The organism is Noviherbaspirillum denitrificans, assembly GCF_002211445.1.
In the GTDB taxonomy this organism is placed as follows: domain Bacteria; phylum Pseudomonadota; class Gammaproteobacteria; order Burkholderiales; family Burkholderiaceae_D; genus Noviherbaspirillum; species Noviherbaspirillum denitrificans.
In genome coordinates, this window is sequence record NZ_LSTO01000004.1 from 1 (window position 1) to 56,603 (window position 56,603).

General features: G+C 58.2%; 56 protein-coding genes and 2 tRNA genes. 14 read left to right on the plus strand and 44 right to left on the minus strand.

The window, feature by feature from the left end; all coding sequences use genetic code 11:
• The 7 genes from pheT to AYR66_RS25255 all read right to left on the minus strand — a co-directional run.
• Nucleotides 1-1,210, minus strand: a 1,210-nt coding sequence (pheT, locus tag AYR66_RS25225; protein WP_088710339.1) for a phenylalanine--tRNA ligase subunit beta, incomplete at its 3' end; no start/stop codon positions are given.
• A gap of 85 nt (nucleotides 1,211-1,295) precedes the next feature.
• The gene (gene pheS, locus AYR66_RS25230; protein WP_088710340.1) at nucleotides 1,296-2,312 is read right to left on the minus strand and encodes a phenylalanine--tRNA ligase subunit alpha; all 1,017 of its coding nucleotides are present in this window, start codon (nucleotides 2,310-2,312) and stop codon (nucleotides 1,296-1,298) included.
• Nucleotides 2,313-2,455: 143 nt separating this feature from the next.
• Nucleotides 2,456-2,815, minus strand: a complete 360-nt coding sequence (gene rplT / locus AYR66_RS25235; protein WP_088710341.1) for a 50S ribosomal protein L20 — start codon at nucleotides 2,813-2,815, stop codon at nucleotides 2,456-2,458.
• 19 nt (nucleotides 2,816-2,834) lie between these two features.
• Nucleotides 2,835-3,032: a 50S ribosomal protein L35 gene (gene rpmI, locus AYR66_RS25240; RefSeq protein WP_088710342.1), complete on the minus strand. Its 198-nt coding sequence runs from the start codon at nucleotides 3,030-3,032 to the stop codon at nucleotides 2,835-2,837.
• Nucleotides 3,033-3,191: 159 nt separating this feature from the next.
• The gene (gene infC / locus AYR66_RS25245; protein WP_088710343.1) at nucleotides 3,192-3,713 is read right to left on the minus strand and encodes a translation initiation factor IF-3; all 522 of its coding nucleotides are present in this window, start codon (nucleotides 3,711-3,713) and stop codon (nucleotides 3,192-3,194) included.
• Nucleotides 3,714-3,771: 58 nt separating this feature from the next.
• Complete coding sequence (gene thrS / locus AYR66_RS25250; RefSeq protein ID WP_088710344.1) at nucleotides 3,772-5,679, minus strand: threonine--tRNA ligase; 1,908 nt, start codon at nucleotides 5,677-5,679, stop codon at nucleotides 3,772-3,774.
• A gap of 207 nt (nucleotides 5,680-5,886) precedes the next feature.
• Nucleotides 5,887-5,963: transfer RNA gene (locus AYR66_RS25255), tRNA-Val, on the minus strand.
• A 188-nt stretch (nucleotides 5,964-6,151) separates the two neighbouring features.
• Between AYR66_RS25255 and AYR66_RS25260 the strand changes: the two genes are divergently transcribed.
• The gene (locus tag AYR66_RS25260; RefSeq protein WP_088710395.1) at nucleotides 6,152-7,078 is read left to right on the plus strand and encodes a cation diffusion facilitator family transporter; all 927 of its coding nucleotides are present in this window, start codon (nucleotides 6,152-6,154) and stop codon (nucleotides 7,076-7,078) included.
• 1 nt (nucleotide 7,079) lies between these two features.
• Here AYR66_RS25260 and AYR66_RS25265 read toward each other — a convergent pair whose 3' ends face one another.
• From AYR66_RS25265 to AYR66_RS25275, 3 genes are read right to left on the minus strand one after another with little or no spacing between them, the layout of a single operon-like run.
• Entirely contained in the window at nucleotides 7,080-9,332 is a 2,253-nt protein-coding gene (locus AYR66_RS25265) for a RelA/SpoT family protein (protein ID WP_088710345.1), read from the minus strand.
• 6 nt (nucleotides 9,333-9,338) lie between these two features.
• A complete protein-coding gene (locus tag AYR66_RS25270; RefSeq protein WP_088710396.1) occupies nucleotides 9,339-9,689 on the minus strand; it encodes a RidA family protein in 351 nt (116 codons plus the stop codon).
• A gap of 16 nt (nucleotides 9,690-9,705) precedes the next feature.
• Entirely contained in the window at nucleotides 9,706-10,572 is an 867-nt protein-coding gene (locus AYR66_RS25275; RefSeq protein WP_088710346.1) for an alpha/beta fold hydrolase, read from the minus strand.
• Between the two features lie 133 nt (nucleotides 10,573-10,705).
• On the opposite strand from AYR66_RS25275, the gene AYR66_RS25280 reads away from it, so the two are divergent.
• Nucleotides 10,706-11,488 (plus strand): 3-hydroxybutyrate dehydrogenase, encoded by a 783-nt coding sequence (locus AYR66_RS25280; RefSeq protein WP_234815086.1) that lies wholly within the window; start codon nucleotides 10,706-10,708, stop codon nucleotides 11,486-11,488.
• A gap of 83 nt (nucleotides 11,489-11,571) precedes the next feature.
• Here AYR66_RS25280 and AYR66_RS25285 read toward each other — a convergent pair whose 3' ends face one another.
• Together AYR66_RS25285 and AYR66_RS25290 are read right to left on the minus strand one after the other, a co-directional pair.
• Nucleotides 11,572-12,225, minus strand: a complete 654-nt coding sequence (locus AYR66_RS25285; RefSeq protein ID WP_088710348.1) for a 3-oxoacid CoA-transferase subunit B — start codon at nucleotides 12,223-12,225, stop codon at nucleotides 11,572-11,574.
• 14 nt (nucleotides 12,226-12,239) lie between these two features.
• Nucleotides 12,240-12,938, minus strand: a complete 699-nt coding sequence (locus AYR66_RS25290) for a CoA transferase subunit A (protein ID WP_088710349.1) — start codon at nucleotides 12,936-12,938, stop codon at nucleotides 12,240-12,242.
• 134 nt (nucleotides 12,939-13,072) lie between these two features.
• On the opposite strand from AYR66_RS25290, the gene AYR66_RS25295 reads away from it, so the two are divergent.
• Nucleotides 13,073-13,633, plus strand: coding sequence for a PAS and helix-turn-helix domain-containing protein (locus AYR66_RS25295; RefSeq protein ID WP_088710350.1), 561 nt, complete (start codon nucleotides 13,073-13,075; stop codon nucleotides 13,631-13,633).
• On the opposite strand, the gene AYR66_RS25300 is transcribed toward AYR66_RS25295, so the two are convergent.
• Entirely contained in the window at nucleotides 13,630-14,040 is a 411-nt protein-coding gene (locus tag AYR66_RS25300; protein WP_088710351.1) for an acyl-CoA thioesterase, read from the minus strand. The genes AYR66_RS25295 and AYR66_RS25300 overlap by 4 nt on opposite strands.
• Nucleotides 14,041-14,047: 7 nt before the next feature.
• Entirely contained in the window at nucleotides 14,048-14,824 is a 777-nt protein-coding gene (locus AYR66_RS25305) for an SDR family oxidoreductase (RefSeq protein ID WP_088710352.1), read from the minus strand.
• Between the two features lie 166 nt (nucleotides 14,825-14,990).
• Between AYR66_RS25305 and AYR66_RS25310 the strand changes: the two genes are divergently transcribed.
• Entirely contained in the window at nucleotides 14,991-16,676 is a 1,686-nt protein-coding gene (locus AYR66_RS25310) for an electron transfer flavoprotein-ubiquinone oxidoreductase (RefSeq protein ID WP_088710353.1), read from the plus strand.
• A 51-nt stretch (nucleotides 16,677-16,727) separates the two neighbouring features.
• On the opposite strand, the gene AYR66_RS25315 is transcribed toward AYR66_RS25310, so the two are convergent.
• The 20 genes from AYR66_RS25315 to AYR66_RS25410 form a co-directional block, all read right to left on the minus strand.
• A complete protein-coding gene (locus AYR66_RS25315) occupies nucleotides 16,728-17,282 on the minus strand; it encodes an NUDIX domain-containing protein (RefSeq protein ID WP_088710354.1) in 555 nt (184 codons plus the stop codon).
• Nucleotides 17,283-17,351: 69 nt separating this feature from the next.
• Nucleotides 17,352-17,657, minus strand: coding sequence for a DUF2818 family protein (locus AYR66_RS25320; protein WP_088710355.1), 306 nt, complete (start codon nucleotides 17,655-17,657; stop codon nucleotides 17,352-17,354).
• A gap of 21 nt (nucleotides 17,658-17,678) precedes the next feature.
• Complete coding sequence (gene nuoN, locus AYR66_RS25325) at nucleotides 17,679-19,160, minus strand: NADH-quinone oxidoreductase subunit NuoN (RefSeq protein WP_088710356.1); 1,482 nt, start codon at nucleotides 19,158-19,160, stop codon at nucleotides 17,679-17,681.
• A 96-nt stretch (nucleotides 19,161-19,256) separates the two neighbouring features.
• A complete protein-coding gene (locus AYR66_RS25330; protein WP_088710357.1) occupies nucleotides 19,257-20,747 on the minus strand; it encodes an NADH-quinone oxidoreductase subunit M in 1,491 nt (496 codons plus the stop codon).
• 27 nt (nucleotides 20,748-20,774) lie between these two features.
• Complete coding sequence (gene nuoL / locus AYR66_RS25335; protein WP_088710358.1) at nucleotides 20,775-22,820, minus strand: NADH-quinone oxidoreductase subunit L; 2,046 nt, start codon at nucleotides 22,818-22,820, stop codon at nucleotides 20,775-20,777.
• A gap of 28 nt (nucleotides 22,821-22,848) precedes the next feature.
• Entirely contained in the window at nucleotides 22,849-23,157 is a 309-nt protein-coding gene (nuoK, locus tag AYR66_RS25340; RefSeq protein ID WP_088710359.1) for an NADH-quinone oxidoreductase subunit NuoK, read from the minus strand.
• Nucleotides 23,158-23,168: 11 nt separating this feature from the next.
• A complete protein-coding gene (locus AYR66_RS25345) occupies nucleotides 23,169-23,804 on the minus strand; it encodes an NADH-quinone oxidoreductase subunit J (RefSeq protein ID WP_088710360.1) in 636 nt (211 codons plus the stop codon).
• 39 nt (nucleotides 23,805-23,843) lie between these two features.
• The gene (gene nuoI / locus AYR66_RS25350) at nucleotides 23,844-24,332 is read right to left on the minus strand and encodes an NADH-quinone oxidoreductase subunit NuoI (protein WP_088710361.1); all 489 of its coding nucleotides are present in this window, start codon (nucleotides 24,330-24,332) and stop codon (nucleotides 23,844-23,846) included.
• Between the two features lie 19 nt (nucleotides 24,333-24,351).
• A complete protein-coding gene (gene nuoH / locus AYR66_RS25355; RefSeq protein WP_088710362.1) occupies nucleotides 24,352-25,419 on the minus strand; it encodes an NADH-quinone oxidoreductase subunit NuoH in 1,068 nt (355 codons plus the stop codon).
• Nucleotides 25,419-27,755 carry an NADH-quinone oxidoreductase subunit NuoG gene (gene nuoG, locus AYR66_RS25360; protein WP_088710363.1) on the minus strand — a complete coding sequence of 779 codons (2,337 nt, stop codon included), beginning with the start codon at nucleotides 27,753-27,755 and terminating at the stop codon, nucleotides 25,419-25,421. Before nuoG ends, nuoH begins: the two co-directional genes overlap by 1 nt.
• A gap of 76 nt (nucleotides 27,756-27,831) precedes the next feature.
• On the minus strand, nucleotides 27,832-29,127 hold the full coding sequence (gene nuoF / locus AYR66_RS25365; RefSeq protein ID WP_088710364.1) for an NADH-quinone oxidoreductase subunit NuoF: 1,296 nt from the start codon (nucleotides 29,125-29,127) through the stop codon (nucleotides 27,832-27,834).
• A complete protein-coding gene (gene nuoE / locus AYR66_RS25370; RefSeq protein WP_170942365.1) occupies nucleotides 29,124-29,615 on the minus strand; it encodes an NADH-quinone oxidoreductase subunit NuoE in 492 nt (163 codons plus the stop codon). Before nuoE ends, nuoF begins: the two co-directional genes overlap by 4 nt.
• A gap of 24 nt (nucleotides 29,616-29,639) precedes the next feature.
• Nucleotides 29,640-30,893 carry an NADH-quinone oxidoreductase subunit D gene (locus AYR66_RS25375; protein WP_088710365.1) on the minus strand — a complete coding sequence of 418 codons (1,254 nt, stop codon included), beginning with the start codon at nucleotides 30,891-30,893 and terminating at the stop codon, nucleotides 29,640-29,642.
• Nucleotides 30,893-31,489, minus strand: a complete 597-nt coding sequence (locus AYR66_RS25380; protein ID WP_088710366.1) for an NADH-quinone oxidoreductase subunit C — start codon at nucleotides 31,487-31,489, stop codon at nucleotides 30,893-30,895. Before AYR66_RS25380 ends, AYR66_RS25375 begins: the two co-directional genes overlap by 1 nt.
• A 17-nt stretch (nucleotides 31,490-31,506) precedes the next feature.
• Nucleotides 31,507-31,983: a NuoB/complex I 20 kDa subunit family protein gene (locus AYR66_RS25385; RefSeq protein ID WP_088710367.1), complete on the minus strand. Its 477-nt coding sequence runs from the start codon at nucleotides 31,981-31,983 to the stop codon at nucleotides 31,507-31,509.
• A 3-nt stretch (nucleotides 31,984-31,986) separates the two neighbouring features.
• On the minus strand, nucleotides 31,987-32,346 hold the full coding sequence (locus AYR66_RS25390; RefSeq protein WP_088710368.1) for an NADH-quinone oxidoreductase subunit A: 360 nt from the start codon (nucleotides 32,344-32,346) through the stop codon (nucleotides 31,987-31,989).
• A gap of 90 nt (nucleotides 32,347-32,436) precedes the next feature.
• Nucleotides 32,437-32,521 (minus strand) — tRNA-Leu (locus tag AYR66_RS25395).
• A 75-nt stretch (nucleotides 32,522-32,596) separates the two neighbouring features.
• Nucleotides 32,597-32,968, minus strand: coding sequence for a preprotein translocase subunit SecG (gene secG, locus AYR66_RS25400; RefSeq protein ID WP_088710369.1), 372 nt, complete (start codon nucleotides 32,966-32,968; stop codon nucleotides 32,597-32,599).
• A 40-nt stretch (nucleotides 32,969-33,008) separates the two neighbouring features.
• On the minus strand, nucleotides 33,009-33,755 hold the full coding sequence (gene tpiA, locus AYR66_RS25405; RefSeq protein ID WP_088710370.1) for a triose-phosphate isomerase: 747 nt from the start codon (nucleotides 33,753-33,755) through the stop codon (nucleotides 33,009-33,011).
• Between the two features lie 85 nt (nucleotides 33,756-33,840).
• Nucleotides 33,841-34,821, minus strand: a complete 981-nt coding sequence (locus AYR66_RS25410; protein WP_088710371.1) for an NAD(P)H-quinone oxidoreductase — start codon at nucleotides 34,819-34,821, stop codon at nucleotides 33,841-33,843.
• A 332-nt stretch (nucleotides 34,822-35,153) separates the two neighbouring features.
• Between AYR66_RS25410 and AYR66_RS25415 the strand changes: the two genes are divergently transcribed.
• On the plus strand, nucleotides 35,154-37,898 hold the full coding sequence (locus tag AYR66_RS25415) for a diguanylate cyclase domain-containing protein (protein ID WP_170942366.1): 2,745 nt from the start codon (nucleotides 35,154-35,156) through the stop codon (nucleotides 37,896-37,898).
• A 69-nt stretch (nucleotides 37,899-37,967) separates the two neighbouring features.
• On the opposite strand, the gene pnp is transcribed toward AYR66_RS25415, so the two are convergent.
• Nucleotides 37,968-40,091: a polyribonucleotide nucleotidyltransferase gene (gene pnp, locus AYR66_RS25420; RefSeq protein ID WP_088710373.1), complete on the minus strand. Its 2,124-nt coding sequence runs from the start codon at nucleotides 40,089-40,091 to the stop codon at nucleotides 37,968-37,970.
• 192 nt (nucleotides 40,092-40,283) lie between these two features.
• Nucleotides 40,284-40,553: a 30S ribosomal protein S15 gene (gene rpsO, locus AYR66_RS25425; RefSeq protein ID WP_088710374.1), complete on the minus strand. Its 270-nt coding sequence runs from the start codon at nucleotides 40,551-40,553 to the stop codon at nucleotides 40,284-40,286.
• A 199-nt stretch (nucleotides 40,554-40,752) separates the two neighbouring features.
• Between rpsO and AYR66_RS25430 the strand changes: the two genes are divergently transcribed.
• Nucleotides 40,753-41,265, plus strand: a complete 513-nt coding sequence (locus tag AYR66_RS25430) for a hypothetical protein (RefSeq protein WP_088710398.1) — start codon at nucleotides 40,753-40,755, stop codon at nucleotides 41,263-41,265.
• 45 nt (nucleotides 41,266-41,310) lie between these two features.
• Here AYR66_RS25430 and AYR66_RS25435 read toward each other — a convergent pair whose 3' ends face one another.
• From AYR66_RS25435 to AYR66_RS25460, 6 genes are all read right to left on the minus strand, one after another.
• Nucleotides 41,311-42,849, minus strand: a complete 1,539-nt coding sequence (locus AYR66_RS25435; RefSeq protein ID WP_088710399.1) for a 2-isopropylmalate synthase — start codon at nucleotides 42,847-42,849, stop codon at nucleotides 41,311-41,313.
• A 295-nt stretch (nucleotides 42,850-43,144) separates the two neighbouring features.
• Nucleotides 43,145-44,023, minus strand: a complete 879-nt coding sequence (pssA, locus tag AYR66_RS25440) for a CDP-diacylglycerol--serine O-phosphatidyltransferase (protein ID WP_088710375.1) — start codon at nucleotides 44,021-44,023, stop codon at nucleotides 43,145-43,147.
• Nucleotides 44,024-44,164: 141 nt separating this feature from the next.
• Nucleotides 44,165-44,908 (minus strand): SIMPL domain-containing protein, encoded by a 744-nt coding sequence (locus AYR66_RS25445; RefSeq protein ID WP_088710376.1) that lies wholly within the window; start codon nucleotides 44,906-44,908, stop codon nucleotides 44,165-44,167.
• 93 nt (nucleotides 44,909-45,001) lie between these two features.
• Nucleotides 45,002-46,018, minus strand: coding sequence for a ketol-acid reductoisomerase (gene ilvC, locus AYR66_RS25450; RefSeq protein ID WP_088710377.1), 1,017 nt, complete (start codon nucleotides 46,016-46,018; stop codon nucleotides 45,002-45,004).
• 35 nt (nucleotides 46,019-46,053) lie between these two features.
• Nucleotides 46,054-46,545 (minus strand): acetolactate synthase small subunit, encoded by a 492-nt coding sequence (ilvN, locus tag AYR66_RS25455; RefSeq protein WP_088710378.1) that lies wholly within the window; start codon nucleotides 46,543-46,545, stop codon nucleotides 46,054-46,056.
• The gene (locus tag AYR66_RS25460; RefSeq protein ID WP_088710379.1) at nucleotides 46,545-48,260 is read right to left on the minus strand and encodes an acetolactate synthase 3 catalytic subunit; all 1,716 of its coding nucleotides are present in this window, start codon (nucleotides 48,258-48,260) and stop codon (nucleotides 46,545-46,547) included. The genes ilvN and AYR66_RS25460 overlap by 1 nt, the downstream gene beginning before the upstream one ends.
• Before the next feature lie 509 nt (nucleotides 48,261-48,769).
• Between AYR66_RS25460 and AYR66_RS25465 the strand changes: the two genes are divergently transcribed.
• The 7 genes from AYR66_RS25465 (at nucleotide 48,770) to AYR66_RS25495 (ending at nucleotide 54,225) form a co-directional block, all read left to right on the plus strand.
• Nucleotides 48,770-49,339, plus strand: a complete 570-nt coding sequence (locus AYR66_RS25465) for an RNA polymerase sigma factor (protein WP_088710380.1) — start codon at nucleotides 48,770-48,772, stop codon at nucleotides 49,337-49,339.
• Nucleotides 49,336-49,737, plus strand: a complete 402-nt coding sequence (locus AYR66_RS25470; RefSeq protein WP_088710381.1) for a DUF3619 family protein — start codon at nucleotides 49,336-49,338, stop codon at nucleotides 49,735-49,737. Before AYR66_RS25465 ends, AYR66_RS25470 begins: the two co-directional genes overlap by 4 nt.
• 1 nt (nucleotide 49,738) lies before the next feature.
• Nucleotides 49,739-50,359: a DUF3106 domain-containing protein gene (locus AYR66_RS25475; protein ID WP_234815087.1), complete on the plus strand. Its 621-nt coding sequence runs from the start codon at nucleotides 49,739-49,741 to the stop codon at nucleotides 50,357-50,359.
• 9 nt (nucleotides 50,360-50,368) lie between these two features.
• On the plus strand, nucleotides 50,369-50,875 hold the full coding sequence (locus tag AYR66_RS25480; RefSeq protein ID WP_088710383.1) for an RDD family protein: 507 nt from the start codon (nucleotides 50,369-50,371) through the stop codon (nucleotides 50,873-50,875).
• A gap of 213 nt (nucleotides 50,876-51,088) precedes the next feature.
• Nucleotides 51,089-51,604: a hypothetical protein gene (locus tag AYR66_RS25485; protein WP_088710384.1), complete on the plus strand. Its 516-nt coding sequence runs from the start codon at nucleotides 51,089-51,091 to the stop codon at nucleotides 51,602-51,604.
• Between the two features lie 8 nt (nucleotides 51,605-51,612).
• Nucleotides 51,613-53,250 carry a GMC family oxidoreductase gene (locus AYR66_RS25490; RefSeq protein ID WP_088710385.1) on the plus strand — a complete coding sequence of 546 codons (1,638 nt, stop codon included), beginning with the start codon at nucleotides 51,613-51,615 and terminating at the stop codon, nucleotides 53,248-53,250.
• 3 nt (nucleotides 53,251-53,253) lie between these two features.
• Nucleotides 53,254-54,225, plus strand: a complete 972-nt coding sequence (locus AYR66_RS25495) for an esterase/lipase family protein (protein ID WP_088710386.1) — start codon at nucleotides 53,254-53,256, stop codon at nucleotides 54,223-54,225.
• Here the strand turns inward: AYR66_RS25495 and AYR66_RS25500 are convergent.
• Together AYR66_RS25500 and AYR66_RS25505 are read right to left on the minus strand one after the other, a co-directional pair.
• A complete protein-coding gene (locus AYR66_RS25500; protein WP_088710387.1) occupies nucleotides 54,203-55,168 on the minus strand; it encodes a magnesium and cobalt transport protein CorA in 966 nt (321 codons plus the stop codon). The two genes, AYR66_RS25495 and AYR66_RS25500, sit on opposite strands and share 23 nt — an antisense overlap.
• Before the next feature lie 83 nt (nucleotides 55,169-55,251).
• Nucleotides 55,252-55,908 carry a VOC family protein gene (locus AYR66_RS25505; protein WP_088710388.1) on the minus strand — a complete coding sequence of 219 codons (657 nt, stop codon included), beginning with the start codon at nucleotides 55,906-55,908 and terminating at the stop codon, nucleotides 55,252-55,254.
• A gap of 91 nt (nucleotides 55,909-55,999) precedes the next feature.
• On the opposite strand from AYR66_RS25505, the gene AYR66_RS25510 reads away from it, so the two are divergent.
• Nucleotides 56,000-56,470, plus strand: coding sequence for a fasciclin domain-containing protein (locus AYR66_RS25510; protein WP_088710389.1), 471 nt, complete (start codon nucleotides 56,000-56,002; stop codon nucleotides 56,468-56,470).
• The last annotated feature ends 133 nt before the right edge of the window (nucleotides 56,471-56,603 follow it).

A 56,603-nucleotide genomic window follows, 5' to 3' on the forward strand; every position in this document is an offset into this window, starting at 1 on the left:
CGACGTGGTCGTCCACCGGACCAACAACCGTGTCTTTACCGCCGCAAATTTCCACGATCAGCGCAGTGATTCGCTCGATATGTTCGACAGTCGTCGCATAGTCCACGCCGCGCTCGAAACGATGCGCGGCATCGGTCGAGAAGTTGTAGCGGCGGGCGCGGCCCTGGATCGCCTGCGGCCACCAGAAAGCGGCCTCGAGATAGATATTGGTCGTTTCGAGCGATACGGCAGTCGAGTCGCCGCCCATGATCCCGGCCAGGGATTCGATTTCCTTGTCGTCGGCAATCACGCCGACCCAGCTGTCGACTTCGATCGTATTCCCGTTCAGCAGCTTGATGGTTTCGCCAGGCTTGCCCCAGCGGATGTCGAGGCCGCCGTGGATCTTGTCAAGGTCGAAGACATGGCTCGGACGACCGAGTTCAAGCATCACGTAATTCGAAATATCGACCAGGGCGGAAATCGGGCGCTGGCCGCTGCGCTCGAGGCGGCGCTTCATCCAGTCCGGCGTCGGCGCCTTCGCATTCAAGCCGCGGATTACCCGACCGGAGAAACGGCCGCACAGGTCGGGCGCGGACACCTTGACCGGAAGCTTTTCGTCGGTATTGACCGCGACAGCCTTGGAGGCCGGTGCTTTCAACGGTGTACCGGTCAATGCAGACACTTCACGCGCAACACCGAGGACGGACAGGCAGTCCGCCTTGTTCGGCGTCAGCTTGATGGTGAACTTGAGGTCGTTGAGCTGGTAGTAGTCGCGGAAGTTCTGCCCGACCGGCGCATCTTCTGGAAGATCAAGCAGACCGCCATGATCCTCCGACAGCTTCAGTTCGCGCGCAGAGCACAACATGCCCTGCGACTCGACGCCGCGCAGCTTGCCGACCTTGATCTCGAACGGCTTGCCGTCCTCGCCCGGCGGGAGCTTGGCGCCGGCCATAGCGCACGGCACCTTCATGCCGGGGCGCACGTTCGGCGCGCCGCAAACGATATTCAGCAGCGTGCCGGTACCGGCATCAACCTGGCAAACGTTGAGGCGATCCGCGTTGGGATGCTTCGCGACTTCAACGACCTTGGCGACAACGACATTGGTAAACGGTGGCGCAACCGGCTCCACCTCTTCCACTTCCAGACCGGACATCGTCAGCAGATGCGACAACTCATCCGAAGTCATCTTCGGATCAACCAGGGTGCGTAGCCAGCTCTCGGAGAATTGCATAGTCAGAACCTTCAGAATTCGTTTTCCCCGCCTTTACAGCGAGATCGGGTGGCGGGATCGATCCGCACACCACCCTGACGTTTTTTTAGTTGAACTGCTTCAGGAAGCGCAGGTCGCCTTCGTAGAACAAGCGAAGATCGTTGATCCCGTAGCGCAGCATGGTCAGGCGCTCAAGGCCAGAGCCGAACGCAAAGCCGATGTACTGCTCGGGATCGAGCCCCATGTTACGCACCACGGTCGGATGCACCTGCCCGGCGCCCGACACCTCGAGCCAGCGGCCCTTCAGCGGCCCGCTTCCGAATGCGATGTCGATCTCGGCGGACGGCTCGGTGAACGGGAAGTAGGACGGACGGAAACGGACCTGCAGGTCGTCGGTCTCGAAGAACGCCTTTACGAAGTTCAGGTACACGCCCTTCAGGTCGGCAAAGCTGATGTTGTCGGCAATCCAGAGGCCCTCGACCTGGTGGAACATCGGAGAGTGCGTCGCATCGCTGTCGACGCGATAAGTGCGGCCCGGCGCGATGACTTTGATCGGCGGCTTGTTCATGCGGGCATAGCGTACCTGCATCGGGCTCGTGTGCGTGCGCAGCAGCAGCGGCTTGCCCTGTGTGTCGTTGCCTTCGATGTAGAAGGTGTCCTGCATCGAACGTGCCGGGTGATTTTCCGGGCTGTTCAACGCGGTGAAATTGGTCCAGTCAGTTTCGATTTCCGGGCCGTCCGCCACGTCGAAGCCGATCGAGCGGAAGATTTCTTCCACGCGCTCCCAGGTACGCATGACGGGATGGATACCGCCCTTGCCGCGGCCGCGGCCCGGCAACGTCACATCGATTGCCTCGGCATTCAGGCGCGCCTGCATTTGCGCATTGGCCAGTGCATCACGGCGCGCATTCAACGCAGCCTCGATCTTTTCCTTGGCGGCGTTGATGATCGCACCCTGGGCCTTGCGCTCTTCCGGCGCCAGCTTGCCCAGGCCCTTCATCTGTTCGGTAATCTGGCCTGTCTTGCCAAGGTATTTGGCTTTCGCGTTCTCCAGGGCTGCGGCATCGGCGGCTTCTGCAAAGTCGGCCTGCGCCTGGACGACGATTTGTTCTAGGGAATTCATGCGGCTTTTTCGCCCGAAAAAGGTGATCGAAAAACGGGAATCCGGAAACGGGGATTCAAAATGAAACGGGGCACAGGTATGCCACCTCTGCCCCGCTCAATATGGCGCCGCCTTGCAGCGGCGCCTGCTTACGCAAACAACACTCAAGCAGCGATGTTGGCTTTCACCTGGTTGACAATCGCGGCAAATGCCGGCTTGTCCATCACTGCCATATCTGCCAGGACCTTGCGGTCGAGGCCGATGTTGGCTTTCTTGAGGCCGTTCATGAACACGCTGTAGGTCACGCCATGCTCACGCGTTGCAGCGTTGATACGGGTGATCCACAGTGCGCGGAATACGCGCTTCTTGTTGCGGCGATCGCGGTAGGCATACTGGCCTGCGCGCATGACCGCCTGCTTGGCGATACGGTATACGGTACTGCGACGACCACGGTAGCCTTTGGCTTGGTCGAGGACTTTCTTGTGACGGGCACGCGCGGTAACCCCACGTTTTACTCGAGGCATAGTAGCTCCTTATGTGAGGTTAGGCGAACGGCATCATCGCGCGGATGGAGTCCATGTTTGTATCATGAACGTCCACTGCGCCGCGCAGCTGGCGCTTGGTCTTGGTGGTTTTCTTGGTGAGGATGTGGCGCTTGAAGGCCTGACCGCGCTTTACGGTACCACCCGGACGCACGCGAAAGCGCTTCTTCGCGCTGCTCTTCGTCTTCATTTTCGGCATGACAAATCTGTCCTCTCGGACAGCTCCGTTTTTAACATGATTGCAGGTGGCAACACTGCGTTGCACTTGGATGCCTGCTTTCACTTGTTATGCAATGGAATCGAGTCCATCGCCATTTGCGCCAGCCGACCGTTTTACCGGCCGACTCGCGCGAATTACTTATTTCTTCTTTTTAGGCGCCAGCACCATCACCATCTGGCGGCCTTCCATCTTGGGAAACTGCTCGACCTGGCCATACGGCTCGAGGTCAGCCTTCAGTCGCTCCAGCATACGCATGCCGATGTCCTGGTGCGCCATTTCACGACCACGGAAACGCAGGGTGATCTTGGTCTTGTCGCCCTCTTCGAGGAATTTTGTCAAATTGCGCAGCTTGATGTTGTAGTCACCATCATCAGTACCCGGGCGAAACTTGACTTCCTTGACCTGGATGACCTTCTGCTTCAACTTGGCTTCGTGGGCTTTCTTCTGCTCCTGATACTTGAACTTTCCATAGTCCATCAGGCGTGCCACCGGCGGAGTCGCATTCGGCGCGATTTCCACCAGATCCACGTTTGCCTCTTCCGCCAGGCGGAAGGCTTCAGCCAGACTCACGATACCGAGCGGCTCGTTATTGACCCCCGTGAGGCGCAATTCCGGCGCATTGACTTCGCCGTTAATGCGATGCGACTTGTCCGTAGCTATTGCAGTTTCCTTTAAAAATCAAATAATTAAGCCGTGCTCTCGCGCTGGGAAACACCCTTTAGGCTTTGGTGTCGACCTCATGCTTTAGTCGATCCACCAGTGCATCGACGGGCATTACACCCAGATCGACGTTGCCCCGCGCACGCACGGCCACTGTTTTCGCATCCCGCTCCTTGTCGCCGATAACGACGATATAAGGCAGCTTCTGAACCGAATGCTCCCGTATTTTATAGGTTATTTTCTCGTTACGCAAATCGAGGTTTACCCTAAACCCTTGTTTTTTCAGGTTTTGTGCAACTTCCTGAGCGTAATCAGCTTGTGCATCGGAGATATTCAGGACTGCAATCTGCACCGGCGCCAGCCACAGCGGCAACGCGCCGGCGTGGTTTTCGATCAAGATACCGACAAATCGCTCCATAGAACCGACGATCGCACGATGCAGCATGACCGGCACCTTGCGGGTATTGTCTTCCGCGACATACTCGGCACCGAGACGGCCCGGCATCGAGAAATCGACCTGCATGGTGCCGACCTGCCAGGGACGTCCAAGCGAATCCTTCAGGTGATATTCGATTTTCGGACCGTAGAACGCGCCTTCGCCAGGCAATTCTTCCCAGGTCACGCCGCACGCACGCAGAGCGGAACGCAACGTATCTTCCGCACGATCCCAGGTTTCGTCCGAGCCGATACGACTATCCGGCCGCAATGCAATCTTGATCGAAATTTCGGTAAAGCCGAAATCCTTGTACACCCGCATCGCCTGCTGGTGGAAATCCGTCACCTCGCCCTGGATCTGGTCTTCGGTACAGAAGATATGGCCATCATCCTGGGTAAAGCCGCGCACGCGCATGATGCCGTGCAAAGCACCGGAAGGCTCGTTGCGATGGCACTGGCCGAACTCGCCGTAACGCAGCGGCAGGTCGCGGTAGCTGCGCAGGTCGGAGTTGTAAATCTGGACATGGCCCGGACAATTCATCGGCTTGAGCGCGTAATTGCGATTCTCCGACTCGGTCACGAACATGTTTTCGCGATAGTTATCCCAGTGGCCGGTCTTTTCCCAGAGCGTGCGATCGAGGATTTGCGGCGCCTTGACTTCCTGGTAGCCGTTTTCCTGATAAACCCGGCGCATGTACTGCTCGACCTGCTGCCACACGGTCCAACCCTTCGGATGCCAGAAGATCAAACCCGGGGCCTCGTCCTGGAAGTGGAACAGGTCAAGCAGCTTGGCCAGCTTGCGGTGGTCGCGCTTTTCAGCCTCTTCCAGCATATGAAGGTAGGCTTCCTGGTCTTCCTTCTTGGCCCAGGCGGTGCCATACACACGCTGGAGCATTTCGTTCTTGGAGTCGCCGCGCCAGTACGCACCGGCGAGCTTCATCAGCTTGAACACCTTGAGCTTGCCAGTAGACGGCACGTGCGGACCGCGACAAAGGTCAGTGAACTTACCCTCGGCGTAGAGCGATACATCTTCGCCCTGCGGAATGGACTCAATGATCTCTGCCTTGTACGCCTCGCCGATCGACTTGAAATAAGCGACGGCCTCATCCCGCGGAAGCACCTTGCGCGTGACCGCCTCGTCCTTTTTGGCCAGCTCAGCCATCTTTTTCTCGATGGCCTGCAGATCATCAGGCGTAAACGGACGCTTGTAGGAGAAGTCGTAATAGAAGCCGTTGTCGATCACGGGGCCGATGGTAACCTGCGCGTCCGGGAACAACTCTTTCACCGCGTAAGCCAGCAGGTGGGCCGTCGAGTGACGAATAACTTCCAGGCCTTCAGGATCCTTGTCGGTCACGATGGCGAGATCGACATCGCGATCGATGAGGTAAGAGGTATCGACCAGCTTGCCGTCCACCTTGCCCGCCAGCGCCGCCTTTGCAAGGCCGGCACCGATGCTTGCGGCGACCTGAGCCACTGTCACAGGCGTGTCGAATTGGCGTTGGGAACTATCTGGGAGTCGGACTGCAACCATTTTGCCCTCCATGTCAGTGCAATGTTGTGACTGACGCTAGATCAAGTGATAAAAACTGCGGACGAAAAAAAACGCGGACTAGCCGCGTTTCTTTTCCACTGCAATGACGAAAAAGATCCCGACTAGCGTCGCACTATAACCATTGCGGTTGTAGTTCGCGGTGTCATAACCGGGACTGCCTTTCTCGCTCTTACAAATTGTGTTCGTTGGTAGGCTCGATTGGACTCGAACCAACGACCCCTACCATGTCAAGGTAGTGCTCTAACCAGCTGAGCTACGAGCCTAAAGAAGCAAAATTATAGCGTCTGTTTTTCGATTCCGCTAGCCCTTCTTTTGAAAAACATCCTGCGTGCGCGAAAACAGGGATCCGTCAGTCTCGCTTATATATTGACATCGGATCCTGTACACTCGGGAAACTGATCGTCACATGCCGGCACAGAAGTTCCACACACCTCTGGCCAGGCAAGCCACCATGCATAGCAAGCATCAGCCCTCCAGCCACCTACACGCCCATCGCGCAGGCGATTCATCCCACCATCATGTTGCCGAGGGACGCAGCCCTAAAATTCTTGCCGGATCGGTACTGCTCACCCTGTTTTTTGCGGCCGTCGAGGTGATTGCCGGATTCTGGTCGAATTCGCTCGCCTTGATATCCGATGCAGGACACATGATCACCGACAGCACTGCACTCGGCCTAGCTTTGCTCGCACAATACATTGCGAGCCGCCCGCCCTCGCCGCGCCACTCGTTTGGATTCGGCCGGGCTGAGGCATTGGCGGCATTAATCAACGCCCTGGCCATGCTGGGCGTCGTTGGCTGGATCGCATTCGAGGCAGTGCAGCGCTTTGCTGCCCCGGAACCGGTGCAGGGAAAAACCGTCTTCGTCGTAGCGGCGATCGGCCTTGTCATCAATCTCATGGTCGCCTGGCTACTCTCGCGCGACCAAAAAAGCGTCAACACCCGTGCGGCGCTGGTTCACGTGATCGGCGATCTGCTCGGATCTGTCGCCGCGCTGGTCGCGGGTGCAGTGATTTATCTCACCGGTTGGCTGACCATCGACCCATTGCTGTCACTGGCAGTATCTGGCCTGATCCTGAAATCCACCATTGGGGTGCTTGGCGAGTCATATCACGTGCTGATGGAGGGCGTTCCCCACGATATCGACTACCTGAAGGTCGGTGACGACATCGCGGCGATCAAGGGCGTGCTGTCCGTGCACGACCTGCATGTATGGGAAATGTCGGCCGGCCATCCGGCATTGATCGGCCATCTTGAAGTCAGGGACTTGCAGGAATGGCCGACGGTCCTTCGCCAGATCAAGGCCATGCTGGTCGAAAAGCACGGCATCGACCACGTTACCCTGCAGCCGGAAATGCCCGGCATGGCGGAAGGATCCTGACTTACTGGCGCTGCACGTCGAGCACGCCGCTGACATCGCGAATAATGCCCAGCGCTTTCTGCAGCTGCGAAGTCGACGAAATCTCGGCAGTAAAAGACATGCGCGCCTGTCCCTTCGCGCTTTGCGTACTCACACCAATCACGTTGATTTTTTCACGCGAGAGTATTTCCGAGATATCGCGCAGCAGCCCTTGGCGGTCGTTGGCGAGAATGAAAATGTCGATTGGATAAACGGTGTCCTTGGCCGGCTCGCCCCATGTGGTCTGGATAACGCGCTCCATGGCCTTCATCCGCATTTGCGCCAGGTTCTTGCAGTTGGCGCGATGGATGGAAACACCTTTGCCGCGAGTGATGAATCCCACGATCTCGTCCGGCGGCGCCGGCTTGCAGCAGCGGGCAAGCTGGGTCAGCAAGCCTTCCGTGCCGACCACCAGCACACCGGAGCGCGCCCCCTGAGTCACGCTCGACGCGCGGCTCTTGTTGGGGATGACGGCCTCTTCCGCTGCCTTGGCATTCTTTTGCGCTTCGTCCTCGTGCAGGACGATTTCGATATTGCGAAGGCTGAATTCTTCCTTGCCCACTGAGAGGAACAGGTCGTCCAGCTTGGCAAAGCCGAGCTTGTGCGCAAGTTCTTCAAGGTTGATCGCCGTCTTGCCCTCGCGCTGCAACGTCTTTTCAACCATGCTGCGACCATGGGCAAGTGTTTCTTCCTGCTCGATCGCGTTAAACCAGGCACGCACCTTGGAACGCGTCCTCGGGCTTGCAACATAGCCCGGACCAAGCCAGTCCCGCGATGGGCCAGCGTTGGTTGCACTCCGCCCTGCGGTAATGATTTCAACGGTCTGGCCATTCTTGAGCGGCGTATTCAGCGGAACCATCACGCCATCCACGCGCGCACCGCGACAACGATGCCCGATGTTGGTATGCAGATGATAGGCAAAGTCGATCGGCGTGGCGCCGTTGGGCAGTTCGATCACGCGCGCCTGCGGTGTCAGCACATAGATGCGATCGTCGAGGGCGGCCGACTTGAGTTTTTGCACCCACTCGCGCTGCATGTCTTCCTGCCCGACCACTGCGTCCGCGACTTCGCTCTTCCACGCGAGAAGCTGGCGCAGCCAGGCAATCTTCTCGTCGTACTTCTGCGCGGAAAAGCTCGATCCGCCGGTTTCCTTATAGCGCCAGTGGGCGGCAACACCGTATTCGGCGAAGCGATGCATCTCGTGCGTACGGATCTGCACTTCCATCGCTCGCCCATCTTCCGCAATGACCACGGTGTGCAGCGACTGGTAGCCGTTCGGCTTCGGCCTCGAAATATAGTCGTCAAACTCTTCCGGAACCGGCGTCCAGAGATTGTGCAGCAGGCTGAGCACTGCGTAGCAGGCTCGGATGTCGTCGACGATGACGCGGAAGGCGCGCACGTCGTACAGCTCGGAAAAATCAAGCGATTTCCCGCGCATCTTGTTCCAGATGCTGTAGATGTGCTTCGGCCGTCCGCTCACTTCGGCCTTGACGCCTGCGGTTGCAAGTTCGGATTTGAGTCGCGCAATGGCTGCTTCCACGAAGCCCTCGCGCTCTAGCCGCTTCTCCTCGAGCATCTTGGCGATACGCTTGTAGGTCGCCGGCTCGAGGAAACGGAAAGCGAGGTCCTCGAGTTCCCACTTCAACTGCCACACGCCAAGACGGTTGGCCAGTGGAGCATAGAGGTCGAGCGTTTCGCGCGCGTACTGGTGCGTGCGTTCGTTCTCGAGCTTGACGTCGGCGAAATAGCGCAGCGTCGTCACACGCGACGCCAGCCGCACGAGCACCACGCGCATGTCGGTAGCCATGGCCAGGAGCATCTTGCGCAAGGTCTCGAGCTGGTCGGCCGCTTCCTGCGAGGAATTCTTGCCACGTCCAACTTCCTGGAAGCCGAAAGTTTGCTCGTGCAGGCGCATCAATTGCCGGATGCCGCCCACGAGGTCGGAGATTTCAAGTCCGAACCGGGCCTCGATCGACTCGGCAGCAACGGGGTCGACAACAGGCAGTTCAAACAGAAGGCCGGCAATGCGCGTGTCGGTGTCCACATTCAAGTGGGCCAGCGTGGCTGCGACGCCCTTCAGGAATTCAAACGTATCCTGCCCGGTCGGAACAGTCTTGCCGCGGTAGATTGGCTCGACAAACGCCAGTGCGTCCTGCACGCGCCCGGCATCCTCCGCTGTCAGGCCTGCGGTCAGCTGGACATCCGCGTCGTTCGACGTTGCTACGATCGATACCATGTAGGATTACTTCTGTGCAGCAGTGACTACCATTTCCACCAGCCATTCCGGCTTGGCCAATTTGGCTTCGACGGTCGCACGCGGCGGCGAATTGCCGTCGGCGACCCACTCATTCCAGACCGCATTCATGCCAGGAAAATCCTTCATATCGGCGATATAGATCTGGCACATCAGGATGCGCGACTTATCGCTGCCCGCTTCCGCCAGCAGGCGGTCGATGTGGCCGAGCACTTCACGCGTCTGGCCTTCGATGTTCTGTGTCAGGTCCTCGGCAATCTGACCGGCGAGATAAACTGTGCCGTTGTGGATTGCAACTTCCGAGAGAGTCTTGCCTACGTGAAGGCGCTTGATTTCCATGTTGTTCATCTTTCTTTTATCCGAGCAGGAATTCCTTTACATGGGCGATCTGGTCGTCATGCAAAAACGTCGGCGCGTGGCCGACGCCGGGAATTTCTACCAGGCGGGGTTTCGGTCCGCGTGCAGTCATCGCCTGCGCGGCTTCCGATTTCAAGAGGTCGGATTCGGCACCGCGCACGACCAAAGTTGGGCAGGTGATGGCATCGTATGCCATCCAGAGCATTGTCTCCGCATGCTTCAACAGTTCCGGCGTCGTGCCCTTGAGCGGCACGGCGAGGCCCGGATCGTAGTGCAGGATCCACTTGCCATCCCTGTCCTGCTTCAGGACATCCGCCGCGAGCTTGCGCCATTCGTCGTCGCTGTGCGGGCCGAACGGCAGGGAGATTGCCTTGATGTACTGCGCCGCCTCGTCGAACGTCCCGAAGCGGACGTCCTTGCCGATGTAATCACCGATTCGCGCTAGCGCGGAATGATTGAGCGCAGGGCCCACATCGTTCAGCACCAGCTTGCGCACCGGACTGTCTTTCAGCGAAGCCAATCCCATGCCGATGAGACCGCCCATCGACGTCCCGAACCAGTGCACGGTTTCCGCATCCAGCCGCGCAAGCAGCGTCACCATGTCGCTCACATACTGCGGCACCTGGTAATGCTGCGGGTCGCGCAGCCAGTCCGACCGGCCGCGCCCGACGACGTCCGGGCACACCACCCTGTACTCGTCGCACAGCGCCCTTGCCATATTGTCAAAATCATCCGACACACGGGTCACGCCGTGCACGCACACCAGCACCTTCGGATTCTTCGGATCGCCCCATTCCTTGTAGGCCATCCTGTGCAACCCTGCCGGAGACAGGCACTGGACCGTCTTGATCTGATGTTGAGTCATTTTGTCGGGATTTTGTCGGGAATCAGTTTATCCGATTGTCATTCTCACATTTTACTGTTCGTTCCGCTTAAAATCCTACGTAGGTTCGTCGCAAATCCAAATTTCATTCGCAGAGGACATCATGCAAGGCACTATGCATAAAGGGAAAACCGCACTGGTAACAGGCTCGACCTCCGGCATCGGCTTGGGGATTGCCCGGGCCTTCGCGGCACAAGGCGCGAACATCGTCTTCAACGGCTTTGGCGACCTTCAGGAGATTGAAGCGCTGCAAGCCAAGGTACGCGACGAATTCGGCGTGCAGACGGCCTACCACAACGCCGACATGTCCAAGCCCGCGGAGATCGAAGCCATGATGAAGTTCGCCGCGGAGAAATTCGGCGCGGTTGACATCCTGGTCAACAATGCCGGCATCCAGCATGTGGCGAATGTCGAAGATTTCCCGGTCGAGCGGTGGGATGCCATCATCGCGATTAACCTGACCTCCGCCTTCCACACGACGCGCCTTGCCCTTCCCTCGATGAAAGCGAAGAACTGGGGCCGCATCATCAACGTTGCTTCGGTTCACGGCCTGGTCGGCTCCGCGCAGAAATCGGCCTACGTTGCAGCCAAGCACGGCATTGTCGGCTTCACGAAAGTGACGGCACTGGAAACCGCGCATACCGGCATCACCTGCAACGCGATTTGTCCTGGTTGGGTGCTGACACCGCTGGTGCAGAAGCAGGTCGACGCCCGTGCCGCGCAGCAGGGCATGTCGAACGACGACGCAAAGAAAAGCCTGTTGTCCGAGAAGCAGCCGTCCGGCGAATTCGTCACGCCGGAACAGCTCGGCGAACTGGCCATCTTCTTCTCCAGCGATGCCGCAAGCCAGGTGCGCGGCGTGGCGTGGAACATGGATGGTGGCTGGGTCGCTCAATAACCCTGCCGGCTTTCAGCGCTGTCCGCAGCGCCAATAAAAAACGGCGCCTGTGGGCGCCGTTTTCATTTGCCTTGCAAACGCGGTCAGTGTACTGCGCTCACATCGAGCTCCGCGCCCGTCTTTTCGAGCACTTCTTCCTTGGTCACACCCGGTGCCAATTCGATCAGCTTCAGTCCATTCGGCGTCACGTCGATCACGCCGAGGTCGGTGATGATGCGGTTGACGACACCCACGCCGGTCAGCGGCAGGTCGCACTGCTTCAGGATCTTGTGCGAGGTGGAGCCATCCTTGGCCTTGGCTACGTGCTCCATCAGCACCACGACGCGGCCCACGCCGGCGACGAGGTCCATCGCACCGCCCATGCCCTTGACCATCTTCCCGGGAATCATCCAGTTCGCCAGGTCGCCCTTCTCGCTGACCTGCATCGCACCGAGGATGGCAATGTTGATCTTGCCGCCGCGGATCATGGCGAACGAATCCGCTGAGCTGAAGAACGAGGAGCCCTTCTGCGCGGTGACAGTCTGCTTGCCGGCGTTGATCAGGTCCGCATCAACTTCATCTTCGGTCGGGAACGGGCCGATGCCGAGCAGGCCGTTTTCCGATTGCAGCCACACTTCAATATTCTGCGGCACATAGTTGGCGACCAGTGTCGGCAAGCCGATACCGAGGTTTACATAGAAGCCATCCTGCAGTTCCTTTGCTGCGCGTGCAGCCATTTCATCACGATTCCATGCCATGTTCGTTCTCCGTCTTACTTTGCACGCGTGGTGCGTTGTTCGATACGCTTCTCCGGGGTCGCATTAACGATAATGCGATGCACGAAGATGCCCGGCAAATGAACCTGGTCCGGATCGATTTCACCGGTCTCGACCAGTTTTTCGACTTCGACCACAGTGATCTTGCCGGCCATGGCGACATTGGGATTGAAATTACGAGAGGTCTTGCGGAAAACGAGGTTGCCCACCTTGTCGGCCATGTAGGCCTTCACCAGCGAAACATCAGCGACGAGCGAACGCTCCATCACATATTTATGACCGTCGAAATCACGGACTTCCTTGCCGTCTGCGACGATGGTGCCGACGCCGGTCTTGGTGAAGAAGGCAGGAATGCCTGCGCCGCCAGCACGCAGCTTTTCCGCGAGCGTACCCTGCGGAGTAAATTCTAGTTCAAGTTCACCGGCCAAGTACTGGCGCTCGAATTCCTTGTTCTCGCCGACATAGGAGGAGATCATCTTCTTGATCTGTCGCGTCGTCAGCAGCTGGCCGAGGCCGAAGCCGTCGACGCCTGCATTATTGGAGATGGCAGTGAGGTTCTTGACGCCGGAATCGCGCAGTGCGGCAATCAGCGCTTCCGGAATGCCGCAAAGGCCGAAGCCGCCGACGGCGATGGTCTGCCCGTCCTTCACAATGCCTGCCAGCGCACTGGCAGCATCAGGATAAACTTTATTCATACCGACCCTCTTCTCTGTTGGAAATTGCCTAAAAAGGCTGTTCTAATGTGCCTGCCAGCATAAGATGGTGGACTGCACCACGCAATACCGTAAAAATACGAATTTTAGCCACATAAAAGGGCAAAAGACCCCATATGAACGCTCCCCTGGCGATCGATTACGAGACCATCTTCCGCAATGCTCCGGTGGGCATGTGCGTGTCCCAGCACCGCGTGATCCACGCCTGCAATGAAGTGCTTGCCGGCATGTTCGGTTACGAACCGGGCGACCTCGTTGGGCAGTCATTCCGGGTACTCTACCCTACCCTGGACGAATTCGAACGCACTGGTGCGCGCATCGTGCCAATCATGAGCGCCAAGGGCCATTACTCCGATGAACGGATCATGAAGCGCGCCAACCAGGAACTATTCTGGTGCCATGTGAGCGGACGTTCATTGATCCCTGGCGACCCACATGCGGCAGGCATTTGGACCTTTGAAGACTTGAGTGCAAAACGGCCGGTGACGGCGGAACTCACGCCGCGGGAGCGCGAGATCGCTGCCTTGCTCGTTGAGGGCAAGACCAGCAAGCTGATCGCCCGCCATGTGGGCCTGAGCCCGAGGACGGTGGAGATGCACCGCGCCAAGCTCATGCGCAAGTTTGGAGCGGCGACGTCCAGCGAGCTGGTACATCGCCTGATCGGAGTCAGTGCCTAGACGTCAGGCAGGAGCGCGCGGATCTCCTCCGGCAACGGCACTGATTTTTCGGAAGGGAAATTGACCCACACCACCTTGGCACCACCTTCCGCCGACAATACCTCTTGCATGTCGGTACGCCGGATCTCGTGGTACATCTCGAAGCTGGAACGCCCTGGCCCACCCACATACGTCAGCACCTCGATTTCACCCGGGTACTTCAACTGCTTGATGAATGTGCAGCGCGCATTGATGATCACCGGCCCCTCGCCGTTGGGATCGGGGTCGCAGCCAATCTCTGTGAACCACTCGATGCGTGCCTGTTCCAGGTACCGGAAATAGACCGTATTGTTGACATGCCCCATTGCATCCATGTCGCCCCAGCGGATTGCCATGCGCGTGGCATGCACCAGCTTTTTCGCGGTCATGCCGGCGTCACTGTGCGCTCATGCCATCGTCGGCAGCAATGACGGCGCCGTTGATGAAACGAGACTCTTCCGAGGCGAGCAAGAGGAGCAGTCCATCGAGGTCTTCCGGCTGGCCGAGACGCTTGCGAGGCAGCATGTTGATCAGTGTCCGGCCCTGCTCGGTTTCGAAATGCGCTTCGTTGATTTCGGTGCTGATGTAGCCGGGACAGATCGCATTCACATTGATCCCGTAACGCCCCCACTCCACCGCCATCGACTTCGTCATGTGCACGACGGCTGCCTTGCTCATGCAGTAGATGCCGATCTGGGGCAACACGCGCAGGCCGGCGACGGAGGCGATATTGATGATGCGGTGCTGTTTTTTCGGATCACCCTTGGCGCGTGCGATCATTCGCTTCGCGGCTTCTTGCGCGACGAAGAACGCGCCACGCTGGTTGGTGTCCATGACGAAGGCGTAGTCTTCAGGCGTAACGTCGACCAGTCGCTGGGTGGTCGAGACGCCGGAATTGTTGACCAGGATGTCGATCGGACCTGCCTCCGTTTCGGCGTGGGCAATGGCGGCCTTGATGCTGCCGTAATCTGTAACGTCGAGCGTAACGACGTGCGCCGCACCTCCGCCCGCCTCGATTTCGGCACGGAGCTCCTTCAAGCGCTCCACACGGCGCGACGCCAGCACCACTTGTGCGCCAGCCTGTGCCAGCACTTTCGCAAACCGGGCGCCCAAACCGCTCGACGCCCCCGTGACCAGGGCAATCTTGCCCTCGAAATTGACCTCAATGCCCACGCGAGTCTCCTGATTGTTTGTCTTGCAACTTACTGCGTCATTGAACGTTGTGACGTTATCATTACATGCTTTAACGCCAATTAGAGTGACGAATCTAGTATTCTCACGCAAAATCCACGACAATTAGCACGTTCGTTCGATAATATCATTTTACAGTGGGAAGACAATGACGCAGACCCAAAGCATCCTAGAACAATACGGCCCGCGTGACTCGATGGAGTATGACGTAGTCATCGTCGGTGCAGGCCCTGCGGGCCTCGCCACGGCAATCCGCCTGAAACAGCTCGCCGCAGAGCAGAACCGCGAGATTTCGGTTGTCGTGCTCGAAAAGGGTTCCGAGCCGGGTGCGCACATCCTCTCTGGTGCCGTCATGGATCCCCGCGCAATGAACGAGCTCTTCCCCAATTGGAAGGAGCTGGGTGCGCCGCTAAACCAGCCGGTTACCGGCGACGATATCCTGATCCTCTCCGAGACCGGTGCAACGCGGACGCCTGACTGGCTGGTGCCGCGCAACTTCCACAACGAAGGCTGCTACGTAGTCGCTCTCGGCCATGTCGTGAAGTGGATGGCCCAGCAGGCAGAAAGCCTCGGTGTCGAGATCTTCCCCGGCTTCTCCGCAGCGGAAGTGCTCTACGACGAAAAAGGACGCGTCAAAGGCGTCGCCACCGGCAACATGGGAATCGGCAAGGACGGCGAGCCCACCGAGAACTTCCAGCTCGGCATGGAACTGCTCGGCAAATACACGATCTTCGCCGAAGGCGCACGCGGCCATCTGGGCAAGCAATTAATCGCCAAGTACAAGCTCACTGAAGGCAAGGACCCGCAGAGCTTCGCCATCGGCATCAAGGAATTGTGGGAAATCGATCCGGCCAAAGCAAAGCCCGGCCTCGTTGTCCATACCGCCGGCTGGCCAATGACGGATAACACGTTCGGCGGCGGCTTCCTGTATCACCTCGAAGACAACAAGGTCACGCTCGGCTTCGTGATTGGCCTGGACTACCAGAACCCCTTCATGAGCCCGTTCGAGGAAATGCAGCGCTGGAAGACGCACCCGTCCATCCGCGCGCACCTTGAAGGCGGCAAGCGCCTGAGTTACGGCGCACGTGCCATCAACAACGGCACCCCACAGGCCTTGCCGAAGACGGTCTTCCCGGGCGGGGCACTCGTCGGATGCGACGCAGGCTTCCTGAACGCCGCGCGTATCAAGGGCAGCCATGCGGCAATCAAGACCGGCATGATGTGTGCGGAAGCGATTGCCGATGCATTGGCGGCCGGCCGCTCGGCGGACGAACTCGCCGCCTTCCCGGAGGCATTCGAGAAGAGCTGGCTGAAGGAAGAACTGGACCAGTCGCGCAACTTCAAACTCTGGTTCAAGAAGGGCAAGATGGTCGGCAATGTAATGACTGGTATCGAGCAGTGGCTGCTGCCGAAGCTCGGCGTCAAGACGCCGCCGTGGACACTCCATGCAACCAAGCGCGACCATGAATGCCTGCGCCCCGCAAGTGAGTTCCAGCCGATCACCTATCCGAAACCGGACGGCAAACTGACCTTCGATCGCCTATCCAGTGTCTTCGTCAGCAACACCAACCACGAAGAAAACCAGCCTGCCCACCTTACGCTGAAAGATGCATCGGTGCCGGTGAAAATCAACCTGGCGAAGTTTGCCGGCCCTGAAAGCCGCTACTGCCCGGCCGGCGTGTACGAATTCGTGAATGACGGCAGCGGAGAGCGCTTGCAGATCAACGCGCAGAACTGCGTACACTGCAAGACCTGCGACATCAAGGACCCGACGCAGAATATCGTTTGGGTCACGCCTGAAGGTGGTGGCGGCCCGAACTACTCGGGGATGTAAGAAAAAAGCCGCAAATTGCGGCTTTTTTTTATTTTTTGTAACCAGCAAAGATCAGGGCTTCCACTGCCCTGCCAAAAGCCTTTCGAGCCAGAATGTGCCGATCACCGTCTTCACATCGGTGATCTTCCCGGTCCTTACCCATTCCAGCATTTCCGGCAAGGCTGCAGTAAATGTTTCGAGGAATTCGCCCTCGTCCAGCTTGCGCTCACCAGCGATCAGTCCTCGTGCGAGGAAGATATCGAGATGTTCGTCCGAATATGCGATCGCGTTATGGATTGTGCAGACGAACTGCCAGTCCGTAGCGGTGTACCCGGTTTCTTCCTGAAGCTCTCGTTTGGCACATTCGAGCGTATCCTCACCCGGGTCGATCTTCCCGGCGGGGAATTCAATGAACACGTCATGCAGCGGGTAGCGGAACTGCCGCTCGAGCAGAATCGAACCGTCGTCGAACACCGGCAGGACAACTACGGCGCCAGGATGTTTGATGTATTCGCGTGACGACTGCTTTCCGTCCGGCAGACGCACTATGTCCTTCTGGACTTTGAGGAAGTGTCCGTCGTACGCCACTTGCGTATCAACCTGTACTTCAATCAGATGTGGATCCACGCAACAACTCCGATTCACAAGGGAAAGAGCGTATTTTACTGCGCCATGCCGATACTGCTTTACAGCATGTCAACCGTGCCGTTTGCGAAGGTAGCGGAAAACGAAACCCGGAAATGCGAGAACGAGGAACAGGCATGCCGTAATTGCGTAGAACTCCCACCGTTGGGGAAAGACATTCCCGATGCGAGCTTCAAGCAAATAGGCGATACCGCGAATAAGGAAGTACAGGACGACCAGCTCAAGCAAGCGCAGCCACAAGGATTTGGCCGGCTGCCTGAGGGGAACAAGCGCGAACAACCGCTCGTTGAAGAACGGCAAGTTGGCGGCGAGCGCCGCCAACGCAATCACAAACCAGCTTGCGAACGAAACATCCACGCGTGCTTAGTCAAACCGAGTTCAACCAGCCAGCGTCTTGACCATGGCCGTCGCACAAATCGCCATCAACGGACCCGGCAGGATACCCAATGCCAGCACGGCTGCACCGTTCAGGCTCAGGATAACGCGCATGTCTCCGGTCGCCTCAATCTTCGAGGTATCGACCGGCTCGTCGAAATACATGACCTTCACAACACGCAGGTAGTAGAACGCACCGATCAGCGACAGCAGCACGGACACTACTGCCAGCCAGACCTGACCAGTTGCAAGGACTGCCTGGAGGACTGCCAGCTTGGCGTAGAAGCCGACGGTCGGCGGAATGCCGGTCAACGAGAACATCAGGATCAGCATCACGAAGGCGAACCACGGGCTGCGCTGGTTCAGGCCCTTGAAGTCGTCGATGTTTTCAGCTTCGAACCCGGAACGCGCCAGCAGGATGATCAGGCCGAAGGTACCCAGCGTCGTCAGGACGTAGGTCACGGAATAGAACATCGCCGAGCTGTAGGCGTTACCTGCCGACGCCACATTGCCGTCAACTACGCCTGACAGCATGCCGAGCAACATGAAACCCATTTGGCCAATCGTCGAATAGGCGAGCATACGCTTCAAGTTGGTCTGGACAATCGCAGTGATATTGCCCACGGCCATCGACAAGATTGCCAGCACCGTGATCATCTGCTGCCAGTCGATGGCGAGCGGGAACAGGCCTTCGACGAGAAGTCGGATGGTAATCGCAAATGCAGCAAGCTTCGGTGCAGCACCCAGCAACAGGGTCACTGCCGTCGGAGCCCCCTGATAGACGTCCGGAACCCACATGTGGAACGGAGCAGCACCGAGCTTGAATGCCAGGCCAGCAACCACAAATACGACACCAAACACGAGCACGGTTTTGTTGACGGTGCCGGAAGCAGTCGCCTTCGCAACTTCGGTCAAGTCGAGCGAACCGGTTGCGCCGTAGAGCATCGACAGGCCGTAAAGAAGGAAACCGGAAGCCAGTGCACCGAGGATGAAATACTTCATTGCCGCTTCGGTCGATACCGAATGGCCGCGGCGTAGTGCCACGAGTGCGTACAGCGACAGTGACATCAGTTCGAGTCCGAGGTAGATCACCAGGAAGTTGTTACCGGAGATCATCACCATCTGTCCGAGCAATGCGAACAAGGCGAGCACGTAGAACTCACCGCCCAGCGTCCCTCCGAGCATTCCGCGCTCCGTTGCGTACTGGCGCGAATAGATCAGCGTCATGCCGACAGCGATATACGAAAACACCTTCAGCAGGTTTGACATCGCATCCGAGACGAACATGTTGTTGAACGTGTATGCCGTCGGACCGTTGAAATCGGCAATATTCAGCGCGGCGCAGACAGCCAGGATCACGATCGCCAGCATGAACGTGACGTAGCGCTTGGCCTCCGTCAGGAACATGTCGATCAGCAGGAGCGCGGACGTCGCGATCAGCAGGAAAATTTCCGGATATACCGGTGCGAGATTGATTTCGTTCATGTTGTCGTCACTCTAAAGCCTTGCAGGCTGGCTCTTCACGATCCTATCGCACAAGAGCCGGTAACACGCCTCCCCGAAATCAGGGAGGCGCATTGATTAATTCAGCTTCGAAATCGCCACGTGCTTGAGCAGGTTATCGACCGAGGTCTGCATCAGGTCAGTGAACGGTGCCGGATACACGCCCATTGCAATGACCGCGATGGCCAGGACGCCAAGCATCAGGAATTCGCGGGCGTTCAGGTCCTGGAGCTCGGCGACGTGCTTGTTACCGACTTCACCAAACACTACGCGCTTAACCAGCCACAGCGAGTAAGCAGCGCCGAAGATCAGTGCAGTGGCGGCCAGCATGCCGATCCAGAAGTTGAACTTGACCGTGCCGAGGATAACCATGAACTCGCCGACGAATCCGGAGGTTGCCGGAAGACCGCAATTCGCCAGAGAGAACAGCACGAAGAATGCAGCAAACTTCGGCATGGTGTTGATCACCCCGCCGTAATCGGCAATTTGGCGAGAATGCATGCGGTCATACAGGACGCCGATGCAAAGGAACATTGCGCCAGATACGAAACCGTGCGAAATCATTTGCACGATGCCGCCTTGCGTCGCCATGTCATTAAACACGAAGAAGCCGAGGGTCACGAAGCCCATGTGCGCGATCGAAGAGTACGCGACAAGCTTCTTCATATCGGCTTGAACCAGCGCCACCAGGCCAATGTAAATAACGGCGATCAGCGACAACGTGATGATGAAGCCGGACAGCGAATGGCTGGCATCCGGTGCGATCGGCAACGAGAACCGCAGGAAGCCGTATGCACCCAGCTTCAGCATGATCGCAGCCAGCACGACGGACCCGCCCGTCGGCGCTTCCACGTGCGCGTCCGGGAGCCAAGTATGGACAGGCCACATCGGCACTTTCACCGCAAACGCCATCAGGAAGGCAAAGAAGATCAGTACTTGCACATTCAGCGGCAGCGGCAGCTTGTGCCACGTCAGGATCTCGAAGCTGCCACCCGACTTGAAGTACAGGTAGATGATGGCCACCAGGGTAAGCAGCGAACCCAGCAACGTGTAGAGGAAGAACTTGATCGCCGCATAGACGCGATTCTGTCCGCCCCACACACCAATGATGATGAACATCGGGATCAGCGTGGCTTCGAAGAAGACATAGAACAGCAGGCCGTCCAGCGCGCAGAAGACGCCGATCATCAGGCCTGAGAGGATCAGGAATGCCCCCATGTACTGGGCTACGCGCTTCTCGATGACTTCCCAGCCGGCGATCACGACGATGATCGTGATGAACGCGGTGAGGAGCACGAACCAGACCGAGATGCCGTCAATGCCGAGGAAATAATTGACGTTGAATCGGTCAATCCAGGCCGATTTTTCGACAAACTGCATGCCATGGGCTGCTTTGTCGAATTGCGATATCAGCGGCAGCGTCACGAGGAAGCTGACGATGGAGCCGATCAGTGAAACCGATCGCACCAGCGCAGGGTTCTCGTCACGGCCAAATGCCAGGACGAACAAGCCGAACGCGATCGGGCACCAGATTGCGAGGCTCAGGAGTGGGAAAGTTGACTGCATCATGATTTTTATTTGCTCTACTTCGCCAACCTATTTGGCAAATGACGGGAACGGCATGAAATAAATCAGGAACAACAGCACGCCGATAATCATTACAAATGCATAGTGGTAAATGTAACCAGTCTGGAAGTGGCGGATCAGTGCCGAGAACCAGCCCACCACCTTGGCGCTGCCGTTAACGATCAGACCGTCAATCAGCGCACGGTCGCCACCGCTCCACAGGCCGCGGCCCAACAGCACCGCGCCCTTGCCAAACACAACTTCATTGAATTTGTCCATGAAGTACTTGTTATCGAGGATCGTGTATATCGCGCGGAATTTGTTGTAGAACCATTCCGGCACCTTGCGGTTGACCATGTAGCAGTAGTACGCGGATGCGACACCGGCCAGCGCCAGCCAGAACGGCGCTGTCGACAGAGCATGCAGCGCCATTGCGGTCGCGCCATGGAATTCCTCGTGCAACTCCTTCATCGCATGGTGGTTGTCACCGACGAAGATCACGCCATTGAAGAAGTCGCCATGGAGCATCGGGCCGATCGCGATGAAGCCGATAACCACGGACGGAATCGCGAGCAGCATGAGCGGAACGGTAACGACCCAAGGAGCCTCGTGCGGCTTCTCGCCCGGTGCGAGACCATGATGGTGATCGTCGTGGTGATCGTCGTGGCCATGGCCGTGATGGTCGTCATGTGCCTTGCCGAAGCGCTCTTCGCCATGGAAGACGAGAAAATACATGCGGAAGGAATAAAAGGCCGTAACGAAGACGCCTGCCAGGACGGCGAAATTAGCGAAGCCCGCGCCAGCGATATGCGTTGCATGCACTGCCTCGATGATGCTGTCCTTCGAGTAAAAGCCTGCGAAGAACGGCGTACCGATCAGGGCCAGCGAGCCGAGCAACGAGGTAATCCAGGTGATCGGCATGTACTTGCGCAGGCCGCCCATGTTGCGGATGTCCTGGTCGTGGTGCATGCCGATGATCACTGCACCGGCGCCGAGGAACAGCAGCGCCTTGAAAAATGCGTGCGTCATCAGGTGGAACACTGCGACCGAATAGGCGGACGCACCGAGCGCGACAGTCATGTAACCGAGCTGGGAGAGCGTGGAATATGCAACGACGCGCTTGATGTCGTTCTGAATGATGCCGAGGAAGCCCATGAACAGCGCGGTAATCGAACCGATCACGAGCACGAAGGACAGTGCGGTATCGGACAGTTCGAACAACGGGGACATGCGGGCCACCATGAAGATGCCTGCGGTCACCATGGTTGCGGCGTGGATCAGCGCGGAAATCGGCGTCGGGCCTTCCATCGAGTCTGGCAGCCAGACGTGCAGCGGGAATTGCGCAGATTTACCCATCGCACCAATGAACAGGCAGATGCAGGCAACGGTCAGCAGCATCCAGTCGGTGCCCGGCAGGGTCATCGTGGCCAGGTCTGCGCGCTTGGCAAACACTTCGCCGTAGTTCATGGAGCCCGCATAAGCGAGCAGCAGGCCAATGCCCAGGATGAAGCCGAAGTCACCGACACGGTTCACCAGGAAGGCCTTCATGTTGGCGTAGATCGCCGTCGGACGGGTGTACCAGAAGCCGATCAACAGATACGAAACGAGGCCCACTGCTTCCCAGCCGAAGAACAGCTGGAGGAAGTTGTTGCTCATGACGAGCATCAGCATCGAGAAAGTGAACAGCGAGATGTAGGAGAAGAAGCGGTTATAGCCTTCGTCTTCCGCCATGTAGCCGATGGTGTAGATGTGCACCATCAACGACACGAAGGTCACCACGCACATCATCATCGCGGTCAGGCTGTCGATCAGGAAGCCGACCTCGAGCTTGAGCCCCATCACGGTCATCCAGGTATAGACGGTGCCGTGATAAGTGGCGCCGTCCATGACGGCGAGCAGCGTCTGGAACGAAATGATGAATGCGATCAGCACGCCAAGGATCGTCGCCGTATGCGACGCCGTGCGTCCGATCTTGTTGCCGAAAAACTTGGTTCCGAACAGACCCGCGATCGCGGCGCCTGCGAGTGGTGCCAACGGCACAGCCAAGAGAACGTTAGGGTTGAGTTGCCCCGCCATGATGGACCTTGTCGTTATTATTGCGTGATTAACCTTTGAGTGCGTCGAGGTCTTCGACATTGATGGTGTCCAAGTTACGGAACAACACCACCAGGATGGCGAGACCAATCGCGGACTCCGCGGCAGCCACAGTCAGGATGAAGAAAACGAAAATCTGGCCGGCAGCATCGCCCAGGTAATACGAGAAGGCGATGAAGTTCATGTTGACCGCGAGGAGCATCAGCTCGATGGCCATCAACAGGATGATGACGTTCTTGCGGTTCAGGAAAATGCCGACGACAGAGATCGCAAAGAGGATTGCGCCGAGGATCAGGTAATGTGCGAGCGAAAGTGCCACGGTGCTTCCCCTTATTGTTTTTCTTGCGCAACCGGTTGCACGCCGTTGGCACGGTCGGACTCGGCTTTCATGCTGACGATGCGCAGGCGGTCGTTGCGCTTGACCTTGACTGCAGCGGCCGGATCGAAGTACTTGCTGTCCTTGCGGCGGCGCAGTGTCAATGCGACTGCAGCGACAATGGCGACGAGCAGGACGACGGCAGCAATTTCAAATGCATAGATGTACTGGGTGTAGATCAGCTTGCCCAGTTCCTTGGTATTGCCGATGTTCGCCGACGCTGCCGGGACTTGCGATTCGAGCGCCCAGAAGCCATGCAGCAGGACGGCTGCCATTTCCAGGACGATGACGACGCCGATTGTGGCGGCCATCGGGAAATAGCCCCAGAAGCCTTCCCGCAGCTTGTCCATGTTGATGTCCAACATCATCACGACAAACAGGAAGAGCACCATGACGGCGCCGACATAGACCAGCACCAGCACGATCGCGAGGAACTCGGCTTTGAGAAGCAGCCAGACGCCTGCACCGGAGAAGAAAGACAGTACCAGAAACAGTGCGGCGTGCACCGGATTCCGGTCTGTGATGACGCGTGTGGCGGCGAACACGAGGATCACCGAGAACGCGTAGAACAAGAAGGTTTTAAATTCCATAATGGACCAAGAGAGTCAGCTGTATGCGGGCTAGATCAATCAACGATATGCGGCATCGGCTGCACGGGCAGCAGCGATATCCTTTTCATAACGGTCGCCAATCGCAAGCAGCATCTCCTTCGTGTAGTAGAGATCGCCGCGCTTTTCGCCGTGGTATTCCAGGATGTTCGTTTCGACGATCGAGTCAACCGGGCAGGACTCTTCGCAGAAACCGCAGAAGATGCATTTGGTCAGGTCGATGTCGTAACGCGTTGTGCGGCGGGTGCCGTCTTCGCGCTCCGTCGATTCGATCGTGATCGCCATCGCCGGGCAAACTGCTTCACACAATTTGCAGGCGATGCATCGCTCTTCACCGTTCGGGTAACGGCGTAGCGCATGCAGCCCGCGGAAGCGTGGCGACAGCGGGGTCTTCTCTTCCGGGAATTGCACCGTGATCTTGCGGGCGAACATGTAACGGCCGGTCAGGGCAAGGCCCTTGATCAGCTCTCGGAGCATCAGGCTGCCGAAGAAATCTTTAATGGCTTCCATGGTATTCAGCCTCTATTCCTTACTTCCAAATATTCCAGGGGGTCTGCATCCAGGCGGCGACGATGACAAGGTAAGCCAGCGTCAGCGGAATGAATACCTTCCAGCCGAGACGCATGATTTGGTCATAGCGGTAACGCGGGAAAGATGCACGCGCCCAGATAAACATCGACACGACGACGAAAGTCTTGATGCCCAGCCAGATCCAGCCCGGAATAAAGTCCAGGAGTGCCACCGGAGCTGCCCAGCCGCCGAGGAACATCAGCGATGCCAGCATCGAGATCAGGATCATGTTGGCGTATTCGGCCAGGAAGAACATGGCGAACGACATGCCGGAGTACTCGACCATATGGCCTGCAACGATTTCGGATTCGCCTTCCACCACGTCAAACGGATGACGGTTGGTTTCAGCGATACCGGAGATCACGTAGATCACGAAAATCGGCAGCAGAGGCAGCCAGTTCCACGACAGGAAGTTCAGGCCCTTGTCTGCAAACATGCCCTTGTTCTGCACATTGACGATATCGATGAAGTTCAGGCTGCCGGAGACCAGCAGCACGATCACGAGGGCGAAGCCCATAGCGATTTCATACGACACCATCTGCGCGGACGCACGCATCGCGCCAAGGAAAGCGTACTTCGAATTGGAAGCCCAGCCAGCGATGATCACGCCGTACACTTCCATCGAGCTGATCGCCATCACGAACAACAATCCGGCATTGACGTTCGCCAGCACGGCTTCCGGTCCAAACGGGATCACCGCCCATGCTGCAAGCGCCGGCATGATGGTCATGATGGGTGCGATCACGAACAGGGCCTTGCTTGCCTGTGCAGGAACGACGATTTCCTTGAGCAGCAGTTTGAGCGCATCGGCGATCGGCTGCAGCAGGCCTGCGGGGCCGACGCGATTCGGGCCAAGGCGAATGTGCATCCAGCCAATCATCTTGCGCTCCCACAGCGTGAGATAGGCAACACAGCCCATCAGCGGCAGCACGACGACGACAATCTTGACCAGGGTCCACACCAACGGCCACACGCCTCCGAACAGTCCCTGTCCGGTTGCGTTGATGGTCATGAGCATTTGATCCATTACGCTTTCTCCACACTGATTGCACCGAACATTGCACCGAGACCGATGGTCGACTTGTGCGCGGCGGAAACGCGGACAACATTTGCCGGCAGCTTCGCGTCGACTGCAACAGCCAGTACGGTACTGCCCTGCCCTTGCGACACCTTCACCTGGGCACCTTCGGCAACGCCAAGCTGTTGGGCCAGTATCGGGGAGATCAATGCTTTCGGTGCTTGGGCGGCTGTCGTCAGCTGCAGCGACTCAGCGCGGCGGACGATGGCATCAGTGAAGTAAATCGGCACGTCGGCAATACGCTCAACCTGGGTACCGGCAGCTGCCTTTGCAGCTTGCAGCTGGACATGTGCATTGTTGTTCAGGCGTGGCTTGAGATCGGCTTCTTCTGCCTTCTTCGTTCCGAGGATTTCAGCGCGGATTTCTTCCGAAGTCTCATAGTCGAAACCGGCCAGCTCCAGCATGTTTCCGAGCACGCGCAGCACCTTCCAAGCGGGGCGGGTTTCGCCCAGCGGCTTGACCGTTCCGTTGAAGCCTTGTGCGCGGCCTTCGCAATTGACAAAGGTGCCAGAAGTTTCGGAGAACGGTGCGACCGGAAGCAGGACGTCTGCATAGTCGGCACCGTGCTTGAACGGTGACATCACGACAACCATATCCGCCTTGCTCAAGGCAGCACGCGCCGCTTGCGGATCATAGCAATCGAATTCCGGCTCAGCGTGCAGCAGGACGTATGCCTTGCGCGGCTGTGCGAACATCTGAAGCGCATTCGCGCCCTTGCCCGGAATTGCGTTCGCAATGTAACCACCGACAGAATTGGCGGCTTCGGTAAGGTAGCCGAAGCTGGCGCCGGTATTCTGAGCGAGCCATTGCGCTGCTGCATGAAGCTGCGAAGCTTGCGGATGCTGTGCGGCAGCGTTGCCGAGCACGACCGCACGACGCTCGCCGGACAGCAGGCTGGCGGCGATTCCCTTGGCGATTTCGCTGGCTTCGACGCCTTCAAAACCAGCCGGAATAGCTACGCCTTTCGCTTGTGCCACTGCAACCACCACTTCACTCAGGCCGGCCAGCCAGTCGGATGGTGCCTTGATCATGCGGTTGGTCAGCGAGATCAGGAGGTCGTCATCGGTCGCATGCAGGATGCTGACCTTTGCGCCATGCTTTGCCGACTGGCGCAGGCGGGCAGCGAGCAGCGGGTGATCCTTGCGCAGGAAGGAGCCGATCACAAACACGCGGTCGGCGGTACCGAGTTCGTCAATCGACATCCCGAGCCATGGAGTGACCTTCCCGTCGAGGGAGAAATCGGATTGGCGCAGGCGGAAATCGACGTTGTCGGAGCCAAGGCCGCGGGTCAGCTTCTGCAGCAGGGAGAGTTCTTCCAGCGTGGAATACGGTGCGGCGAGTGCAGCGATCGAATCGGCACCATGGTCCTTGCGAATGTCCTTCAGACCGTGCGCGACGTATTCAAGCGCGGTCTGCCAATCGGTCTCGATCCACTTGCCGTCCTGCTTGATCATCGGTGCCGTGAGGCGCTCGGCGCTGTTCAGGCCTTCATAGGCGAAGCGGTCCTTGTCGGACAGCCAGCATTCATTGACGCCTTCGTTTTCCAGCGGCAGTACGCGCATGACCTTGCCACTCTTGACCTGGACGATCAGGTTGGCACCAAGGCCGTCATGCGGACTGACGGAACGGCGGCGGGACAATTCCCAAGTACGTGCGCTGTAGCGGAACGGCTTGGAGGTCAGCGCGCCGACCGGGCACAGGTCGATCATGTTGCCGGAGAGTTCGGAGTCAACCGTGTTGCCGACAAAAGTCGTGATTTCGGAGTGCTCGCCGCGGTTCAGCATGCCGAACTCCATCACGCCGGCGATTTCCTGGCCAAAGCGGACGCAGCGGGTGCAATGGATGCAACGCGCCATTTCGCGCATGGAGATCAGCGGACCTGCGTCCTTCGGTTCAACGACACGCTTTTCTTCGTCGTAGCGCGATGCGGACGGGCCATAGCCGACTGCGAGGTCCTGCAATTGGCACTCACCGCCCTGGTCGCAGATCGGGCAATCCAGCGGGTGGTTGATGAGCAGGAATTCCATCACGCTCTTCTGCGCCTTGATCGCCTTGTCGCTTGCGGTGCGCACGATCATGCCGTTGGTCACCGGGGTCGCGCATGCGGGCAGCGGCTTCGGCGCCTTTTCTACTTCGACCAGGCACATGCGGCAGTTGGCCGCGATGGACAGTTTCTTGTGATAGCAAAAATGCGGGATGTAGGTGCCAAGTTTGTTGGCAGCGTCCATCACCATGCTGCCTTCCTGGACCTCGACCTTTTTGCCGTCAATTTCGATTTCAACCATGGCTTTTTGCCTAAGTATTATTGGGCGCGCAGTACGCGCCTCTTCATGTCAACGTGTGGACGCGAGTCGCGCCGGATCAAACGTAAGCGGGGACGATGCAGCGCTTGTGTTCGATGTGGTATTCAAACTCGTCGCGGAAATTCTTCACGAATGCGCGAACCGGCATCGCAGCAGCATCACCCAGTGCGCAAATCGTGCGGCCCTGGATGTTGTCGGCGATGGAGTTCAGCATGTCGAGATCATCCGCGCGGCCTTGGCCGTGTTCGATACGATGCACCATACGGTACAGCCAGCCTGTGCCTTCACGGCAGGGCGTGCACTGGCCGCAGGACTCTTCGTAATAGAAGTACGACAGGCGAAGCAGCGACTTGACCATGCAGCGGGTCTCATCCATGACGATGACCGCGCCGGAGCCAAGCATCGAGCCGGCCTTGGCGATGGAGTCATAGTCCATGTCGGTATTCATCATCACTTCACCGGTCAGCACCGGCATGGACGAACCGCCTGGAATGACTGCCTTGATCTTTTTGCCGTCGCGCATACCGCCTGCGAGTTCCAGCAGCTTGGCAAAAGGCGTACCGAGCGGGACTTCGTAGTTGCCCGGACGCGCAACGTCGCCGGACATCGAGAAGATCTTCGTGCCGCCATTGTTCGGTTTGCCCAGCCCTGCGTATGCCTCGCCGCCCATGCGCATGATGAACGGGACAGCCGCGAAGGTTTCGGTGTTGTTGATCGTGGTCGGCTTGCCGTACAGGCCAAAGCTGGCCGGGAACGGCGGCTTGAAACGCGGCTGGCCCTTCTTGCCTTCCAGGGATTCGAGCAATGCGGTTTCTTCGCCGCAGATATAGGCGCCGTAACCGTGGGATGCGTGCAGCTGGAAGCTGAAATCGCTGCCCATGATGTTATTACCCAGGAACCCGGCGGCGCGCGCCTCTTCCAGCGCCTCTTCGAAGCGTTCGTACGCCGCCCAGATCTCACCGTGGATGTAGTTGTAGCCGACGGTAATACCCATCGCGTACGCACCGATTGCCATGCCTTCGATGAGCGCATGCGGGTTGTAGCGAATGATGTCGCGATCCTTGAATGTACCCGGTTCGCCTTCGTCCGTATTGCAGACAAGGTACTTCTGGCCGGGAAACTGACGCGGCATGAAGCTCCACTTCAGGCCAGTGGGAAAACCTGCGCCACCGCGGCCGCGCAACGAAGATGCCTTCAGCTCGGCGATGACTTGTTCCGGCGTGATTTTTTCAGTCAGGATGCGCTTCAGCGCTTCATAGCCGCCACGCTTGACGTAGTCGGCGAGATGCCAGTTGTTGCCGTCGAGGCCAGCCAGAATCAGCGGATTGATGTGGCGATCGTGCAGGCAGGTCATTTCTTCAGTTCCTCCACCAGCGCGTCGATCTTTTCGTTCGACATGTGGCTGCACATGCGCTTGTTGTTGACCAGCATGACCGGCGCATCACCGCATGCGCCCATGCACTCGCCTTCGATCAGCGTGAACTGGCCGTCAGCAGTCGTTTCCTTGTAGTCGACGCCCAGCTTTTCCTTCAGGTAGTGCGCAGCGCGCTCGCCACCCGACAGGGCACAAGGCAGGTTGGTGCACACCGAGATCTTGTGCTTGCCGACCGGCTTGGTGTTGTACATGTTGTAGAAGGTGGCGACTTCCTGCACGGCGATGGGCGCCATGCCGATGTAGTCGGCCACATCCTTCATTACTTCCGGCGACAGCCAGCCCTTTTCGTCCTGGGCGATTCTCAAGGCTCCCATGACGGCGGATTGCCTCTGGTCGGCGGGAAATTTCGCGAGTTCGCGATCGATTTTTTTATACGCTTCTTGACTTAACAGCATGATGTCAGCCATTCGTGCGCGATGGTATCGCGCGGGTTATCGGTCAATCTCACCGAACACAATGTCTTGCGTGCCGATGATCGTCACTGCGTCGGCGATCATGTGGCCCTTTGCCATCTCATCCAGCCCTTGCAGGTGCGCAAAGCCGGGAGCGCGGATCTTCATGCGGTACGGCTTGTTCGCGCCGTCCGAAATCAGGTAGATGCCGAACTCGCCCTTCGGATGCTCGATGCCGACGTAGGCTTCGCCTTCCGGCACGTGGAAGCCTTCGGAGAAGAGCTTGAAGTGGTGGATCAGCTCTTCCATGTTGGACTTCATGTTCACGCGCGCCGGCGGCGCCACCTTGTGGTTGTCCGTCATGACCGGACCCGGATTATTGCGCAGCCACTCGACGCACTGCTTGATAATGCGGTTCGACTGGCGCATTTCTTCGACACGCACGAGGTAGCGATCGTAGGAGTCGCCATTCACACCGATGGGAATGTCGAAATCGAGGAGGTCATACACCTCGTAGGGCTGATTCTTGCGCAAGTCCCAGGCAATGCCGGAGCCGCGCAGCATCGGGCCAGTAAAGCCCATCGCCTTCGCGCGCTCGGGCGTGACGACGCCAATGCCGACCAAGCGCTGTTTCCAGATACGGTTATCGGTCAGCAGTGTCTCGTATTCGTCCACGTAACCCGGGAAGCGGTTGGTGAAGTCTTCGATGAAGTCCAGCAGGGAGCCCTGACGGTTTTCGTTGAGCTGCTTGATCGACTTCTCGTTGCGGATCACCGATGCCTTGTACTGCGGCATGGTATCCGGGAGATCACGATAGACACCGCCCGGGCGGTAATACGCCGCATGCATGCGCGCACCGGAAACGGCCTCGTACATGTCCATCAAGTCTTCGCGCTCACGGAACGCGTACAGGAATACGGCCATCGCGCCGACGTCGAGCCCGTGCGCACCGATCCACAGGAGGTGGTTCAGCAGACGGGTGATCTCGTCAAACATCACGCGGATGTATTGGGCGCGCAGCGGCACCTCGATGCCGAGCAGCTTTTCGATCGCGAGCACATATCCGTGCTCGTTGCACATCATCGACACGTAGTCGAGGCGATCCATGTAGGGCACCGACTGCAGGAACGTCTTCTGCTCCGCCAGCTTTTCGGTACCACGATGCAGGAGGCCGATGTGCGGATCGGCACGCTGAATCACTTCGCCGTCCAGCTCGAGCACAAGGCGCAGCACACCGTGTGCTGCCGGGTGCTGCGGACCGAAGTTCAGGGTGTAATTCTTGATTTCAGCCATTATTTCATCCCGTATTTCTCTTCGCGAATGACGCGCGGCGTGATTTCACGCGGCTCAATCGTCACGGGTTGGTAAATCACGCGCTTCTGCTCAGGGTCGTAACGCATCTCGACGTAGCCCGAGACCGGGAAGTCCTTGCGGAACGGATGACCGATGAAGCCATAGTCGGTGAGAATACGGCGCAGGTCGTTGTGCCCTTCGAAGAGGATGCCGTACAGGTCGAATGCTTCACGCTCGTACCAATTGGCGGAGGGCCAGATGTCTGTGACGGAGGAAACGACAGGAAGTTCATCGTCGAGCGCAAAAACGCGCACGCGCAGGCGCCAGTTGTGCGTCACGGACAGCAGGTGCGACACCGCAGCAAAACGCGAACCTTCCCAGGTGCCGTCGCCGTACGTCGAATAATCGACGCCGCACAGGTCAATCAGTTCTTCAAAGCGCAAGTCTGCATGACCCCGCAGCACGCGCATCGCCGACAGGTAATCGGATGCACCGATCACGACGGTGACTTCACCCAGCGCGACTTTCAGGCTTTGGATCTGGCTGCCTAGCGCGTTGCGCAGGGCAGCTTCGAGGGTTTCAATTTTCGTCGTCATATTTTTTGGCGTCCCAATCAGCGTGCGATGGTGTTGGTACGCTTGATCTTGTTTTGCAGCTGCATGATGCCGTACAGGAGCGCCTCGGCGGTCGGGGGGCACCCGGGCACGTAGACATCAACGGGCACGATTCGGTCACAGCCGCGCACTACCGAGTACGAGTAGTGGTAATAGCCACCGCCGTTTGCGCAGGTACCCATCGAAATCACCCAGCGCGGCTCGGCCATCTGGTCGTACACCTTGCGAAGAGCCGGAGCCATCTTGTTGCACAGCGTACCTGCAACGATCATCACGTCGGACTGGCGCGGGGACGGACGGAACACGACACCAAAACGGTCGAGGTCGTAACGCGAGGCACCAGCGTGCATCATCTCGACTGCGCAGCATGCAAGACCGAAAGTCATCGGCCATAGCGAACCCGTGCGAGTCCAGTTGATCAGCTTGTCCGCCGTCGTAGTGACGAAGCCCTCGTTCAAAACACCTTCAATAGACATGACTTACTCCCAATCCAGAGCGCCCTTCTTCCAGATGTACCAGAAGCCCACCACGAATTCGGCGATAAACACCATCATCGTGATAAAGCCCTGCCAGCCGAGCTCGCGTGCTGCGACGCCCCACGGGAAGAAGAATGCGGTTTCCAGATCGAACAAAATGAACAGAATGGCGACGAGGTAGTAGCGCACATCGAACTTCATGCGCGCGTCTTCAAAAGCCTCGAAACCGCACTCGTACGGAGAGAGCTTTTGACTGTCCGGCTTATGCGGCGCCAGAACACGACCAAGAACCTGGGGAACGACACCGACGCCGATGCCAACGAGAATAAAGAGTAGGATGGGGAAGTAATTTTCGAGGTTCACGATACGGGCCTAGTTGAATGATTTGCAAATCAAACCAAGATTCCTCGATAAAAAGCCAGCTCGGGGGGACCCCTCGCTGGCCTTATTTGTTGGTGCCGACGGCGAGACTCGAACTCGCACAGCTTTCGCCACTACCCCCTCAAGATAGCGTGTCTACCAATTTCACCACGTCGGCGTAAAGACTTACATTTTACCCTGCTTTAGGGGCTTTGTTCAATGCACAATTGCCCCAAATCAAGTCACAAATAAATTATTTGGGGATCTGACCAGACTGACCTGCACCCTCTACTGGTGCCGCAGGCGCAGCCGGCGCGGGGGCAGCAGGTGTATTGACCGCAGGAGCGGCAGGCAGATTCTCCATCACGCCCGCGCTTGCCGGCGCACGCTTGTTACCAACGAACGCCAGCGCCAGGGTCGCAGCAAAGAAAACAGCCGCGGCAACTGCCGTCGATTTCGACAGGAAATTCGACGAACCTGTCGCACCAAACAGACTGCCAGACGCACCCGACCCGAATGCCGCCCCCATGTCAGCCCCCTTACCATGCTGCAGAAGGACCAGACCGATAATCGCCAGTGCGGACAGCACCTGGATCACGACGATGAATGTGAACATTGCGTTCATTACTTGCTTTCCAAATGTTGGTTAATTCAACTCGTCCCGCTTACGCAGCACGGATAATGGCGAGGAAATCTGCAGCCTTGAGGGATGCGCCGCCAATGAGACCGCCATCGATATCCGCCATGGCCAGCAAATCCGCAGCGTTATCCGGCTTCATGCTTCCACCGTAAAGAATTTTGACCGCATCTGCCGCAGCAGGGTTCTTCGCCCGCAGCTTGGCGCGCAACATGGCATGCACGTCTTGCGCCATTTGTGGAGTTGCCGTCCTTCCCGTTCCGATTGCCCAAACAGGCTCGTAGGCGACGACGATACCGGCAATCTCCTCCGCGGAGAGGACCGCGAGAACGGCATCGATCTGGGCGCCGACGACTTCATCCGTTTTGCCGGCCTCACGCTGCTCAAGCGATTCACCGACACAAACGATAGGGGCAATGCCAGACTTCAGCGCCCGCACCGCTTTCCCGGCCACCAGCTCATCGGTTTCGCCATGATAGGTACGACGCTCCGAGTGTCCGACGATGACGTAGCCACAGGCGAAATCGGCAAGCATGGAACAGGAGACTTCACCGGTATAGGCACCCGACTCGTGCAGGGATGCATCCTGACCGCCCCAACGTATGGCACTCCCCTCCAACAAGGATTGGCATTGCGACAGGTAGGGGGCAGGCACACATACTGCGACATCACAGGCCGGCTGACCGGCAGCACCCTTGATCTCGCTCAGGAGAGCGGCATTGGCAGCGAGGCTGCCATTCATCTTCCAGTTACCTGCGATAAGTTTACGGCGCATAGAGGGTCTGAATTTTCAATAACCCTTGATTTTACCGCGCCGCACTATGGCCGGTCAAACCAGCGCGTGTTGCACGAATATGCACTCAAGTCACTTGCAAAACAATCTTGCCAATGTGCGTGCTCGTTTCCATGAGGACATGTGCCTGTACTGCCTCCTCGAGAGGAAAAACCTTGTAGATGACCGGCTTTACTCGCCCTGATTCGAGCAGGGGCCATACCTTGTTGCGCAGATTTTCAGCAATCTCCGCCTTGAAGTCCACAGAACGCGGACGCAAGGTCGAGCCGGTAATGGTGAGACGGCGCCGAAGCACATGCCCAAGATCGACAGTCGCCTTTGAACCGCCCAGCAATGCGATGACCACGAGACGACCGTCATCGGCAAGGCATTCAAGTTCGCGCGGCACGTAAATCCCGCCCACCATGTCGAGAATGACATCCGCGCCCTTGCCCGCCGTTTCGGACTTCACGACCTCGACGAAATCTTCCGTTCGATAGTTGATCGCGCGCGTGACGCCGAGCGCTTCACATGCACGACATTTTTCATCACTGCCAGCAGTAGCAAAAACGCGATGTCCGAAAGCGGATGCAAGCTGGATGGCCGTCACACCAATGCCGGATGTTCCACCTTGGACGAGGATCGTTTCATCGCCGCGCAAATGGGCACGATCGAACACGTTGCTCCAGACGGTGAAGAAGGTCTCGGGTAGCGATGCCGCTTCAATCGCACTCATGCCCTGGGGAATGGGAAGGCACTGCCTCGCGGGAGCGGCACAGTATTCCGCATAACCGCCCCCTTGCACGAGGGCGCAAACCATGTCGCCCTTCCTGAATCTGGTCTCAGCGAAATCACCGTCGATGATTTCGCCGGCGATCTCCAGCCCAGGTAAATCGGACGCCCCTGGCGGCACCGGATAGTGCCCCATGCGCTGGATCACGTCGGGCCGGTTCACCCCCGCCGCATGGACCTTGATCAGGACTTCCCCGGCCTTGAGTTGCGGCATCGGCCTATCACACAAGCGCAAAACGTCGGGCGGGCCGGGCTGGGTGATTTCGACTGCTTTCATGTTCCACCTCCCTGTTAGTCAGCCGGTCATTGTACGACAGCGCTTGGAATCGTTTTTGTAAGCGGTCGCGACATTCCGAAAGCACCATTGAGGAGACGCAACATGCTTTGCTGCACATAGGAAAGAATGATTAGTCCCATACCTTGCGGCAACCCCGAAAGTTGTAACAAACGAATATTACAAAGTTACAAAAAGATGGGAACTAAACAAATATTTGGATTTCCAATCGGCAATACGATTTCATCCAGGCAAACATCATGCGATCGAATACCGGAAAGTCCAGCAAAGCAGGCTCCGAAAGAAAGACCTCCTTCTCGGCAATGAACAGGCGCTTGAGCCTCGCTCTTGAAGGCTCGGGACAGGTGGCGTTCGACTGGAGCATTCCCGACGATCGCCTCCACTTTGCCGGCACACTCTCCGGCAACTTGAAGGAATTAATGCTGGACACGTCGAAAACGTGGCGGTCGAGTTCGCTACCGGCGATCATCCACGAACTTGACCTGCCGCTTTTCCGCGCCCGTCTCCACGATGCGCTCAAGGGTAATGGCGACGATGCCTGCACCACTTATCATGCCGAACTGCGACTGAAGGACATTGCGCGCGGCTGGCGCTGGGTGTGCATCAGCGGACGCATCATGGAGCGCGACACGGCCGGCCGCGCACTCCGCATGGTCGGCACATTTTCGGATATCGACGAGCGCAAGAAAGCGGAGAGCCGGATTGCCCGCCTTCGCGATCTTTACGCTGCGTTGAGCCAGACCAACCAGGCGATTGTCCGTATTGCCGATCGCAACACCTTGTTCAGCGAGATCTGCCGCATCGCTGTCGAACACGGACGCTTCGAACTTGCCTGGATCGGCCTGGTCGATCAGGAAAAAGCCTGCATCGTGCCTTGCGCAGCGCACGGCATTGCGAATTCCAGCCTCGTTGCGACCGGCATACCGCTCGATGCCGCAACGCCTCAGCAGCATGCTGTCATTGCTTCCGCAGTGCGTGAAGGACGGCCCGATATCTGCAATGATCTTCAAATGATGCCCGTCACGTGCAGCAATACCAGCCGCATCGCAGTGAGCGGCTCGATCGCGAGCTTTCCGTTTGCACAGGAAGGCAAGACGATCGGGACCTTGAGTCTTTATGCGCCGATACCCCACTTCTTCGACGGCCAGCTCATCGAACTGTTGACTGAAATGAGCCGCGACATTTCCTTCGCCATCGACAACTATGCACGCGAGGCGCAGCGCAGCGCAATGGAATCGGCCTTGGTCGACAGCGAACAGTTCAAGAGCGCGATCCTGACAGCGGCACTGGATTGCATCGTATCGACAGACGAGCATGGAACCATCGTCAGCTTCAACCATGCCGCTGAACAGACCTTTCGCAGGAAAAGCGCCGAGGTGCTCGGAAAAAACCTGGCCGATATCATTACGCCACCGGAATGGCGCGAACAGCACCGCCAGGGCATTGAACATTTTCTTGCAGGAGAAAGTTTTCTTCTCAATCGCCGCATCGAATTGACAGCCATGCGCGCAGACGGATCGACCTTTCCGGTCGAGCTTGCCGTCGTACCGCTATGCATACGCGGAGAGCGTATGTTCACCGCATTCATCAGAGACATTTCCGACGTCAAGCGGAGCCAGACAATTCTGAAGGAGAGCGCTATCCGCTACCGCCAGTTGGTAGAGCTTTCACCCGAAGCGACATTCGTTTGCCAGAACGGACACATCACACTGTTCAACCAGGCCGGAAGCAGGCTGCTTGGTGTCCGCGATCCCGAAGAATTGCTGGGACGCAGCGTGTTCGATTTCGTCCATCCTGCATGCCACGCGCTCTTCCAGGAACGCAGTCAGCTACGGCCGCATGAGGTTCAACCGACACCATTCATCGAGCAGGTATGGATGCGGCAGGATGGGACTGCGGTCGATGTCGAAATCGGCGCTACCAACCTGATTTACAACGACATGCCCTCCATGCAAATCGTTGTCCGCGACATCACCGAGCGCAAGCGCACCGAGGCACTGCAGCTAGGGCAGAACCGGATTCTCAACATGGTCGCGACGGGCGTCGCGCTGCAGGAAATCCTGACAGCGATCGCTCGCTTTGTCGAAAGCCAGTCGCGAGACGCACTGTGCTCGATCGTCCAACTGGCCGGCGATGGCCATACCCTGCAGGGAGAAATCGCGCCCAGCCTTCCATTGAGCTGCCGGGCACGCACTGGCCCACCCTCCGAGCCGATCCGTGCAGCGGCCCGGCGAGGTGAACCGGTGATCGTCAAGGACATTTCATCGGATCCCCTGTGGGAACATGCGCGCGACGTCGCCCTTGAACACGGTCTGAGGGCCTGCATGTCTTGGCCAATCCATGGCAAGCACAAGAAAGTCCTTGGTACGTTTGCCCTCTTCTTCCGCAGGTCGAAAGAGCCATCCGTGAAGGATCGTCAATTGTGCGAAATCTGCGCGAATCTTGCAGGCATCGCCATCGAAAGTCGAGCATCGGAAGAGAAGATCCGCTACCTGGCACACTATGACGGACTGACTTCGCTACCCAACCGCTTCCTGTTCAAGGAGTACCTTGACCTGGCCCTCCGAAGTGCGCGCAGGCATGGAAAGAAGTTCGCGGTGCTGTTTCTCGACCTCGACAAGTTCAAGGAAATCAACGACACGATGGGTCATGATGCCGGCGACATCGTACTCTGCGAAATCGCGACGCGACTGCGCAATTGCCTGCGGCATACCGACAAGATCGCTCGCATGGGCGGTGACGAGTTCTATGTTCTGATCGAGGAACTGGGAGACGGACGATATGCCGCGGATGTCGCCCAGAAGCTGCTCGAGGCGGCATCGCTTCCCGTGCTCATCGGCAGCAAGGAATGCCGGCTCAGTGTAAGCATTGGCATCGCCATTTATCCCGACGACGGCAACGATGGGCCGACCCTGCTGAAGAACGCCGACAAGGCCATGTACAAGGCCAAAGACCTCGGCAAGAACGGTTTCCAGGCATTTTCCAAGCTGAAGTTTAATGATGCCGGCAAATTGCACCAATCATCACTTCAGTCGATACGGCATGCCCTGCTGAGCTAAAATCGGCGACACAAAAGAAAAAGCCGCCCGGGCATTGCCTCGGGCGGCCTTTTGACTGCAGCTTGCAAATTACTGCTGCTGTTGTTGCTGCTGAACGGCAGCACCTTCTTCAGCAGCAGCGGCCTTCATCGACAGCTTGAGACGGCCGCGGTCGTCGGTCTCGAGAACCTTGACGCGAACTTGCTGGCCTTCCTTCAGGTAGTCGGCGACGGCGTTCACACGCTCGTTGGCGATCTGGCTGATGTGCAGCAGGCCATCCTTGCCCGGCATGACCTGGACGATCGCGCCGAAGTCGAGCAGCTTGAGGACGGTACCGTCGTAGGTCTTGCCCACTTCGACCGATGCGGTCAGCTCTTCGATGCGACGCTTGGCTTCCTGGCCGGCGGCAGCGTCAACCGAAGCGATGGTGACGATACCTTCGTCGGTGATGTCGATCTGGGTACCAGTCTCTTCGGTCAGGGCGCGAATCACTGCGCCACCCTTGCCAATCACGTCACGGATCTTTTCCGGGTTGATGCGGATCGTGATCAGGCGCGGAGCGAAGCTGGACAGCTCGCCCTTGCCTACCGGCATAGCTTCCTGCATCTTCGCCAGGATGTGCATGCGACCTTCCTTGGCTTGCGCCAGCGCAACCTGCATGATTTCCTTGGTGATGCCCTGGATCTTGATGTCCATCTGCAGTGCCGTCACGCCAACGGCGGTACCAGCCACCTTGAAGTCCATGTCGCCGAGGTGATCTTCGTCACCCAGGATATCGGTGAGGACGGCAAACTTGTTGCCATCCTTGATCAAGCCCATTGCGATGCCGGCGACGTGCGCCTTCATGGGGACGCCTGCATCCATCAGTGCCAGGCAGCCGCCGCAGACCGAAGCCATGGACGACGAGCCGTTGGACTCGGTGATTTCGGACACGAGGCGGACGGAATAGCTGAACTCTTCCGGTGCCGGCAACGCCGCTTGCAGTGCGCGCTTGGCGAGGCGGCCGTGGCCGATTTCGCGGCGCTTCGGCGAGCCGACACGGCCGGTTTCGCCGGTCGCAAACGGTGGCATGTTGTAGTGGAGCATGAAGCGGTCCGAGTACTCGCCCATGAGCGCGTCGATCTTTTGCTCATCGCGCGCGGTGCCGAGAGTCGCGATGACCAGCGCCTGGGTTTCGCCACGGGTAAACAACGCCGAGCCGTGCGTACGCGGAAGTACGCTGTTGCGGATGGAAATCGGACGCACGGTGCGGGTGTCGCGGCCGTCGATACGCGGTTCGCCTTCGAGGATCTGCGAACGCACGATTTTCGCTTCGAGGTCGAACAGGATGTTCCCGACATCAACCGCATCAGCAGCTTCCGCGTCTGCGGCGAGCGCAGCATTCACTTCGGCTGACACAGTCTTCAGCTTGGCGGTACGGGCCTGCTTGTCCTTGGTCTGATACGCTTCGCGCAGCTTGCCTTCGGCCAGCTCGGTTACGCGAGCGATCAGCGCTTCGTTCTTCGGGGCGGGTGCCCATTCGACTTCCGGCTTGCCGCCGTCGCGAACGAGTTCGTGGATCGCATCGATCACGACCTTCATCTGCTCGTGACCGTAGACCACAGCACCCAGCATGACTTCTTCGGAGAGCTGTTGTGCTTCGGACTCGACCATCAGCACGGCTTGCTCGGTACCGGCGACAACCAGGTCCAGCTGCGAGGTTGCCATTTGCGTAGTGGTCGGGTTCAGCACGTACTGGCCGTCGACGTAGCCGACGCGCGCAGCGCCCAGCGGACCGCTGAAGGGGATGCCAGCGACACAGATCGCTGCAGAGGCGCCGATCATCGAAGCGATATCGGGATCGATTTCCGGATTGACGGACAGGACGTGAATGATGACCTGCACTTCATTCATGTAGCCTTCGGGGAAGAGCGGACGAATCGGACGATCGATCAGGCGGGAAGTCAGCGTCTCCTTCTCGGACGGACGGCCTTCGCGCTTGAAGAAACCACCGGGAATGCGTCCGGCTGCGTAGCTCTTCTCGACGTAATCAACCGTCAGCGGGAAGAAATCCTGGCCCGGCTTGACATCCTTCTTGGCGACGACGGTAGCCAGTACAACGGTATCTTCGATCGAGACGACCACTGCACCGGATGCCTGGCGAGCGATCTCGCCGGTTTCCAGTGTGACGGTATGCTGGCCATACTGGAAGGTCTTGGTAACTTTATTGAACACGGTGATTCCTTTCTATTTTTGCCGACAGATTTTCAGGCGCTGTCGTTCGCCTCACCACAGATGACGTACCACGCATGGCAGCCACCTCTACTACTGAACCGCTACGGAATAACAAACTGCAAAATGACAAAATGCCTGCATCAGAGACTGACGCAGGCATTTTTTCTATAAACCGGGCGACGGCGCAATGAATTACTTGCGCAGGCCGAGTTTTTCAATCAGAGCGCGATAACGGGTAGCGTCTTTGCCCTTGAGGTAGGACAGCAGGCGCTTGCGGCGGTTAACCATCATGATCAGGCCGCGGCGGGAGTGGTGATCCTTGGCGTGGGCCTTGAAGTGGTTATTGAGCTCGTTGATACGGGCGGTCAGCAGTGCAACTTGCACTTCCGGGGAGCCAGTGTCGTTCGTGCCGCGGGCGTTGTCCGCGATGATTGCGGCCTTGTTGATGTTTTCTACAGACATGATTACCTTTCACATGCGGTGTACGGAGTCGCAACCCTGAGCACCGTGAACAATTGACAAAAACACTTGGTCAAATCGACCAAGACGCGCAGTATAAAGGAAATGGGTCGATTATTCAAATACTTAAGACGGTTTTCCCGGGCCGGCGAAGTCCGCCTCCCGACGGGCAGCAATGGCGCCGCGGACATGGGGTAACAGCATGAAGATGCCAGCAAAAATGACTGTTTTGATATTGTCAGCCGGCCTTGCCGCCTGCAGCACGTTGTTCCCACCTCCGGTCAATGTCGGCGACCCGGAATCGGAACTACTGACCAAGCGTGGACAACCCACGCAACGCTACCAGGATGGCAAGGATCACTTGCTTGAGTACGCGCTCGGACCTTGGGGACAGAAGACGTTTATGGCACGTGTCGGGCCGGACGGAAAAGTCATTTCTTTTGAGCAAGTATTAACAACCCAGAAATTCGCGACCATCAAGGTGGGCGAAACCAACAAGGACGGTGTGCTGAAGACGATCGGAGGGCCTTCGGAGACGTCCTACCTGCCGTTGCGCGACTTGGAAGTCTGGTCCTACCCGTACAAGGAAGCAGGAGTCTGGAACTCGATCATGCACGTACACTTCGACAAGGCGGGTATTGTGCGGCAGATGCTGAATGGTCCGGACATGCGTTTCGATCCCGACCTCAGGTTCCCGTTCGGGATGATGCGATAAAAAACGCCCGCGTGAAGGCGGGCGTTTTTGCTGTCCGATCAGTGCTCAGAGCTGCGGATTGAGCTTGTCGACCTTGGAGTGCAGCTTGTTCAGCGCGGAGAGGTAAGCCTTTGCCGAGGCAACCACGATATCGGGATCTGCGCCGACACCGTTGACGATACGGCCGGCCTTCGACAGACGCATCGTCACTTCACCCTGGGACTGCGTGCCGGTGGTGATCGCATTGACAGAGAACAGCAGCAGTTCGGAGCCGCTCTTGGCTTCCGACTCGATGGCATTTACCGTGGCGTCGACCGGGCCATTGCCCTGCCCTTCGCAAGCCAGCTCCTTGCCCCCCATGGTGAACACCACTTTCGCCGTCGGACGCTCGCCGGTTTCGGAGTGCTGGCGCAGCGACACGAAACGGTAGTGTTCGTTGTCGTGCGAGTGCTGTTCATCGGCCACCAGCGCGATGATGTCCTCGTCGAAAATTTCCGCCTTGCGGTCGGCAAGTTCCTTGAATCGGGCAAATGCGGCATTCACTTCCGTCTCGGATTCGAGTTCGATGCCAAGCTCTTCCAGGCGCTGCTTGAACGCGTTGCGGCCGGAGAGTTTGCCGAGCACGATCTTGTTTGCGGTCCAGCCCACATCTTCCGCACGCATGATTTCATAGGTATCGCGCGCCTTGAGGACGCCATCCTGGTGGATACCGGACGCATGGGCGAAGGCATTGGCGCCGACCACGGCCTTGTTCGGCTGCACTGCGAAGCCGGTGATCTGCGAGACGAGCTTCGATGCCGGGACGATCTGGGTCGTGTCGATGCCGACGTCGAGCCTGAAGTAATCCTTGCGCGTCTTCACTGCCATCACGACTTCTTCGAGCGAGGTATTGCCGGCACGTTCGCCAAGTCCATTGATGGTGCATTCGATCTGGCGCGCGCCGCCGATCATGATGCCTGCAAGGGAGTTCGCCACCGCCATGCCGAGGTCGTTGTGGCAGTGCACGGACCAGACCGCCTTGTCGGAATTCGGGATGCGCTCGCGCAGGGTTTTGAGCATGTTGCCGTACAACTCGGGCACACCGTAACCGACGGTGTCGGCGAAGTTGATGGTGGTCGCGCCCTCATTGATCACAGTCTCAAGGACGCGGCAGAGGAAGTCGATGTCGGAACGGCTGCCGTCTTCCGGGCTGAACTCGACATCGTCGGTGAAGTTGCGTGCGAAGCGCACTGCCTGCTTCGCCTGTTCGAGCACCTGCTCGGGCGACATGCGCAGCTTCTTCTCCATATGGAGCGGCGAGGTCGCGATGAAGGTATGGATACGCTTGCGTGCTGCCGGCGCCAAGGCTTCCGCAGCGCGCGCAATATCGCGGTCGTTTGCACGGGAGAGCGAGCAGACGGTCGATTCCTTGATGATCCCAGCGATCGCCTTGATCGATTCGAAGTCGCCCGGGGAGGCAGCGGCAAAACCGGCTTCGATCACGTCCACGCGCAGGCGCTCCAGCTGCTTCGCAATGCGGATTTTTTCATCCTTGGTCATCGAAGCGCCGGGCGATTGTTCGCCGTCACGCAAGGTTGTGTCGAAAATGATCAGTTTGTCGGCCATGCTGCTCTCCTTGAGGAAAATACGGAAATCGGTTGCTGCCGAATGGTCCTTCGCCTGCCCTTGCCTGATCGGCATGAGCGAGGGACTACTCGAATTGTGGGGGTATGGGATTTAGCGCGCGTTAACGCACTAGTAGCGACAGCAGCAGACCTGCCAGCAGGTTGCTGAAGAAAGCGGATGCGGAAATGTGGATTTCGCGGGACATGCCGAAAACTATAAGCGTAATCATGGAAAAGTGCAACAGGCTATCGAAAAGGCGGCAATTCGGCATGTTTGCCGCCTTTTCGATCGTGCGTCAGTCTTTGCCGTCGTGGTGTTCGACTTCCGAAGTCTGCACGATGCTGACCGGTTTTCCCTTGGCAAGGCGCCAGAAAAAGATCGCGTAGCCAGACAATCCATACAGAACGAACATGCCGAACAGCACTTTCGGCGGATCGCTTGATACCAGCACGAAGATAAGCACGATCACGAAGATTGCGATGAAGGGCACCGACTTCTTGAAGTTGATTTCCTTAAAGCTGTAGAACGGCACGTTCGTGACCATCGTGAGGCCGGCATACAGGGTGATGGCCCATGCGTACCAGCTCAGGTTCTGCCCCTCGAAACCAAGATCATGCATCAGCCAGATGAATCCCGTGACCAGCGCGGCGGCAGCCGGGCTAGGCAAGCCCTGGAAGTAGCGCTTGTCGACGACGCCAATGTTGGTATTGAAGCGGGCCAGGCGTAGAGCCGCACCCGCGCAATACACAAAGGCCGCAAGCCAGCCGAGCTTGCCGAGGCCGCGGAGCGACCATTCATAGACGACCAGTGCCGGCGCCGCGCCAAAGGACAGCATGTCGGACAGGCTGTCGTATTGCGCGCCGAATTCGCTCTGCGTGTTGGTCAGGCGAGCAACACGTCCGTCGACGCTGTCGAGCAGCATCGCAGCAAAGATGGCGACTGCTGCATAGTCGTATTTCAGGTTCATTGCCATCACGATGGCGAAAAAACCGGCGAACAGGTTCGCGGTGGTGAATGCGTTCGGCAGCAGGTAAATCCCCCGACGGCGCAGGGTTGGCGCGCTCGGCGCCTCGTCAATTGCTGTCGGCGCGTGGTGGGCTATGCGTTTATTCCAGCGCGCCTTGAGGGGCGCACCGGGGTTTGATTTTGATTTGCGGCGATTGAAGGTTGCCATTCCAAATCCGTTTCACTTGTTTGCCAATATGATTACAGATTGGCCGGAATTGTTTCCAGTGCAAATATCAAGTAATGCAATGGGGAAAATAAAAAGCGTGGGTATTCTAGACGACCGGACAATAAATGTAACCTTCCGACATCAACGGAAGCGAAGCTTGCCCACCACCCGCATACCCTGTGTCGTCTCGCCAGGCTCGAAACTCGGCTCCTCCACCTGCATGGCCTCCATCGGCGCGGCCGCCCGCATCGCCTTCGCCGATGGCGGGGCATCCTGCGCATAGGCGCCGGAAGCTTCGAAATCCACGGTTTCGAGCGTGGCATCCGCGGGATTCCGGCCCATTGCCTTTGCGACGGCAGTGATGCGGTCGGTCAGGTTGCGATAGGCGGCGGCGATGCGCTGCTCTTCAAGCTTTCTGCTGCTTGCTTCGGTGAGCCCGAAGTGCAAGTTGTTCAGGGCAAGGATGCGTTGTGCAGCGGCGATGCTTTTCGGAAGACCTGCCAGGTTCGGGGTCGTGATTTCGAGGTATTGCCCGACACGCCAGCTCGCTGGTTGCCGTCCGCGGTTGTTCTGGCGAGTCTGGATGGAATCGTCGGCGTACACCGGATAGGTGTAGTAACCACGGGTCTTCAGCACAGCCTGCGGGTCTTCCTTGCGAATGAGGTCAGTGCCCTGCTTCATTTTCAGGTTGACTCGGGATGCGGCGGCTGCCTTGTCCTTGTCCTGCTCTTCGATCATGAAGGTGGCACGCGCCTCGTCATTGGCCTGCTTGACTTCACCGTAGGCGGGAACGATGACCAGCGTCCCGCTTGTCTGTGTCACAGTCTGCGCGCCAACAGCGCCGGCAAAGGCAAGAGACATGAGCGCTACAAGAAAACGTGCCATGCGATCCTCCGAAAAAAATGGGGCGCATCCCATGATGCGCCCCATTCATTGTACTCAAGCCAGGCAATCTTAACGATTGCCAATGACTTTTGCTTAGTTCTTGGTCTGATCGACCAGCTTGTTCTTCTTGATCCACGGCATCATCGCGCGCAGCTTCTCGCCAACTTGCTCGATCTGGTGCTCGGAGGTCAGGCGGCGGCGGGAAATCAGGGTCGGTGCACCGGCCTTGTTTTCCAGGATGAAGCTCTTCGCGTATTCGCCGGTCTGGATGTCCTTCAGGCACTGACGCATCGCGTTCTTGGTGTCTTCAGTAACGACGCGCGGGCCGGTGACATACTCGCCGTATTCAGCGTTGTTCGAGATCGAGTAGTTCATGTTGGCGATGCCGCCTTCGTAGATCAGATCGACGATCAGCTTCAGCTCGTGCAGGCACTCGAAGTAAGCCATTTCCGGAGCATAGCCGGCTTCAACCAGCGTCTCGAAACCAGCCTTGATCAGCTCGACGGTACCGCCGCAGAGAACTGCCTGCTCGCCGAACAGATCGGTCTCGGTCTCTTCGCGGAAGTTGGTTTCGATGATGCCGGCACGGCCGCCGCCGTTTGCCATCGCATACGACAGGGCGATGTCACGGGCGCTGCCGGACTTGTCCTGGTACACAGCGACCAGATGCGGCACGCCGCCGCCCTGAGCATAGGTACCGCGAACGGTGTGACCCGGTGCCTTCGGTGCAACCATGATGACATCGAGGTCGGCACGCGGCACAACCTGGCCGTAGTGGACATTGAAGCCGTGGGCGAATGCCAGCACTGCGCCCTGCTTCGCGTTCGGGGCGACGTTTTCGGTGTAGACCTGGGCGATGTTCTCGTCCGGCAGCAGGATCATGATGACGTCGGCGGCCTTGACCGCCTCGTTCACTTCAGCGACGTTCAGACCGGCGTTCTTTGCCTTTTCCCAGGAAGCGCCACCCTTGCGCAGGCCGACAGTAACCTTCACACCGGAGTCATTCAGGTTCTGTGCGTGTGCGTGACCTTGCGAACCGTAACCGATGATGGTGACGTTCTTGCCTTTGATGAGGGACAGGTCGCAGTCTTTATCGTAGAAAACTTTCATTTCTTTTCCTAACTTATGGTGTGTTGGTACTGGATTTAAACTTTGAGGATGCGCTCGCCGCGGCCGATGCCCGAGCCGCCGGTACGGACGGTCTCGAGGATCGCGGTACGGTCGATCGATTCGATGAAGGCGTCGAGCTTGGACTTGTTGCCGGTCAGCTCGATGGTGTACGTCTTTTCAGTCACGTCGATGATGCGACCACGGAAAATGTCCGCGGTACGCTTCATTTCTTCGCGTTCCTTGCCGACGGCACGCACCTTGATGAGCATGAGCTCGCGCTCGATGTGTGCGCCTTCGGTCAGGTCGACGACCTTCACGACTTCGATCAGGCGGTTCAGGTGCTTGGTGATCTGCTCGATCACGTCGTCCGAACCGGTCGTCACGATCGTCATGCGTGACAGCGATGTATCCTCGGTCGGTGCCACGGTCAGGGTTTCGATGTTGTAGCCACGGGCGGAGAACAAGCCAACCACACGCGACAGTGCGCCTGCTTCGTTTTCAAGCAAAACAGAGATGATGTGTCGCATTACAGATCCTCCGAACCCAGAAGCATTTCAGTCAAGCCCTTGCCGGCTTTCACCATCGGCCAGACGTTTTCGGTTTGATCCGTAATGAAATTCATGAACACCAGGCGGTCTTTCATGCCGAACGCTTCTTTCAGCGCGCCTTCGACGTCGCCTGGCTTCTCGATCTTCATACCGACGTGGCCATAGGATTCGACCAGCATATTGAAGTCGGGGAGCGAGTCCATGTACGACTCGGAATAGCGCGAGCCGTAATCGATCTGCTGCCACTGGCGCACCATGCCGAGGAAGCGGTTGTTCAGCAGAATGATCTTCGGGGTCAGGTGGTACTGTTTGCAGGTAGCAAGTTCCTGAATGCACATCTGGATCGAGGCTTCGCCGGTGATGCAGGCAACGGTCGAACCCGGGTTGGCCATCTGCACGCCCATTGCGTACGGCAGGCCCACACCCATCGTGCCCAGGCCGCCGGAATTGATCCAGCGGCGCGGCTTGTCGAAGTTGTAGTACTGCGCAGCCCACATCTGGTGCTGGCCGACGTCGGACGTAATGAAGGCGTCACCCTTGGTCACTTCCCACAGCTTGCGCACGACTTCCTGTGGCTTGATGACTTCGTTGGAGGTCGCAAACTTCAGGCAGTCGCGGCCGCGCCATTCGTTGATCTGGCGCCACCAGGCGAAAAGTGCCTGCGCGTTCGGCTTCGTTTCGGAGGCTTCGAGCTGCGACAGCAGTTCGATCAGCACATCCTTGACGTTCCCGACGATGGGAATATCGACCTTCACCCGCTTTGAAATCGACGACGGGTCGATGTCGATGTGGATGATCTTGCGCGGATGGCTGGAGAAGTGCTTCGGGTTGCCGATCACGCGGTCGTCAAAGCGCGCGCCGATGGCGATCAGCACGTCGCAGTGCTGCATGGCCATGTTGGCTTCATAGGTGCCGTGCATGCCGGGCATGCCGACGAACTTGTCGCTCGACGACCTGTAGCCGCCCAGACCCATCAGGGTGTTGGTGCACGGATAGCCAAGCTTGTCGACCAGCTTGTTCAGCTCGGGAGCAGCATTCGCGAGGATGATGCCGCCGCCGGTGTAGATCATCGGGCGTTCCGCGGTGAGCAGCAGCTGGACCGCCTTGCGGATCTGGCCGGAGTGGCCCTTGTCGACCGGCTTGTACGAACGCATCTCGACTTCTTTCGGGTAGTCGAATGCGCACTTCTGGATCGTGATGTCCTTCGGGATATCGACCAGCACGGGGCCCGGACGGCCGGTTGTGGCGATAAAGAAGGCTTTCTTCATCGTCGAGGCCAAGTCCTTGACGTCCTTGACGAGGAAGTTGTGTTTCACGCACGGGCGAGTGATGCCCACGGTGTCGCACTCCTGGAACGCGTCCTGGCCGATTGCATGCGACGGTACCTGGCCGGAAATGATCACCATCGGGATCGAATCCATGTAGGCGGTCGCGAGGCCGGTAACAGCATTCGTCACGCCTGGACCGGAGGTCACGATGGCAACGCCGACCTTTTGCGAGCTGCGCGAATAGGCGTCAGCTGCGTGGATGGCCGCCTGCTCGTGGCGCACCAGGATGTGCTGGAATTTGTCTTGATTGAAGATTGCGTCGTAGATGTAGAGCACTGCGCCGCCGGGATAACCGAACACATGTTCGACGCCTTCCTCGGCAAGGCAACGCACGACTATTTCCGCGCCTGTGATTTCTGAACTCATTGCTAGTCCTTTCAAGGTCCATTGGAGATTGATCGGATGCTCTCTCCTGACGAAAGTCCGTTCGAAACGACAGTGCCTGGGCTTCCCTTGATTGTGCGGTCACGCCGGTTCGTTGCGCACCCGTAGATGCGATTCAAAGCGACGCTGAAGGCGACTCGTTCAGCCGGGGTACCTGAAGTGCCGGTACGGATTTCTCACGCTTTTGGCGTGGGTTAGAGCAAACAGCTTTCAAATATAAAGCGCGTCTGATCGGATGGCGGCATTATGGGCCGCGCGCGAAAAGACAGTCCCTCGGGGATGCGAAGGGACTCATAAGTTAATGCGTCGCACCATTTTGGTCAAGTTAAATTCCACCAAAAGCCTTAGAAATCAAGCGGTTTCCGCAAAATCCGTGCACAGTGCGGGCATTTTTTTGCTAGCATGCGCTCAGTTTTTCGAAAACAAGTGCCGGACAGCATCCGCCCCGCCCTACCGCCCCACTTTGCAGCAGATACGAATCGCCTCTTAGCATGGCAACTGATAAAGAACTCTCCAGCTTCCTGGAAGGCGTGGAACGCAAGGCTTTCAAGCAGGCGGTCTATGCAGTCCGAAAGGATGAAGCCGCGCTGGATATTGTTCAGGATGCAATGATCAAGCTGGCGGAGAAGTACGGCGACAAGCCGGCAGCCGAGCTGCCGATGCTCTTCCAGCGCATCCTGCAAAACACGATCCATGACTACTTCCGCCGCGAGAAAGTGCGCGGAACCTGGGTCAGCCTGTTCTCCGGCATGGGGAACGATCTCGAAGACGCCGACAATTTCGACCTGCTCGAAACCTACGAGGCGGAAGAAGGCACGCAGGCCGCGGAGTCCAGCGCCGACAAGGTCGAACGCGATCAGGTCCTGGCCGCCATCGAGGAAGAAATCCAGAAACTGCCGGCGCGTCAACGCGAGGCCTTCCTCATGCGTTATTGGCAGGATATGGACGTAGCCGAAACGGCTGCTGCAATGGGCTGCTCCGAAGGCAGCGTGAAAACGCACTGTTCGCGTGCGACACATGCCCTGGCGCAGGCGCTGCGGGCCAAGGGAATTACATTATGAACACCAGAGAACTGAATTTCGCGTACAAGGTGCGGCATGCGCTCAATGAGAGCGCCGACAAACTTCCGGCATCCACAGCTGAAAAGCTTGCTTCTGCGCGCAAAATTGCACTCTCCCGTCAAAAGAAGGAATCCGGGCTGCGCGTGCTCGTGACGCGCCCCGTCTTTGCCGGTGACGCCGGCCGCCTGTTCAACGCACCGCTTGCATGGCTCGGCCGGATGGGGACGATGGTCCCGGTAGTTGCGCTGTTTGCTCTTCTGGCAAGCATCTACCAGGTCGAGCAGCGCCATATCAGCGACACGGCGGAAATGGATGTCGCCGTCCTGGCCGACGAATTGCCCCTGTCGGCCTATCTCGACAATGGATTCAACGCCTTCCTGGCGGATCGGGACAAATGATATGGACCGGAAGACATTGAACCGCACCGCCCGCCTCACGCGGGCGGTCTTCTTTTTGGCCGCGCCCCTCATTCTGGCCGTCGGCTTGCAGACTGGTGCAGCCGCCCAGACGGCCCCGGCCCTCACCTCCAAACCCCGGTGGACAGAATTGAATCCGGCCCAGCAGCAAGCATTGGCGCCGCTGGCGACCGAGTGGGATACCCTCGAACCCGTCCGCAAGAACAAGTGGCTTGCGATCGCCAACAAGTTCGGCTCGATGAAGCCTGAAGAGCAGCAGCGCATGCAGGAACGCATGCGCGACTGGGTCCAGCTCACGCCCGAGCAGCGGCGCCTGGCGCGCGAGAATTACGTACGCACCAAGAAACTGGATCCCGACCAGAAGTCCGCGCAGTGGGAGCAATACCAGCAACTGCCGGAAGAAGAAAAAAAGAAGCTGGCCGCCGACACGGCCGCCAAGAAAAAGGTGGCGACCCTGCCACCGCCCGGTACGCAGGACAAGCAGCCCAAGCCGCTGCCGCCGATCAAGGCGACGCCGAAGCCCGTCCTCGAACAATCCGTCACTCCCAAGGCGGCGAGCCAGTCCGCCTTGCAGCCTGCCGCTCCGGCCAACCCGAAACAATAAGCAGAACAATTGAATACCCACGCTACACCTCCGCTGCGGCGGCGTCTCGCCAGCATGCTCTATGAATCGATGCTGATCTTTGCCGTGCTCTTCATCTTCGGCGGCCTGTTTTCCATCGTAATGGAACAGAAGCATGCGCTCTATTTGCGCGGTCTGATGCAAGACTGGCTGCTGTTGTTGCTCGGGCTGTATTTTGTATGGTTCTGGACACATGGCGGGCAAACGCTCGCCATGCAAACCTGGCGCATCCGGCTGGTAACCACAGATGGTTCGCCGGTGGGCATCAAGCGTGCCCTCGGACGCTTTTTCCTGTCCTGGCTATGGGTCATGCCAGGATTGGTGGCGGCATGGGCTTTTGGTGCCAAGGAATGGCTGCTGGTCCTGATCCCCGCTGCCAACGTGGCACTGTGGGCACTGGCGACGTTCCTCGATCCGCAACGGCAATTCCTCCATGACCGCATCGCCGGCACGCGCCTGATCGCGTTTGAACCGACCGGCAAGAAGTCGGCGAAGTAATTCCCTCAACTGCCTGATCCTTCATGCCCTTGAATGCCTTGCATAGGCGTTCGAGGATGCTCTCGCGTTCCTCCGGACTTTCCATACGACGATTCCGCTCCATCTGACTGCATCCATCGCAATAAATGGATGACTAGAGCTAGTGCTCTACTTCGCTTCAATTAGCCAAGGAAGCGTCGGAGTACACTTTAAAAAATAAAGAGAGATGGAGACATGGCAACACATACTTCCCGACGGTCCTTCCTGAAGGTCGGGCTGGCCGGCATCCTTACGCTCGTCGCTGCCGGCAGCCTGTACCGCATGACACGCAAGTCCGACGCAACAGCACCGTTCCGCATGGATGACGAAGCGCGATCCGTGCTCGCGGCCGTCGTGCCGGTGATGCTCAAGGGCGCCATCGCCGGGTCTGCCGACATCGATGCGGCGATATTGCGCATTGACGATGCTATCCATGGACTGCCGCTTACCGCACAGAAGGAAGTGCAGGACTTGTTTGCGCTGCTTGCGCTTGCGCCATCGCGCAGGCTGCTTGCCGGTGTGGCCGACGATTGGCGCGTTGCGAAAGCCGAGGACGTGAACGCATTCCTCCAATCATGGCGCTACAGCCCCATCGCCTTGTTCCAGGGCGCCTATCTCGGCTTGCATGACCTCATCACCGGGTCCTGGTATTCGCATGAGTCCACCTGGGCCGCCATCGGTTATCCGGGCCCGATCAAGGAATTGAGTTGAGAGGCAGCATGACCACAACGCCGCGCACCGTCATTTCCGATCCGATCCAGGCCGGCCTCGCAACTGGATGGAAAGTCATTGATGCTTCCTCCCTGCAGGACAGCAAGCACATCGAGGCCGACGTTGCCGTTATCGGCACTGGAGCGGGAGGAGGCGTGACGGCGGAATTCCTCGCACTTGCGGGCCTGGACGTCGTGCTCGTCGAAGAAGGTCCGCTCAAGTCGTCGAAGGACTTCAAGATGCGCGAGGCGCAGGCCTACCCTGCCCTCTACCAGGAATCAGCGGCGCGCAAGACGAAGGACAAGGCAATCAACATCCTCCAGGGACGCGCAGTTGGTGGGTCGACCACCGTCAATTGGACCACCAGCTTCCGCACGCCGAACAATACGCTCGCGTACTGGCAAAAAAATTTCGGGCTGAAGGACTACTCGCCTGAAGCGTTGGCGCCGTGGTTCGCGCTGATGGAACAGCGCCTGAACATCAGCGCCTGGCTCACGCCGCCCAACGAGAACAACGACCTGCTTAGGCGTGGCGCAGCAAAACTTGGCGTTCCAACCGCCGCCATCAAACGCAACGTGAAGGGTTGCTGGAACCTCGGTTATTGCGGAATGGGCTGCCCGACGAATGCCAAGCAATCGATGCTGGTCACCACTATCCCGTCTGCGTTGATCCATGGCGCGACGCTCATCACCCGGGCGCGTGCCGACCGGCTTGTTCTACAAGGCGACAAGGTGGCCGGACTTGCCTGCATCGCCCTCGATGGCTCCGGCCTGGCACCCACAGGAAAGCGGCTCGAAGTCCGCGCGCGGCATTACGTTGTGGCGGGTGGTGCAATCAACTCGCCGGCGCTATTGATGCGCTCCGGCGCGCCGGACCCGCACAGCTTGATCGGCAAGCGCACCTTCCTGCATCCGACAACCATTTCCGCAGCGTTGTTCGACCACAAGGTGGAAGGCTTTTCCGGCGCGCCGCAATCCGTCTATTCCGACCACTTCCTCGACACGCAGCCCATTGACGGCGCTATCGGCTACAAGCTCGAGGCGCCGCCATTGCATCCCCTGCTCTTCGCATCGACGATGCACGGCTTCGGCGAGAAGCACGCGGAGTCGATGAAACAGTTCGCAAATACGCATGCCCTGCTGGCACTGTTGCGTGACGGCTTCCACGAGCAGTCCGGTGGCGGCGCCGTTCAACTGAAGGACGACGGATCACCTGTTCTCGATTATCCGATCTCGAGTTTCGTCTGGGATGGCGTGCGGCGCTCACTGCTGACGATGGCCGAGATCCAATTCGCCGCCGGTGCGAAAATCGTTTATCCCGTGCATGAAGCAGCCGAAGGCTATACAAGCTGGGAGGCGGCAAGGAAAGCAATCAATGGACTGGTCTACAAGCCTCTGCTGGCGCGTGTTGTATCCGCACATGTGATGGGTGGATGCGCGATGTCGGACGACGTGCGACGTGGCGTCGTGTCATCGAAAGGACGTTACCACGGGCTATCGAACCTGTCGGTACACGACGGATCGATTTTTCCGACTTCCATCGGCGCCAATCCGCAGTTGTCGATCTACGGGATCACGGCTAAGCTGGCAAGTGCACTTGCCGAGGAGCTTACCGGCAAGCCGGCACCCATGCCCAACGCAGCCTGATGCATGATTGTACGAATCACTCGACTATTGCTGCTGTTTCAATTGCTTGCCGCTGCGGTGCTTGCAGTTATCGCAATGCGCCTCTTCCATATTGACAACGGCTTCCTCGCATCGCTTTACGGACTCATCGTAGTTGTTCTCGTCCGGATGGCTATTACTGGCAATAATTTTGTCATCGCTGCGCGTTTTCGCAGCAATACTCCGGCGAGGCACCGTATCGGCACGTGGCAGGCAATTCGGCTTTTTTTTGGCGAATTCCGTGCAACCATGACCGCATCGTCCTGGACCATGCCATTCCGCACGTTTTCGAAGCGAACTGTTGCCGATGCGCGAAGCCTTCCCGTCCTGCTGGTCCATGGTTATGGATGCAACAGCGGTTACTGGCACTCAATGAGCAAGACATTGTGCAAAGCACGCGTCACCCATTACGCAGTCGATCTTGAACCAGTGGTTGGCGGGATCGATGAATACAGTCCCTTGATCCAACGTGCGATCGAAACGCTGTGCCGCGATACGGGCAGCGATCAGGTCATCATCATCGCCCACAGCATGGGCGGACTTGCTTCACGCGCCTACCTGCGCGACTACGGCAGCAAGCGGGTCGCCAGGCTCATTACGCTCGGCACACCGCATCATGGCACCGCCCTTGCGCATTTCGGCGTCGGACTGAACACCCAACAAATGCGATGGACCGTCACGGCACAGGAAGGGGTGGCCAGCGACTGGCTGCTTGCGCTGAAGGCGCGCGAAAGGCCGGAAGTCCGGCGGCGCATCGTGTCGATCTATTCGCATCACGATAACATCATTTCGCCACAGGTTTCCTCTCACCTCGATGGCGCAAAAAACATCGAACTGGGTGGCGTCGGGCACGTCGCGCTGGGCGTCGATCCTGATGTGCAGGCTTTGGTGATCCGCGAAATACGTGAGACATCGGCGCACGCCGATGAACCTGCTAGAGCCAGCCTGATTTCCTGAAGCGCCGGTAAAGGTAAGCGCACAGGCTGGCGATAAACGCCAGTGCAGCGGGATAACCATACTTCCACTTCAATTCAGGCATGACTTCGAAGTTCATGCCCCAGATGCCCACGAAGGCAGTGGCCACCGCGAATATGGCCGCCCATGCGGCGAGCCGCTTGTTGACTTCGCTTTCCTCGATGGTGACCATCGACAGGTTGACCTGGATTGCCGTGGCAATGGTGTCGCGGATGTTGTCGATCGACGTATTGATGCGATAGAGGTGGTCGTACACATCGCGGAAGTATTCCTGCGTGTTCACGCAGACTTGCGGCACGCGCCCGCCGTACAGTCTGGCGGACGCTTCCATCAGCGGAGAAACCGCATGCTTGAGGGTCGTCACCTTGCGCTTGAGCTGGTACAGGCGTTCGATGTTGGCGCGCTGCGAGCCCTTGTTGAATATCTGGTCTTCCACTGTTTCAAGTTCTTCTTCCAGGCTCTCGATGATGGGGAAGTAGCGGTCCACCACCGCGTCCATCAGCGCATAGAAGACGAAGGCCGAGCCCTGCTTCAGCAGTTGCGGCTCGCGTTCGCAACGCGCGCGCACGCCGAGGAAGCCCTGCTCGCTGCCGTTGCGAACCGAGACGACATAATTTTCCTCGACAAAAATATCGAGTTCGCCCACCCGCAATTCGCCGCCGACCATTTCAATGATGTGCACAACGGCGAACAGTAAATTGCCGTACTCCTCGATCTTGGGACGCTGGTGGCCGTGGAGCGCATCTTCAACAGCCAGGTCAGGCAGGTCGAACTCGGCCTGCAGCACCTTGAGTTCCTGCGGCTGGGCATCCTTCAGCGCGACCCAGACGAAACACTCGGGCAAATGGAGGTACTCGTCGATCCTGTCGACCGGCACATCGCTCAGGCGCCTGCCGTCCTGATAGGCAACACAATTGATCAGCATGGAACTCTCCGAAATGCGAACCTTGCACTGTATTCCGGCAGCTTACACGGAATGACACTGCCCTTGCATTGCGGCATGCAAAATCAACGCAGGACAACGGTGCCGTTCGGTGTCGCCAGGTGGGCAACGAGGGATGGATCTCCCTCGCCCTGTCGAATCGCGAGACTCGCATTTTCCTCCAGTCCGATTCTCGTCCATGCGCCGCGCAGTTGCGCAGGCTGGGGATGGAAGGCGTCGAGACGAATCAGACGGCAGTTTGAACGCGGCATGACCTGGGTGGGATGGACGCCTTCCGGCCAGTGAATGATGGTTGGCACCGTGCCGTTTTCCACCAGGCCGCCATCGTCACGGATCGTAATCTGCCACTTCAGCGATCCGCGCTGCATGTGGCGCACCGGCCCAAGCGATGGGAGATTCGTCACTGCGCTGCCGATCTGGTTAGTACGGGCAACGAAGGTGGCGAGGAATGGTCCTTTCGCTGCGCGCCGGCGCTGTTCTTGCCAATCCATTCCGAACCATCGTGGACAATCCGTTGCGCCGGCGGCTGGATTGATGGCGATCACTTCCAGATAGATGCCACCGTCAAGGTTAAGCAAGTAATTGTGTGTGCCGACGCGGACATGTTCACCGCCCCTGGTCAACGTGTCGCCGAATGACTTTTCGCAGAATTCGACACCCTCCTCGAGGTGCTCCGCGACAACGACGATGTGGTCGAGTGTGGTCTGAATGAACTGCAACATTTTCTCCCGCAGTTTGAACTTTTCTATTGCGGCCGCAACATATCAAACAGTACGCGCGCATGCGTCCGTTGCTTTTTAAAAAGGAGGCTTCATGAAACGATCCTGCGTTGCCATCGTATCGACCGTGTTCCTGTCATCCACCTATGCATCCGCATGGGCAGCAGACCTTGTCGAGACCGCTTCCACGTCTGGATCCTTCAAGACTTTCCTGGCCGCTGCAAAGGTTGCCGGGATCACCGATACGCTTAAAAATTCCGGGCCGTACACGGTATTTGCGCCCAGCGACGCCGCCTTCAACCAGCTGCCGCCTGGAACCGTCAATTCCCTCATGAAGGACAAGGCGAAGCTCGTCGAAATACTGTCCCACCATGTCATTCCGGGAAAGGTCACTGTAGCAGAAGTCAAACCGGGGAAAGTGCAGACGATACAGGGAGATACAGTGACGCTGAAGTCCGACAACGGCAAGGTCACAGTGGAAAATGCGAATGTCGTGCAGAGTGACATGATGGCGGACAACGGGGTGATTCATGAGATCGACGCCGTGGTTCTGCCGGAGAAGTGAAATCGCGCACGATCTGCTCTTTCCAATTAGAACGCAGGCTCTACGGGTTTAGAATCCGATCTCTACTTTTGCCGCCTACACTGCCACGATGGAAAAGGTGCGTCGGTGAGGCCGGCGTAGGGTCAACCAACAA

What these genes read in the sequence shown, in the direction of transcription:
- thrS (WP_088710344.1), bottom strand. Translation starts at nt 5,679, where the DNA reads ATGGTTGCAGTCCGACTCCCAGATAGTTCCCAACGCCAATTCGACACG.
- AYR66_RS25485 (WP_088710384.1), top strand. Translation starts at nt 51,089, where the DNA reads ATGGCAACACATACTTCCCGACGGTCCTTCCTGAAGGTCGGGCTGGCC.
- AYR66_RS25280 (WP_234815086.1), top strand. Translation starts at nt 10,706, where the DNA reads ATGCATAAAGGGAAAACCGCACTGGTAACAGGCTCGACCTCCGGCATC.
- pssA (WP_088710375.1), bottom strand. Translation starts at nt 44,023, where the DNA reads ATGGCAACCTTCAATCGCCGCAAATCAAAATCAAACCCCGGTGCGCCC.
- AYR66_RS25345 (WP_088710360.1), bottom strand. Translation starts at nt 23,804, where the DNA reads ATGGAATTTAAAACCTTCTTGTTCTACGCGTTCTCGGTGATCCTCGTG.
- AYR66_RS25435 (WP_088710399.1), bottom strand. Translation starts at nt 42,849, where the DNA reads ATGGCCGACAAACTGATCATTTTCGACACAACCTTGCGTGACGGCGAA.
- AYR66_RS25265 (WP_088710345.1), bottom strand. Translation starts at nt 9,332, where the DNA reads ATGGTATCGATCGTAGCAACGTCGAACGACGCGGATGTCCAGCTGACC.
- rpmI (WP_088710342.1), bottom strand. Translation starts at nt 3,032, where the DNA reads ATGCCGAAAATGAAGACGAAGAGCAGCGCGAAGAAGCGCTTTCGCGTG.
- AYR66_RS25505 (WP_088710388.1), bottom strand. Translation starts at nt 55,908, where the DNA reads ATGTTGCAGTTCATTCAGACCACACTCGACCACATCGTCGTTGTCGCG.
- AYR66_RS25330 (WP_088710357.1), bottom strand. Translation starts at nt 20,747, where the DNA reads ATGATGCAGTCAACTTTCCCACTCCTGAGCCTCGCAATCTGGTGCCCG.
- ilvN (WP_088710378.1), bottom strand. Translation starts at nt 46,545, where the DNA reads ATGCGACACATCATCTCTGTTTTGCTTGAAAACGAAGCAGGCGCACTG.
- AYR66_RS25465 (WP_088710380.1), top strand. Translation starts at nt 48,770, where the DNA reads ATGGCAACTGATAAAGAACTCTCCAGCTTCCTGGAAGGCGTGGAACGC.
- tpiA (WP_088710370.1), bottom strand. Translation starts at nt 33,755, where the DNA reads ATGCGCCGTAAACTTATCGCAGGTAACTGGAAGATGAATGGCAGCCTC.
- rplT (WP_088710341.1), bottom strand. Translation starts at nt 2,815, where the DNA reads ATGCCTCGAGTAAAACGTGGGGTTACCGCGCGTGCCCGTCACAAGAAA.
- nuoN (WP_088710356.1), bottom strand. Translation starts at nt 19,160, where the DNA reads ATGAACGAAATCAATCTCGCACCGGTATATCCGGAAATTTTCCTGCTG.
- nuoE (WP_170942365.1), bottom strand. Translation starts at nt 29,615, where the DNA reads ATGGCTGACATCATGCTGTTAAGTCAAGAAGCGTATAAAAAAATCGAT.
- AYR66_RS25375 (WP_088710365.1), bottom strand. Translation starts at nt 30,893, where the DNA reads ATGGCTGAAATCAAGAATTACACCCTGAACTTCGGTCCGCAGCACCCG.
- AYR66_RS25310 (WP_088710353.1), top strand. Translation starts at nt 14,991, where the DNA reads ATGACGCAGACCCAAAGCATCCTAGAACAATACGGCCCGCGTGACTCG.
- nuoG (WP_088710363.1), bottom strand. Translation starts at nt 27,755, where the DNA reads ATGGTTGAAATCGAAATTGACGGCAAAAAGGTCGAGGTCCAGGAAGGC.
- AYR66_RS25445 (WP_088710376.1), bottom strand. Translation starts at nt 44,908, where the DNA reads ATGGCACGTTTTCTTGTAGCGCTCATGTCTCTTGCCTTTGCCGGCGCT.
- AYR66_RS25385 (WP_088710367.1), bottom strand. Translation starts at nt 31,983, where the DNA reads ATGTCTATTGAAGGTGTTTTGAACGAGGGCTTCGTCACTACGACGGCG.
- AYR66_RS25460 (WP_088710379.1), bottom strand. Translation starts at nt 48,260, where the DNA reads ATGAGTTCAGAAATCACAGGCGCGGAAATAGTCGTGCGTTGCCTTGCC.
- AYR66_RS25295 (WP_088710350.1), top strand. Translation starts at nt 13,073, where the DNA reads ATGAACGCTCCCCTGGCGATCGATTACGAGACCATCTTCCGCAATGCT.
- AYR66_RS25300 (WP_088710351.1), bottom strand. Translation starts at nt 14,040, where the DNA reads ATGACCGCGAAAAAGCTGGTGCATGCCACGCGCATGGCAATCCGCTGG.
- nuoF (WP_088710364.1), bottom strand. Translation starts at nt 29,127, where the DNA reads ATGACCTGCCTGCACGATCGCCACATCAATCCGCTGATTCTGGCTGGC.
- AYR66_RS25490 (WP_088710385.1), top strand. Translation starts at nt 51,613, where the DNA reads ATGACCACAACGCCGCGCACCGTCATTTCCGATCCGATCCAGGCCGGC.
- pheS (WP_088710340.1), bottom strand. Translation starts at nt 2,312, where the DNA reads ATGAATTCCCTAGAACAAATCGTCGTCCAGGCGCAGGCCGACTTTGCA.
- secG (WP_088710369.1), bottom strand. Translation starts at nt 32,968, where the DNA reads ATGAACGCAATGTTCACATTCATCGTCGTGATCCAGGTGCTGTCCGCA.
- AYR66_RS25410 (WP_088710371.1), bottom strand. Translation starts at nt 34,821, where the DNA reads ATGAAAGCAGTCGAAATCACCCAGCCCGGCCCGCCCGACGTTTTGCGC.
- nuoI (WP_088710361.1), bottom strand. Translation starts at nt 24,332, where the DNA reads ATGGAAGCCATTAAAGATTTCTTCGGCAGCCTGATGCTCCGAGAGCTG.
- AYR66_RS25290 (WP_088710349.1), bottom strand. Translation starts at nt 12,938, where the DNA reads ATGAATAAAGTTTATCCTGATGCTGCCAGTGCGCTGGCAGGCATTGTG.
- AYR66_RS25285 (WP_088710348.1), bottom strand. Translation starts at nt 12,225, where the DNA reads ATGGCATGGAATCGTGATGAAATGGCTGCACGCGCAGCAAAGGAACTG.
- AYR66_RS25470 (WP_088710381.1), top strand. Translation starts at nt 49,336, where the DNA reads ATGAACACCAGAGAACTGAATTTCGCGTACAAGGTGCGGCATGCGCTC.
- AYR66_RS25430 (WP_088710398.1), top strand. Translation starts at nt 40,753, where the DNA reads ATGAAGATGCCAGCAAAAATGACTGTTTTGATATTGTCAGCCGGCCTT.
- AYR66_RS25260 (WP_088710395.1), top strand. Translation starts at nt 6,152, where the DNA reads ATGCATAGCAAGCATCAGCCCTCCAGCCACCTACACGCCCATCGCGCA.
- AYR66_RS25510 (WP_088710389.1), top strand. Translation starts at nt 56,000, where the DNA reads ATGAAACGATCCTGCGTTGCCATCGTATCGACCGTGTTCCTGTCATCC.
- AYR66_RS25500 (WP_088710387.1), bottom strand. Translation starts at nt 55,168, where the DNA reads ATGCTGATCAATTGTGTTGCCTATCAGGACGGCAGGCGCCTGAGCGAT.
- rpsO (WP_088710374.1), bottom strand. Translation starts at nt 40,553, where the DNA reads ATGTCTGTAGAAAACATCAACAAGGCCGCAATCATCGCGGACAACGCC.
- AYR66_RS25495 (WP_088710386.1), top strand. Translation starts at nt 53,254, where the DNA reads ATGATTGTACGAATCACTCGACTATTGCTGCTGTTTCAATTGCTTGCC.
- nuoH (WP_088710362.1), bottom strand. Translation starts at nt 25,419, where the DNA reads ATGGATCAAATGCTCATGACCATCAACGCAACCGGACAGGGACTGTTC.
- ilvC (WP_088710377.1), bottom strand. Translation starts at nt 46,018, where the DNA reads ATGAAAGTTTTCTACGATAAAGACTGCGACCTGTCCCTCATCAAAGGC.
- AYR66_RS25275 (WP_088710346.1), bottom strand. Translation starts at nt 10,572, where the DNA reads ATGACTCAACATCAGATCAAGACGGTCCAGTGCCTGTCTCCGGCAGGG.
- AYR66_RS25380 (WP_088710366.1), bottom strand. Translation starts at nt 31,489, where the DNA reads ATGACGACGAAAATTGAAACCCTCGAAGCTGCCCTGCGCAACGCGCTA.
- AYR66_RS25475 (WP_234815087.1), top strand. Translation starts at nt 49,739, where the DNA reads ATGGACCGGAAGACATTGAACCGCACCGCCCGCCTCACGCGGGCGGTC.
- nuoL (WP_088710358.1), bottom strand. Translation starts at nt 22,820, where the DNA reads ATGGCGGGGCAACTCAACCCTAACGTTCTCTTGGCTGTGCCGTTGGCA.
- AYR66_RS25270 (WP_088710396.1), bottom strand. Translation starts at nt 9,689, where the DNA reads ATGGAAATCAAGCGCCTTCACGTAGGCAAGACTCTCTCGGAAGTTGCA.